Below are 50,319 nucleotides of genomic sequence, written 5' to 3' on the forward strand. Positions count from 1 at the left end.
CTTTGTGGAAGGTCATGTGGCTGAAGAACCCAGCGATCAGGAAAAAGAGCTCCATGCGGAAGGAGTGGCTGATCAGCATGAAGACCGAGATGAATGAGCTCGTCGATACGTCCATCACCGCCCACCCGATGAAAATCGGAGTGAAGGAAAGGCTGGCGTGGAAGACGATGCCGAGGATGAGGGCGAAGGCCCTCACGGCATCGAGGTGGTAGAGCCGGTAGTTGGCGGGAGGTGTTTGCATGGCGTGAGTTGGGGTGGGTGGGGAAGCGGCTCTGAATTGCGGCAGAACGCCGCTTCCCTCAATTGGAGAATTGTGTAATTTAATAACAATTAAATTCAATAGAAGCCGATTTCTTCGACTTCGAAGGCGAAGGAGCCGGGTTGCATATCGTAGGCGATGAGACTGAGGCTGGCGATGGTCTCGGTATTGAGTTCGGTTTGTTCAGACCAAGCTCGGCGCATGGAAGCAAAGGGCACTTTGACCTCTTGGAACGTGTCGCCTGCTTTGCGTGCGATGGGGGCGGCGTGGTAGTCGAAGTTGGTGATTTCGGAACTGTTCGCGGAGATCGATAGGTTTCCTTTCTCGATGCGAATCTTTAACTGGATGCCTTCGTATTCGCTGAGGTCTTGCGGCTGTCCGGTGGCCTCGAGGAGGAAAACGGTGCTGGCCCAGCCGGGTTGACCGCGGGGTGGCTGGATGTCGCCTTTAGCCTCGAGGGTTCCCTCGCTGACTAGGTAGTCGGTGGTAGTCTTTCCGCCGGCCGAGGAGTCGTCGGCGAAGAGACGCGGTAGTCCGAGGCTGTTGGCGTCGGGGTTGCTGAAGTCGTCGACGAGCTGCGGAGCTGCGCTTGCGGTCGCTGCGGTGGCAACGAGGCTTAAGGTGGCGATAAGCTTTTTCAGTGAATTCATAGTAGAGGTGCTTCTTAGATATTTTGTTACGCTCGTCGCTTTCGCTGGGAGCTTTTGATGTTCACTGGGTAAGTGCCCGGGAGGCGAAAGGAGGTGACATTTTTTTGCTTATTTCTGCGGAAAGCGGAGAGGTTTTGTTTTTTTCGGATTTCCTGTCACCTTCCTGGTGGTGCCGGGCACTTGTCTTCCGAAGCCCATGAATAAAGAAAAGGAAAACCCAACGTATATAGATACCAGTGACGCGTCATTGGTCGTCGCTTGCCTCGGTGGAGACCGGCAAGCGTTTGGTAAAATCGTTACCCGCTACCAAAGCCTGCTGTGCTCGGTGGCGTACTCGTCGCTCGGAAGCTTGAGCGCTAGCGAGGATGTAGCTCAGGAAGCGTTTTTGGAGGCTTGGAAAAAGCTGAGTACCTTGCGCGAACCGGAGAAACTAAAGTCCTGGTTATGTGGAATCTTGCGTTTCAAGATTAGCCACTGGCGGCGCAAGCACGCGAGGCAGCCCGTGTATGAGTCAGAAACGGGTGGCGAGTTGGAAAGCATGGAATCGGAAGACGAAGGGGTTGAAGAAACAACGATGAAAGAAGAAGAGCAGGCACTGCTTTGGAAGGCATTGGAAAAGGTGCCTGAGAATTATCGCGAACCTTTGGTTCTCTATTACCGCGAGCATCAATCGATCGAGCACGTAGCCTACGAGCTAGACTTGTCGGAAAGCGCGGTAAAGCAGCGCCTCTCTCGAGGTCGCAAGATGTTGCAGGAACGCATGATGGGCTTTGTGGAAGATTCGCTGGTTCGCAGCTCGCCGAGTCGTGTATTCACAATGGGAGTACTGGCTGCCCTTCCCGCGCTCGCACCACCTGCCAAGGCTGCTGGCGCTGGAGTAGTCGCTGCGAAGTTGGGAGTCTGGGCAAAGTGGGCGAGCGTCGTCACTTTTCTCGGAACGTTCTCCGGAGTGATCAGCAGCTTTTTTGCCGTGAGAGCTAGCCTAGACCAATCGCGAACGCTGCGAGAACGGCAAAACGTGATTCGTACGACGGCATCCTTTTTCGGAGTAGCTGGAGTCCTGATCGGCGGCGGATACCTAATGCTGTATCTTGCTTTGGAGTCGTATGAATACAGTGGATACTACGCAGCTGGGATTCATATACTCGTTTTTGCCGCGACGGTGGCCTATTGCGTGATGACGTATAGAATGTTTAAATACTCGCTCAGCTTGCGTCGCGAAGAGCGTAAAGCCCACCCGGAGAAATTTATGGATGAGCGGGACCAGAAGGAGGCCAAGGGACGAGATTACAAAAGCCGCTGGAAACTTTTCGGTGCACCTCTGGTGCATATTCGATTCGCAATCGCAGAGGACGGCGACAAACCGGTGTTTGGCTGGATCGCAGCCGGCGAGAAGGCCTACGGGTTGTTGTTCGCTTGGGGCGGCTTTGCAGTGGCTCCCGTGAGCGTGGGAATCATTTCAATCGGTTTGTTGAGTGTGGGATCGATAAGTTTTGGTTTAGTCGGTCTGGGAATGGTTGCCTGGGGAGTGGTGGCGTTTGGTTCGTCCGCTGTCGGCTGGAACGCCTATGCAAGCTTGTCGGCTCTCGGTGGCGACACGGCGTTCTCGGGCGGTTTCGCGGTAGCGAGTGAAGCGGCCATAGGCAAAGTGGCTTTCGCCGCGGAAGCGAATAACGAAGCTGCGGTAGAATTGACACGTTTAGCCTCACTGGAGGCAAGCTACGTTGGCGCTCTCGGTCTGATCGCGGTGCTGGTTATCGTTCCAGTCGTGTTCTACGCGAAGGCAGTGCGACAGCGTTTCGGGAAACAATGACGGAAATTTCGCTTTTTTCGCGTGATGATTCTAGACCTTATTCAAGGTAAGATGCAGGAAATCAGCGAGTTAAAACCTGAACGCTACAGTATAGGAGATGCCTATGATTACTAGTGGAATGAAGTATTTCCAATTATAGCAGGTTTATCGTATAGTTCTCCTATCGGCCAACCGAGAGGCACAACCGATACGAAGCCAGGCTTCGTTACAGATTTTTGGGGTATAAAACATACACGACAGCGATATAGGAGTAGGGGTACTCCTGCTGTCAAAGAGGCCCGCACAGAGCTTAGCTCTGGCGGGCTTTTGTTTTTTCCAAATTCCTCCCGTAGACGCAGAGCTACGCCATGGGCAGCGAACGATGTCTCTCTAAATCGCGACTTGCTTACTCCCATTGCTTTCGCGGATTGAGAGTGCTCGTTCTTGTGTCTAGATGCTGTGGAAATCGACCCTTCGATTCGATTTACCCGAATGTCGATCCGTTTCGAGCAAATCGAAGTCACCTTGATTTGTAAAAATAAAAGTCAGTAGGCGGGGAATGTTCGCTTTCCAGGACTGAAAAGGTATTCAGTATAAGTGCTTTATGAAAATTGATCGTAAGCTATAGGTTTTTACTATAGGTGATAGTGGTTCTAAGTATTTCACATTATGGCTGGAATACCGTATAGTTCTTCCATCGGACAACCGAGAGGAATACCGATGCGAAGAGATTCTTCGCTACAGAATTTTTGGGGTATAAATATACTAGACAGCGTCAAAGGAGTAGGGGTACTCCTGCTGTCAAATTAGCTCGCGCCAAGCTTAGCTTGGGCGGGCTTTTTTTATGCCCGTAACTCCCCTGCGTTTCGATGCTGTGTTTCCGTTTGGAAGAGGGTTCAGGCAAGTTTGACTTCTTAAAGGGCAGGGGCGAGAAGTCTGCCATGGAAGAAACGGAATTTATTTGGCACGGGGGAAAGCTCATAAAGTGGAAGGATGCGACAGTGCACGTGATGACGCATGCCCTGCACTATGGATCTTCTGTTTTTGAGGGTATCCGCGTTTACGATACAATGGAGGGACCAGCCTACCTTTGTTTGGGAAGACACCTGAAACGATTCTACGACTCTGCTCGAATCTATCGAATGACGATGCCGTTCGGACAGGAGGAGCTGACCCGGATTTGCCACGAGGTGATCACCGCGAATAAGCTGAAATCCGCTTACGTGCGGCCTTTGGCGTTCCGTGGCTACGGCCCTATCACAGTTTACGGAAACGCAGATCCGGTGGAGGTTACCGTGGCGGCCTTCCCATGGGGCGCCTATTTGGGTGAAGACGCTCTGGAGAGCGGTGTGGATGTGGGGGTTTCGAGCTGGACCCGCGTGGCGCCCAATACCTTGCCGACGATGGCGAAAGCGGGTGGCAACTACCTTTCTTCGCAGCTCATTACTATGGAAGCCCACAGGCATGGATACACGGAGGGGATCGGGCTCGACGCATCGGGACACCTGAGTGAAGGGGCGGGTGAGAACATTTTCGTGGTGCGCGATGGTGTGCTGTTCACGCCGCCGATCACCGCGGCGATTTTGCCGGGTATCACGCGAAGCATTACGATCGATCTGGCGCAACGACTCGGGTATGCAGTGCGCGAGGAGAGTTTACCGCGCGAGCTTCTCTATGTGGCCGACGAAGTATTTATGACCGGCACAGCGACAGAAATAGCTGCCATAAGATCTGTTGATGGATTATCCGTAGGAAGCGGCAAGCGAGGCGTCATTACGGAGCAACTACAGAACGCGTTTTTTGGGCTCTTTGACGGATCGACAGAAGATACGCAGGGTTGGTTGGAGCTAGTCAAGTCCTAGGCCTCCGGCGGTTTCTTTCTTGTTTGCTCTGACACTGCGGCTGGCCATGCTCGTCGCCCATGGAAGAGCGGTCGGAGAAGGTTAGCAGCATTTCGTTTTTCCCTTTGGACTACGCCTCTATGGCGGGATTTCTTGCTTACGCCTCCAGCGTGACGGCTATTCCCATCTGCCTCGTCGCTATCACTGAGGAACTGGGCTTGTCTTTGGGGCAAGCGGGAGGATTGGAGGCGCTTAGAGGTATCCTCGTTTTGGTTACGCTCTTGCTGAGCGGTTTCATAGCCGCCCGTTTCGGAAAGGCACGTTCGATCGGATTTGGGTGTATCCTTCTTGGCATTGGAATGTTCGCTTACGGGATGGCACCCTTTTTCGGGGCTTTGCTGCTTGCGGTGGCTCTGCTGGGCTTAGGAGGAGGCGTGGTCGAGGCCTTGATTAATCCTTTGGTGCAGGAACTGCATCCCAAAGACTCGGGGCGTTATTTGAACCTCGTCAACGCCTTTTGGTCGATCGGGGTGCTAGCAACGATGCTGGGCACAGGGGACGCGTTGAACAGAGATGTTTCCTGGCGCTCTGTGCTACCGTTTCTTGGGTGTGTAAGCTTATTCTCCGGGTCGGTTTTCCTTTGGCTGGGGCAGGGAGAAGAGAAGAGGCGAGCCGGAAGCTTGGGACAGGTATTCGCGAATAAGCGAGCGATTTTGCGGCGCCGTCGTTTTTGGGTGTTTACGGCTTTGATGTTTTTGGGGGGCGCGTCGGAAGGGGCCTTCACCTTCTGGAGCGCAAGCTTGATACAGATCGAATTTGGGGCGGCTCCACTTGCAGCCGGAGTGGGGGTTGCACTGTTTGCGGGTGGGATGATCTTAGGACGTCTTTTATTCGCGTGGTTAGTGCCGCAGGAACGGCTTTGGGCGCTGTTGCTTTGGTCGGCTTTGGGAGGTGTCGGCGTCAGTCTCGGTTTTCCGTTGTTGGATTCGATCGAGTGGGCCTACCTTGCTCTGCTTTTGGCAGGCGTGGCGATGGCGTGTTTTTGGCCGAGCTTGCAGTCTTACGCTGTGGACCGAATGTGCTGCGATGCGACGAGCGCCTTCATTCTGCTTTCCTGTGGGGGAATTGCCGGTTTCGCATCGGTTTCTTGGACGATGGGGGCAGTCGGAGATTGGTTGGGCTTGAGGGCGAGCTTTTGGATCGTGCCGTTCTACCTGTGTCTAATGGTGCTCGTCTTGTTGGCGGAGCGTCGAAAAGGCGCTTAGGAATCTTATAGCGGCAGAGATAGCTCTGGTTTTTGACTATGACTTAAGTGAAATTGCGTTTCCAGTTCTGTAATCCCTGCATATTTCGCCGTTAAACCTGCAAGGTGTTGAAGATCTGTCTCGCTGGGCGTAGAAAACGGTACCTTCCTTTCGTTGTGCTCAAATCAATCGTCCGAATCAGTTTATTCCTCTGGTTGTCGTTCGTCCTTTATGGCTCCGGGGAGCTGCGTCTCTCCCATTTTGATAGCGGTAGAGGGTTATCGCACAATTGGGTCCGCTGCTTTTTCCAAGACGATTCTGGGATGCTATGGATTGGAACGAGCGACAGCTTGGATCGCTACGATGGACGTGAGATACGATCGTTCCGTCTACTAGGATCGGAGGGAGTCCAGCTCAACGTAGCCGTGAACGAGGTGATCAAGCGCGATGCTGACAGCTTTTGGGTAGCGACCGATGGAGGGTTATACATTTTTGAGCTCGATTCAGGAAGCTTCCGTTTTTTTGAGAATGCAGGGTTCCAAGCGGTTCTTCACGCTTACGAGGATAGTCGCGGCGATTTTTGGTTCAGCACCGATAGTGGTCTGGTCTGGTGCGACGGAAAGACTGAGGAGGTGCAGCGGTATCAGTCGGGAAATGCCGAATCTGGGACTATTGCTCATGATTACGTGAACTGCGTTTTCGAGCGAAGTAACGGAGAGATTTGGATTGGGACGAAAAGAGGTCTTAGTATCCATGATCCAGCTACGGGAGTTTTTGAAAACTACCAGGATGTGGGCAGAGGGGATCGTAAGTTGACCTCCAATGATATATTGAGAGTAGTCGAAGACCGGCAAGGGCGGATGTGGATGGCCACGGGGAAAGGGGGACTGGAGCAAGCTTACCACGCTGAGGATGGTTCTTGGCGATTTGTGCAGAGGTTCGCTGGGCAGGGTGTGCGTGCCCTCGTGGATAGGGACAACATACTTTGGTTGGCCTTGGGGAGCAATGGCGGCCTTTGCCGCGTAGTGCTAGACGACTACGATGGAACTGGAGAGCTCCCGGTGATTAGAGATTTTAGGAATGCGAACAATCCATGGAGTTTGGCGAGTGATTCGCTTTTTTGCCTCTACGAAGATCGACTGGGAGACATATGGATCGGCACTTACGGCAAGGGAGTTAACCATTTCTCGAAGCGTGGGAAGAATCTGGAGATTGTGCAGAAAGGGACGGACGGAGTGATCCCGTTGTTTGATGAGGCGGCTAACGCGTTCTTAGACGAAGAGGACTCGTTTTGGATAGGGACGAACTCCGGATTGGAACGTGTTCGCAAATCGACGGGAGAGGTGAGCTTTTACAAAAGCATTGTGGGGGATGAGAGGACGCTTGGTGGAGACTCGGTGTTCGCTATTCACAAGGATAGGCGAGGAAACCTTTGGGTGGGAGGCTGGACGACGGGTTTGAGTCGGTTGGATGAGGAAACGCAGACCTTTGAACGGTTCGAACCATCGGATAGCCCGTATTCCCTGGGTGGAGCCAATGTTTACGCTATCGAGTCGGATCCTAGAGGCGACCTTTGGGTGGGTTGCTTAGGGGGCGGTTTGAGTCGCTTCGACTACGACCGGCGGCGTTTTGATCGCTTCATGAACGACCCGAACGATCCGAACTCTCTCGGTGACAACGATGTTAGCGATATCCTTCCTCTAGGAGATGGGAAACTGCTGGTTGGGGCCAGCTTCGACTTAGACCTTATGGACGTGGACACGGGAGTTTTTCACCACTACCCTCACCGCGCCCTAGCAAATAACGGAAATGGTGGCGGCTACGTAACTCAACTGCATCAGGACCAGACAGGTCGGATCTGGGTGGCTACTTCGGCGGGCTTGGAGATCTTGGATTTGGAGACGGGGAGGTATCGGCATTTCAGTACCGCGGACGGCCTGCCTTCGAACTCGATACAAGCGATTTTGGAGGACGACCTTGGCAGTCTTTGGATCAGCACCAGCAACGGTTTATCGAAATTCGAAAACGCGGTGACGAACTTGCCGAATGCTCGCTTTCGGAACATAGCCTACTCCGAAGGATTGCCGTCGGAGAACTTCAATCCACGCTCCGCTGTGAGAGGGATGGATGGTTATTTTTACTTTGGAGGGCCCAACGGACTGGTTCGTTTTCGTCCAGAGGAAGTAGCCTTCAACGAGGTCCCTCCTCCAATCGCGTTGAGCGAACTTTTGTTGTTGGAGACATCGCCAGATGAACTTCTCTCCTACCAGCCGTACGGCGGTATTCTGAATGCTACTCAAAGAGTTGAGCTGCCGCACTCTCGAGCGAACTTTATAATCAAATTTGCGGCTCTAAACTATCTTAATCCTGAGATGAATAGATATCGGTATAAGCTATCTGGATACGATCGTGATTGGATTGACGCTGGAACCGTCGGTGTCGCTACTTACACTCAGATCGATCCCGGGAATTATACTTTCTTTGTGATGGGATCGAACAATGATGGGGTTTGGTCTGAAGAGATTCGCAGATTGGAAATATACATTTCGCCGCCTTGGTGGTTGACGAGTTGGTTTCGTATATTGGTTGTGTTATTGCTGGTGCTTTCGGTCGTGCTTGCATACCGGTTGCGCTTTGCCTACTTGAGCCGTCGGCGGCAGGAACTCGAAGAGAGGGTCAAGCAACGTACCGCTGAGCTTGAGGCGGCGACCCTCAAGCTAGCGGAAAGTAAAGAAGAGGTTGCGATGCAGAATACGGAATTGGTGGGACACCGCGAGAAATTGGAGGAACTCGTATTCGAGCGAACCAAGGAGCTCGAGTCTGCGAAGGAAAAGGCGGAGGAGTCCGATCAGTTGAAATCCTCTTTCTTAGCCAACATGAGTCATGAGATTCGCACGCCGATGAACGCTATCATTGGATTCTCCTCCTTGCTCGAGCAAATCGATGATGCGGAAAAGGAGGAGAAGCGAAAGTACGTGGAAATTATCCAAGAAAACGGCAATGCGCTTCTTGTATTGATAAATGACATACTGGATATCTCGCTAATCGAGTCGAACCAGATCGAGCTCAGGAGCGAGATCGTAAACGTGGGAGAAGTTTTGGCTGAGATGGGAGCAATACATCGCTTACAAGCTGCTGAAGGCGTGGTGGTTGACGTAGGTGATCCGTACTCGGAACGGAGTCTTCATATGAAGGTGGATAGAGTTCGTTTGATGCAGGTGTTAAACAACCTCTTGACCAATGCGTGCAAATACACGGACGAGGGCAGCATCAAGCTGCGCGGCGATCTTGCAGGCGACCACGTGGCCTTTAGCGTAAGTGATACAGGGACAGGTATAGAGGAAGAAGATTTACGGCGTATATTCGATCCTTTTTTCAAAGTGGAACGTTCAAACCAACGTTTGTATAGAGGAACTGGAATAGGGCTCAGTATTTGTAGTAATCTGGTGCGCTTGATGGGAGGTGAGTTGAGCGTGGAATCCGAAGTAGGAGTGGGGACGACATTCTCGTTTTCATTGCCTTTGGGTACATCTGAAGATCGAACAAAAATTCTACAGGAAAGAGAGGCGGACGAAGTTTCCTTGGATGGTCTGTTGGTAGTGGTCGCGGAGGACGAAGCCACGAACTTCATGCTCGTGGAGACGGTTCTCAAAAAGCAGAACGTAAAGATCTTGCGGGCTCATAACGGACAGGAGGCAGTTGATATTGTATTCAACCTAGAGCGGCCCGATCGCTTTGCCGTGTTGATGGATATCAAAATGCCGGTTATGGATGGCTTAGAAGCCTGTAGATTAATAAAGGAGAAGGATCCTACCATCCCTGTTATTGCGCTGACTGCTTATGCTCAGCGTTCAGAGAGGGACGGTATAATGGCCGAAAATTTCGATGGATTCCTCGCCAAGCCGTTCGTGGCGAAGGATCTGTTTCGCATGCTTTCGCAATACGTGTCGGCTTAGCTTTCAGGCTCCAACCGATAAAAAACCGAGACTGAGCTTGTCAGAGGAAATATTATACTAGCGTCGCCATCGCTTATCGTAGGCTCCTGGTTGATAGGTAACCAGGTTCCCAAATCGTAAGACTCTTTCAGGCTGAAACCGTCGGCTGCGGTTGCATCCCAGTTCAAGGTGAGGGTATTGTTTTGCTTTTTGAATACGATAACGGGAGCGACAAGAGGAGTCGTTTGGTCGGGAAGAACAGTCAGTTTTATGCGGAGGGCGCCGGGCTCGGGCTCGGGCGCCGTGTCGCCGGTACCGTCTACGTTTGACCAAGGGGTGAGCACGAGGTCGTAGGTTCCAGCTTGGTTAGGGGTGCCCGTGATGATTCCTATGTCGGCGGTGATCACCCCGTTCACGGCGCTTTTTCGCAAGCGGAGATCGGTGACGCGCATTCCAGGAGGGAGATTTCCTTCGATAGTCCAAGATCTTGGAGTGATGGTATTTGAGAACTTTATGACTGCCTCGACGCCGACCTTTAGCTCTGGAGTGTTAATGTATTCAACGTCGTAGGAAGATGTGCTGGCTCCGGATACAGCGTGTGGAGCTGCGAGGGTGGCGGCAGGGATGGCGATGGACTGTATGATTCGGACAACAGGAGCATTTGGCTGCAAGTGTTTCGTGTAGGCGATCATCTTGACGATCGGGCTTCGCTGCAAGATTAGCATGAGCATGCCGAGGGCAAGGTGTAGGCGAGCGGAAAAGAGTTTCTGTAAAAGGAAGAGATTCACGGATTAGAAGGCAGCACGGATAACGCCTTATCGCGTCCTACTTGTAGACTATGAGGCAATATCGCCTAGCCGAACTGGGATGTAGTCGCAATGGAGGTCGAATTCTTAACTACATGGTTTAGGTGAGCACCACTCGGCCCGGGGAGTTTAGAGGCTAGCGCCTCGGAGGAAGTTCGGCTCTGTCGGACATTTGCGAACTAAACCGAATTTTTTTGTAACGCATATTAAGGAGTGGGGTTTCCTATGTCGTGACTTCCTTCGCCCTCCCTGCCTTCCGCCAGTGTCTACGCCGTTTGAAACGCGAGCGTGGTTTCTCTGCCACTGTCCTGCTGACCTTAGCTCTCTGTATCGGCGCCAACGTGGCGATGTTTGCCGTGATCGACGCTATTCTCCTAAGAGCCTTGCCTTTCGAGAAGAGCGAGCAGCTGGTAACGATGTTGAATTCTTATCCCGGAGCGGGCGCCCCGCGGATCGGGGCGTCGCTGCCGAATTACTACGATCGGCGGGAGGGGATGGAATCGTTCGAGTCGCTGTCGATTTATCAAGGCGGCAGCGTGATCGTGGGTGAAGCGGGATCGCCGCAACGCGTACGGCGCGATCGGGTTTCGGTCGAGTTTTTCGAGACCCTGGGAGTTCCACTGCTGATGGGTAATACTTTTACCGAGGAGCAAACGTTGTACGCGAATTCGAGCGTCGCGATCCTGACCCACGAGTATTGGCAGGATTATTTCAATGGGGACCCGAACGTGCTCGATCGGGAAATCATGGTAGATGGGCTTTCACATCGAGTCGTTGGAGTGCTGGGCCCGGGTTTCGAATTTCTAGACAGCAAAGCGAAGTTCTTTGGTCCGCTCGCATCTAATCTGGAAGATCGGGAAGTCGACCGCCGGCACTCGAATAATGTGCGCATGTTTGCTCGCTTGAAGGACGGCGTCTCGGTGGAAGCGGCTCAAGACGAGATGAATCGGTACAATGAGCGGATGCTGGAGTCGGATCCCCATGCGGAGATGGTGACCAATGCAGGATTTGAAACGTTTGTGGTAAACTTGCACGAGGAGATCGTGAGGGAGGCGAAGCCGATTTTACTGATCCTGCAGGCAGGGGCCTTGTCTCTATTGATGATCGGCTGTGTGAACCTCGTAAACTTGCTGATGATTCGGGCAAAGGGTCGGGCAAAGGAAACCGCGGTGCGCCAAGCGCTCGGCGCGGGGCGTCGTGATCTGGCTCGGGAAACGCTTCTGGAGACAGTTACGCTGGCAGTTGTTGGCGGGTTGCTGGGGATCGCCGTAGGCGCAATCGGTATACGAATGTTGGAGACATTGGGTTCCGAGCAATTGCCTCTTGGGGCGAATGTCTCGCTGGATGGACGGGTTATGCTCGTTTCTGTTGTCGGTGCCTTGCTGGTGGGAGTCGCGTTGGCTGTGCCGATCGTTGCTCTGAATGCCCGCAGGAACTTGGCGCCGGCCCTGCAGGCTGAGTCGCGAACTGGAACCGTTTCACGAGGGGCTCAGCGTGTGCGGCATGGCTTTATCGTGGTTCAAATCGCCTTAGCTTTCGCGTTGCTGGTCAGTGCGGGCTTGTTGGGGCTTAGCTTGCGCAAGGCGCTTCTAAACGATCCAGGCTTTGCGGCAGACGACGTTTTGACGGCCAGCATTTCATTGCCATGGAAAACGTATCCAGAACCTGAACCGCGCCAGGCGTTCCTTGAGCGTCTGCACAATGAGCTGGTGAACATACCCGGAGTTTCGGAAGTGGGCATGAGTAATTGTCTGCCGTTTAGCGGAAACGTGAGCAACAACGCCACAGTGGTCGAAGGAGTGGAACTGAAACCCGGAGAATCTCTGCGGGCCCACTGGGTTGGCTTTGGCTTTGGCGACTATTGGCAGAGTTTGGGCATTCCTCTGGTGGAAGGTCGTTACCTGAGTGCAGCGGACCAGAAAGGCGAGCAGCGTGTTTGTATGGTGGATACGGCGTTTGTGGAACGCTATTGGCCGGGAGAAAGCGCTCTGGGACGTCGCCTTGCGTCGAATGTCGAGCTGACGGAAGAGAACGCGATGACTATCGTGGGCGTGGTGGAGACGGTAACGCAAAACGACCTAACTGAAGAGGTTTCCCAAGGGATGGTCTACATGCCATACAAGCTGCGTCCCCAGCAGTTCTTTTACGTTACGATGCAAACGCAGGTCTTGCCGGAGTCGGTGAGCGATGCGTTACGGGAGGTCGTGTTGAAGATCGATCCGGAGCTGCCGGTAGACGATGTGCGGCTTTTGCAGGATCGAATCGACGATAGCCTTTTGATTCGTCGATCTCCCGCGATCTTAGCGGGTATATTTGCGGGGGTGGCGCTGCTTTTGGCGGCGATCGGAACCTACGGCGTTTTGGCTTATGCGGTGGGGGAAAGGGTTCGCGAAATTGGTGTCCGCATGGCGATCGGAGCGCAGCCCGGCCAAGTGTTGCGTAGTTTCTTGCTGCTGGGCGCAGCCCTACTGTTGGGAGGTATCGCGCTGGGAGTAGCCGTCTCTTGGATTGCGGGACTCGGCATGAAGAGCGTGCTCTACGATGTCGTGCCCTACGATTTTGGTGTGTTGGCGGTCACGGCGCTCGCCCTGGCAGTTGTGGTTTTCTTTGCCAGCTACCTGCCGTCAAGCAAGGCGGCCCGGGTGTCGCCACTTGAGGCGATGCGCGAAGAATAACACGTTGTGAGGCGTTTATTTAGGAGGCGGATCATTTCTCGGAAAGGATGCGTTTTCTTCGACGAACAAGCTGCTTGGAATCCGTAAAGCCGAGCTACTAAGTGGTTCTGAAAATCTCTTCTAATCGGCTGGTGTGATGGTGAAGGTACCTTCGATCACGATATCATCGCCGGCGAAAGAGAGGCTCGAGTTCTCGTCACGGATATAAACGTTGCCTTCGTTGCCCTCGCTTCTGTCGAGGTAGAATTGGATAGCGTTGGAGATGGGCTGGTAGGGGTTGTTGCTGGGGAATTGGACCCGCAACTGGGTGCGTGTTTCACTGATTTCGATCCAGTCGAGGTACACGCCAAAGTCAGTGGAGTCGTTCGCGTTGTAGGTTCCGACTAGGCTGGGTTCAATTTTTATGACCTCCACGAAGGTGTTTTGCCCGTCAGGACTTTCGATGCGGATTTCGTCAATGATGCCACTCATGTCGGAAACGATACGCCGGGTTGTGTCGAATCTAACGAACTCAGGACCGTTTACGGGCATCAAGTCGACAGCGGGATCAGCTGCGTCTGAATCGATAGAAGGGAGAACGTGTTGAACCTCGGTCCAAGTATCGAGATCGTCGCTTGTGAATACGCTATATTCGTTGAGAGGGACATAGGGCGTGGATACCGTGATCTTTTCCGAGCTCGTATTTGCGATCTGGATTTCGCTCTGCACTTCTTTTCCGAAAAGCGGGATGCTAGGATCGAAGTGGTTCGCGTAGAGTGTCGGATCGAAGGCCTCGGCTGCCTCGCCGATGCGGAGGATGTCGACCGAGTTGATTACCACCGGAGTGTTCAAGGAGTTGTTGTTGTTACTGCCTGCGTTCGGCAAGATACCAATGGCTCTGACGACCGCGATTCCCTCGACCACCTTACCAAAGACATTGTGGATTCCGTCTAGATTGGGAGTGGCGTCGAGAGTGACGAAGAATTGGCTGCCGTTTGTATTGGCGCCGCTATTCGCCATGGAGAGGATTCCTTCGGCATCGTGGATGAGATCAGGATGGACTTCGTCGGGCCAATCGTAGCCTGGACCGCCAGTGCCATCGCCCTCTGGGTCTCCCCCTTGAATTACGAAGCTGGGAACGGCTCGGTGGAAGGTGAGACCGTCGTAGAAATTGGAGTAAACGGGATTGGTGGAGCCGCTTTCGTAGTGGGGAAGGGTGCCTTCGGCTAGCCCAACGAAATTGGCGCTGGAGAGGGGAGCTTTCTGGAAATAAAGCTGGGTGGTGAAGGTCCCTTTGTCCGTGTCGAAAATGGCGTAGAGTCCGTCAGCGGTCGGGGTGGCGACGAGCCCAGTGGACAGTATTGAGAGGCTAAGGGCGGCAGAAAGGGCTTTTTTTGAAATCACTTGGTAAGATAGGAGTTCGTGTTTGGGTCGCCGGTTTTTGGCGGGTGACTCCTTTTTTACGAGCTTCTTTCTCTTTTGGGTTCAGGAAAGTGCGGATTTCTTGGGTATGTGGAGGAACGGTCTCTAGGCCCTATAGCCTGTGAGTTCTCTCGCAGCATCCGCGGCGACGGCGTCGCAAGGGCTTCAGGATTGCAGATGGGTGACCGAGTTGCTTGGCCGCTGGGCTTGCCAGTTGAAAATGGCCGACCACCCGAAAAATGTTGTCACGGAGAACTGCAACCTCAGTCGATAGCACGTCAATTGCGCCCCGGCGGATCGCTTTTAGCTAGCGAGCTGGAGGCACTGGGGCAGACGGTGCTGCATTTGTTCCACGGCGAAAAGGTACTCTTTGATGCGCCATTCGCGCCAGGACCGAGCGTATCGGCGAGTCCAGTCTGCGGCGATTTGGTTGCGATCATGGTTGCCTAGCTCCCCTTGGATCCAGATCTCAGATTCAATTTCTTGGATCTGGTCGAGTGTCTCGGCAATACGATCCACGATGCCGTTTTGCACGACTAGGAGCTTGGCGATCGCGACTAGGTTTTCGTTATCGGTTGGATCTTCGAGGAGTTCGATAAATTCGCTCCGTTTCTCGCTGTAGAAGCGTTCGAGGGCGTCGAGGTGGCGGTGGAGGCGACCGGATTGCCAGAGTTGTTCCAGCTGCCGTCTCTCGTGGGCTTGCGGCTGGAGACGTGCATCGATGCTGATGTGGAGACGGCGAAATTTTTCGGAAATCTGTACCATGGGTTTTGTGGGTTTAATTGGGGCTATCTCACCTGTTAGTGAAGATAGCTAATTGATCGGATTTCGCAGGTGCTTAGGTTGCATTAGAGGGCCCCGTGGCGTCTTTGGCGCTTGCTTTACAGTAGGCTGGGGATTTTCGCTGCGATCGCTCGGGGTGTGTTCCTTGTACTCGAGAGGCGTTCTCTCTGGTTGGTCCCTTGGGGAGCTTTCGGGCCCCGGTTTACATTCTAGCTAGCTAGATGTGTATGTGCTCGTCTCCCGATGGAACGAATTAGGCGGATATTCGATTTCAGGCAGCGGCTGAGGCTGCAGCGGGGAAGGTGGCAGGCTGATTCGAACGCGTTAAATCTTGGCTCATTTGTCGGTCATAGGGGAGGCCCAAGCAAGCCAGATGGCGGCGGTCCAGGTGAAGTGGTTGCCACCGGAGCCTTTGCCGGTGATGGGGTCGAAGTATTCGTAGAAGCCGGAGTCTTGGATGACTTTTCGGGTGTCGAGGCGGATGCGTTCGGCTTTTTCGTGGAAGCCGTATTCGGCGAGGCCGCGGGCGATGAGGTAGTTGACGATGGCCCAGGTGGGTCCGCGCCAGTAGCGTTGGGAGTCGAATTTGGGGTGTGCGGGATCGAAGGAGGGGATTGAGTAGGGGGCGGCGTCGAGAATGCGGGAGAGGGTGCGTTGGAGGGTGGCGTCGCGCTTGGAGCGGGTGATGCCGGCGTAGTAGGAGAGGAAGGCGACGGAGGAGACGCCGTCGGCGAATTTGCCGGTGCGCAGGTCGCGGGCGGAGTAGGCGCCGAGCTCTTCGTTCCAGAGGGTGTCGGCGGCGATTTGGTTGCGGCGGAGCCATTTGTCGATTTCGCGGCCGGAGTCGCGGGCGCCGAGGTAGCGGGCGAGGGCGCGGAGGTCTCGGTCGGCGCGGGCGAGGATGAAGGTGATGCCGGGGTCGGCGACGGCGAAGGGGCCTTCGCGGGTGATGTGGGTGTGGTCCCATCCGCAGTCGCGGCCGTATTCGACGAGTTTGATGTAGCGGTCGTATTGGGCGTTGGTGGGGCGCATGTGGGCGTCGACGTGGCCGAGGTCTTTGCGTTGGTAGGGGGTGACGCCGGTGGGGTCGACGTTGTCGAGGGCTTCATCCCAGTCGGGGGAGTTGTCGCGTCCGGATTCCCATGGGTGGGTGACGGCGATGGCGGAACCTCCGGAGATGACGCGCATGGTGTGGAACCAGCGGTGCCAGCGCATGAGGCGTGGGAAGAGGCGGCGGAGGCGTTCTTCGCCGAGGGCGGGATTTTTCTCGTAGAGGTCGCGCACGATGGTGGCGGCGACGGGGGGCTGGGAGCAGCCGGAGGTGGCGACGTCGTGGGTGCCTTGCCAGACTTTGGGCCCGGGGAAGTAGGAGGGGGAATCTTTGCGGAAGACGATGTGGGCGGCCATGCCGTTTTTCCATTGGCCTTGGAAGAGGGATTCGACTTCGGTCCAGGCGCGGTCGAGGTCGATCTCGGAGAAGCCGAGGGCGACGAACATGGAGTCCCAATTCCACTGGTAGGGGTAGAGGCCTTTGGTGGGCAGGGTGTAGTCGCCCCATGAGTTTTCGCGGAGGATCTCGATGGCGCGTTTGTCGAGGTCGACGGGTTTTGGCGGTGGCGGAGCGTCTTCTTCTTCTGGGAGGATTTTCATACGGAGCGCGCGACCAGGTTTTTGATAGGAGGGTTTTCGTTGGTCGCGAGCTTGGGGTGAGCAGGGTCTGCGCCGGATGGGTGGGCGCTCGATTTTGGGCGCGGGGAGGGGCGAGGGATTGTTTTCTTTGGCGCAGATGAACGCGGATTTTTTTTGGGAGAAAATTGGAGAAGCTCTGATGAGCTTTTTGTGGAGGGCAGTCTCGGCCTACGCCGAATGGCTTTGGACGACACGTGATGACTGCTAGGGGGAGCTGATTGTGTTTCGTTTAACCCCCAATATGCAGAAGTGACAAAAAGGGGGAGTGGTGTTGGTCGGATTTTTTGGTTCATCACCAAACGCAGTGGAGATTGCTGTTCGGTCAAAACGGAGAATTTCTTCTTGCCTCGCGGCGTGGCGCGAGCGCCAGCCCTACGCTTGAGTCTGGTCAGAGGTATTTCCCGCAAAATGGTGATGAACCTGATTTTTTTGGGGATTTGGGCTCTGCGGACGGGGTGGGGATTCGACTGGGCTCACCCTTTGGCAAGAACCGGTCCCTCCTGAGGCTGGGATGCTAGGCTAGGAATTGTTCGTAGAGGCGGGCGTATTGGCCGTCTTGGGCGAGGAGTTGTTGGTGGGTGCCGCGTTCGATGATTTTGCCGTGGTCGATGACGAGGACGAGGGAGGCTTCGCGGATGGTGGAGAGGCGGTGGGCGACGACGAAGCTGGTGCGGCCGGCGAGGAGGCGGGTCATGGCTTTTTGGAGGCGGGCTTCGGTGAGGGCGTCGATGGAGCTGGTGGCTTCGTCGAGGACGAGGAGACGGGGTTTGGCGAGCATGGCTCGGGCGAAGCAGACGAGCTGGCGCTGGCCGAGGGAGAGGGAGGCGCCGCGTTCGCCGACGCTGGTGTGGAGGCCGTTGGAGAGGTTGGAGAGGAGGTCGGCGCAGTCGAGGTCGGCGAGGACTTGCTGGACTTCGGCCTCGGTGGCTGAGGGGCGGGGGAGGCGGATGTTGTCGAGCACGCTGCCGCTGAAGAGGATGTTTTGCTGGGTGACCATACCCATTTGCTGGTGCAGGGATTCGGAGGTGATGCTGTGGATATCGCGGCCGTCGATTTCGATGGTGCCGGAGTCGGCGAGGTAGAATTTGGTGACGAGATTGAGGATGGAGCTTTTGCCGCTACCGGTGTGGCCGACGAGGGCGATGGATTGGCCGGGGGCGGCTTCGAAGTTGATGCCGCTGAGGACGGGCTGCTGGGGGACGTAGCTGAAGGTGACGTCGCGGAAGGAGACGCGGACACCGGTTTGGTTTTCGGGGCGAGGGAGGTCGGTGGCTTCGGGGCGGTCGGACCAGTCGGGCTTGCGGTCGATGAGCTTGAAGACACGCTCGGCTCCGGCCATAGCGATGAGGGCTTGGTTGTATTGATTTCCCAATACTTGGATGGGGGCGAAGAAGATGTTGGCGAGGAAGAAGAAGCGGATGAGGTCGGCCATTTCCATGCCGCCGCCGAGGGTGCTCCAGCCGCCGATGAGCAGGAGGAGGGCGATGAAGAATTGGCTGTTGAGCTCGAGCAGAGGGATGAGGACGGCGGAGGTGCGGGCGAGGGCGATGTTGTAGCGGGCGTGGTCGGCTATGAGTTCGCGGAAGAGGCCTGCGTTGGTCTTTTCGCGGGCGAAGCCTTGGGTGACACGGATGCCGTTGACGGATTCGGCGAGGTTGGCGGTGACGCGGCTGAAGCTTTCTTGGGCTTGGCGGGAGTATTCGCTGAGGCGGTCGCGGAATTTTTGGTTGAGGTACCAGAGGATGGGGGCGAGGCAGGCGACGACGCCGAAGAGAGTGAGATCGGTCAGGGCCATGAGGATGGCGGCGGTGAGCATTTGGCCGATTTGGACGATGGATACGAAGAAGACGTCTTGGATGCCGACGCGCAGGGTTTGCACGTCGGACGTCATGCGGCCGATGATGGAACCGACTTTGACGCGGTGGAAGAAGGACATGGGCTGGCGCTGCATGGAGTCGTAGACTTGGCTGCGCAGTTGGGAGACGACGGACTCGCCCAGCTCTTGGGCGTAGCGTTGGCGGAAGTGGAAGAGGAAGTCGGTGAAGAAGGCGAAGACGAGGTAGGCGGCGACGGACCAGAAGAGGAAATTGGAATCTCCGTCGGTGATGGGGCCGGCGATGATGGAGCCGACCATCCAAGGCAGGAGGGGGAGCTGGATGGCGCGGATGAAGGTGAGGACGATGAGGGCGTTCCGTTTTCCGGATACGGCTTTGGTGTAGCCGAAGAGGCGGCGGATGAGGCCCCACTCGAGTGGCTTGGCGGCGACCTCTGGCTCTTCGTCGCGTTGGCGGACGACGAGTCCCAGCTCGCGGGGGGAGCGTTGTTGGCCGCGGGGCGAGGGTGCTTGATTCATGCGATGGGCCCTTCGTTTTCTGGGAGGCCGGGGCCGTCGATGAGCTGCAGTTGGGCGACGCGGTGGTAGGGACCGGGCTGGGCGATGAGTTCTTCGTGGGTGCCGCGTTGGACGATGCGGCCTTGCTCCATGACGAGAATCTCGTCGGCTCGACGCAGGGTGCTGAGGCGGTGGGCGACGAGGAGGGTGGTGCGGCCGGCGGTGGCTTGGTCGAGGGCGGTGAAGATTTCCTTTTCGGTTTCGCTGTCGATGGCGGCGGTGGGGTCGTCGAGCAGGAGTATGGGCGGGTCGAGCAGGATGGCGCGGGCGATGGCGAGGCGTTGGCGTTGTCCGCCGGAGAGGGTGTTTCCGCTTTCGCCGAGGATGGTGTCGTAGCCTTTGGGCAGGGCGGTGATGAACTCGTGGGCGGAGGCGATGCGGGCGGCGTCTTCGATTTGCTGTTCGGTGGCGTCGGGGTGGCCGAAGGCGATGTTGGCGGCGATGGTGTTGGAGAAGAGGAAGCTCTCTTGGAAGACGATGCCGATGTTGCGGCGTATGTCTTCGAGGCGGAGTTGGCGGGCGTCGATGCCGTCGATGCTGAGGGTGCCACTGGTGGGATCGAAGAAGCGCGGGATGAGGCTCATGAGGGCGGATTTGCCCGCTCCGGTGGCGCCGAGGATGGCGATGCAGCGCCCGGCGGGGATTTCGAGGTCGATCTCGTGGAGGACGGATTCGATGCCGTCGAAGGCGAAGGAGACGTTTTCGAAACGCAGGTTTCCGTCGAGGCGCGGGCGGGCGACGGCGTCGGGGGCGGACTTGGTCTCGACGGGGGCGTCTAGGATTTCGAATACGCGGCGGGCTCCGGTGATGGATTGCTGCACGCTGTTGACGATGGTGGCGACTTGGTTGACCTGGGCGGAGAACTGCTCGAGCAGTCCGGCGAAGACGACAAGTCCAGCGCCGAGCGGTAGTTGTCCGTGAATGACAAGCCAGCCGCCGTAGCCGAGGAGGATGGCGATGTTTAGCCGGGTGAGGAATCCGACGGAAGGTGAGAAGATGCTGACGCGCCAGAAGATGGCGCCTTGTTGTTTGCCGATGGCGGCGTTGTCGGCCTCGAAGGCGGCTTGCTGTTGTTTTTCGACACCGAAAGCCTTGATGACTTGCATGCTTTGCACGGTTTCGGCGAAGCGTTGCACGAGGCGGTCGACGAGGGTTTGGTTGGTGGCGTAGAGCGGCTGTATCAGGCGGGAGAATACAGTGGCCATGATCCAGAGCAGGGGTGTGGTGGCGAGGCAGGCGGCGGTGAGGCCCGGATGGAGGGAGAGCATGTAGGCGACGTAGATGACCAGCGAGAGGGCCATGATGAAGGCCTGGATGAGGACTTGGTCGAGGAACATGCGGACCGACTGCACGTCGCTGGTGACGCGGGTGATGATGGAGCCAGTTGTGTGGGCGTCGAAGAAGCGGAAGCTCAGGCGCTGGAGGCGTTCGTAGACTTCGCTGCGGAGGTCGACGACGAGTTTGCCTTGGACGAGGCGATTGACGGCGATGGTGTAGTTGTAGTTGAGGAAGGCTCGGACGAGAGCGAAGGCGAGCACGCCACCGGCGATCAGGAAGATGCCGTGAAGGGCGGGCCAGCTGGTGGGGATGGAGAGGCCGAAGGTGGCGGGCAGGGTCGGCTCGGTGGCGGGGTCGGCGAGGGCAAAGCGGATGTAGTCGATGCCGAAGCCGATGAGGCTGAGTCCTGAGAGTCCGAGGGCGAGCAGTAGGGTCTGCAGGACGAGGACCTTGACGCTGTCGGCCCGGTAGCGCAGGGCGAGCCGCAGGAGCCGGGTGATGAGCTGGAAGTTGGTGGACGCGTTTGGTAACATAGGCTCGCGGGGAGCGGTTGGCGTGGTCGTCCGTTTTTTTCAACGCTAACGGCGTCGGTAGCAATTAGGAAAATGTTTTTGGAGGGGCTTTGTTTGAAGGCGTTGTGAACCAGTTGGCGCCGTGCGAAGCGACACATTCAGTGGTCCCTTAGGTCTTGTGGGCCCTGCTGACGGGGTGGAATCCGTCCCTCCAGATTAGGCCTTTTTGACGAATTCGGATTTGAGTTTCATGGTGCCGAAGCCGGGGATCTTGCAGTCGATGTTGTGGTCTCCGTCGCAGAGGCGGATATTTTTGACCTTGGTTCCGGCCTTGAGGTCGCTTTGAGTGCCTTTGACTTTGAGATCCTTGATAAGGGTAATAGTGTTCCCGTCGGCGAGGGGGTTGCCGTTGGAGTCGAGGACAGCGGCTTCGGTTTCGCCCCCAGTGGCCTCAGGCTGCTCGGTGGGGACCCATTCGTGTCCGCAATCGGGGCAAACGAGGGTGGGGCCGTTTTCGTAGGCGTACTCGGAGTCGCATTGTGGGCAGTGAGGGAAGGTCATAGTGGGCGTTCAGTTGTCGTTTAAAGAAGTGCTCTCCGCTGGATTTGGGCAATTTTAATTTGGAAGTGTGGCCCTAGGGTTGCACGTGGGAGTGGTTTGGGGTGAAGGTGCAGGCATGAAATTGAGACGTTTAGGATCGAGTGGTATGATGGTTTCCCCAATTTGTTTGGGAACGATGACTTTTGGCTCCCCGGTGGGGAAGGAGGACGCGATCCGGATCGTGCATGGAGCGATGGACTTGGGTATCAATTTTATCGATACCGCCAATGTCTACGAGGGGTATTCGCGTTTCATGGGATCGTCCGGCGGCGTGTCGGAGGATATTTTGGGCGCGGCACTGAAAGGGCGTCGCGAGGAAGTGGTACTGGCGACCAAGTGTGGCGCTCCGAATGGTAAGGGCACGCATGACATGGGACTGACCGCCAAAACGATCTTACGGGAGCTGGACGCGAGTTTGACGCGCTTGGGGACGGACTACATCGACCTTTACCACGTGCATTGGCCGGATGCCCAGACGCCGTTGGAGACCGTGCTCTCCGCGATGGAGACCGCTTATCGTCAGGGCAAGGTCCGAGCCTTCGGGGTTTCTAACCACTTCGCCTGGCAGCTTTGCGAGCTGCTCTGGCTAGCGGACAAGAGGAATTGGCCGAAGGTAGTGGCGTCGCAGATCCCGTTTAGCTTGCTGAGGCGGGACTACCAAAACGATTTGGAATTTTGTAGAAAGCATGACATCGGAGTGACTCCTTGGCAGGCCCTGCAGGGTGGGTTGCTGACTGGCAAGTACCGAAGAGGCGCGGAAGCTCCAGCGGGTTCTCGCATGGCGGACAGCAGTTGGTTGGCAGAGCCGGAGGACGCGGTTTTCGACAAGATCGAGGCGACCGAAGAGCTGGCGAAGGAGCAGGGGTTGAGCTTGACGCAGTACGCGTTGGCGTGGGCTCTCTCTCAACCAGCGATGAGCTCTCTGATCGTGGGCGTGAAGTCGATGACTCAGGTTGAAGAAGCGGTCAAGGGGGCGGAAGCGGTCTTGTCCGGGGAGGTTCTAGACAGGCAGGATGCAATCACTCCGCCGCCGCCGAACAATCCTCCGGTCTTCACGCGTTAGCCAGAAATTGGGAGATTGACGGTAGCGGGTCTTTGAGGGCTTATGCTTTGGAATGAGCGAAGCCGCAAAGAAGGACCCGATGCATGGCAAGACCTTGAAGGTCATGTTGACCGAATTGGTCGAAAAGTACGGGTGGGAAGAGCTAGCGTCGAAAATTTCCATCAACTGCTTCGCCAACGATCCAAGTCTCGACTCTAGCTTGAAATTCCTGCGCACGACGCCTTGGGCTCGGAACAAGGTGGAGATCGCCTACATGGAGTTGATCGGAGTGGAGCCTCCGGTGCGAAAGAAGCCGGTCGCTAAGGAGAAGCCGGCTCCGAGGAAGGAGCCATTGTTGCCTTCGCGGCGGCCGTTTAAGCCACGAGAATCTAAGGGGCCGAAGATCAATCCATGGACAGGCAACCCCGTCGAGGATTAAGGAAGCCTTTGGGGTTGGAAAGCGCATTAAGATAAGGGCTAAGCCGAGGAGGTAGGATCGTGCGGGGCTTGCCTTGGCCCGGTTTTGGGCGCAGGAATGGTCGGCTATGTCATTCGCCTCGCTTGATTTGTCAGACTTTTTGCTTCGCTCCCTCGAGACGCTTGGATACGCCGAGCCGACTCCGATACAGGCAGCGTCCATTCCGGTAATCTTGGCTGGTAAAGATCTTCTAGCAGCGGCCCAGACCGGATCGGGCAAGACGGCAGCGTTTTCACTGCCTATCGCGCAGAAGGTGTCGCTCTCAGGCGAGCAGGCCAGGAAGCCCCGGCATTTGATTCTGGTTCCAACGCGCGAGTTGGCGGTGCAGGTGGGAGCGGCGCTAGAGCGCTATGCGGAGGGCTCTCCAGTCCCGATTCGCGTGCTGGTTGCGTTTGGCGGAGTTGGTTACGACGCCCAGATGAAAGCGGCCCACGCGGGAGTGGATGTGGTGGTGGCGACCCCGGGGCGGTTGATCGACTTGGTGGAACAGCGTTCGGTGGAGCTCGACGAGGTGGAGCTGCTGGTGTTGGACGAAGCGGATCGCCTCTTGGCGTTGGGCTTCGCTGACGAACTGAATGCGATTATCAAGACACTGCCGGCGAAGCGGCAGAATTTGCTCTTTTCAGCGACCTTCCCGCAGCATGTGGTTTCGTTGGCGGATTCGTTGCTTAACGATCCGGAGAAGATCCAGCTCGAGGCAGCTTCCCAGCCAGTGCAAAGCATTCAGCAGCGAGCAATCGAGGTGGATGGAAACAGGCGCACTGGGCTGTTACGCCATTTGCTGGAAGTGGAAGGCTGGGAGAGAGTTCTAGTATTTGTCGGCTCTAAGAGGCGGGCGGACAATGTGACGGTGAAGCTCACGAAAAACGGGATCAAGGCTTTAGCATTGCACGGTGACATGTCGCAGGATAAGCGGCAGCGTTCGCTGGAGCGTTTCAAGCAGAACAAGGTCCGGGTGCTGATGGCCACAGATGTAGCCGCGCGGGGCATCGACATCGCTGGGCTCCCCTGTGTGGTCAACTACGACCTGCCGCGGGCGGCTGCTGACTACGTGCACCGGATCGGGCGTACGGGTCGAGCCGGAGGAGAAGGTGTCGCAGTCAGTTTCATTACCGACGACATGGATGGGCACTTTCGCCAGATCGAGAAGAAGAACAAGATAGACCCGATCCTGCGTGAGCGTCTCGAAGGTTTCGAGCCGGAGAACTGGAATCCAGAGGATCCCAACAAGGGCAAAGTCCCGGTGAAAGGCAAACGACCCAACAAGAAAGACAAGCTCCGCAAGCTAGCCGCTGGAAAGGGTCGCGGCTCGGGAGGCGTGAAGGATGTATCCAGTCCGTGGGCACGGGCTTTGAGGAAGTCGAAAGGGGATTAGTCGCCAAGATGCTCTGCTGTCTTGGGCGAAGCTTGGGCTTTCCAAATCGCCTCACAGCATCTCGCTTTCGGGTCGCGTTTTAGTGTCGAGACCCTTGAGGTACCGGCTGTGAAACCTGTTAGTGCGTTCAAGTTAGTAGTGTTCGACCTTGATTTTACGCTTTGGGATGCGGGAGGCGTTTGGTGCGATTGCTTGCGGCCACCGTTTTCAAAGCAAGGGAATCAGGTCCTCGACGCGGCGGGGTTGCTGGTGAGGCCATACCAAGGCCTCGAGGAGTGCCGCTTTGACGAGGGCAAACTTCGCCCAGAAGCCGGACAGGGGGCGGAAATGGCGATCGGCGGGGTGTGGTAGGATGCAGGCAATCAGAAGAAGAAGGGAAAGAGCCCCGCCTTTATGGAGAAAGCCACGAGAAAGAGAACGGCGGAGCTGTTGATCGTAGCTCCGTTTTCGATGAGCGACAGTTTGAGGGCGACATCCGCCATATTGATTGTATCCAGTTATCCATACAGAAGTCCCAGGTCGGCGAGAAAGAGGGCAGATGCGACGAGGTTGATAGCCACGTATTTGAAGCCGCCTTCGAACTGGGCCTTCTTTCCACCGACAGTCATGAGAGCGAAGGACGCGATGAGCATGACCTCGAACCAGACATAGAGGTTGAATAGGTCAGCAGTAAGGAAAGCTCCGTTGACTACGCCCGCCAAGAAGAGCATGAGCGGATAGAACCACAGGCTTCGTTCGCCGTTTTTGAGGTCGTCTATGGAGTAGACACCGATGGCGAGGCCCGCCAGCGCTGAGAAGGCGGCCATGATCGCTGCCAGCCAATCTGCGATGAAAGAGATACCGAAGGGGCTTGCCAGCTCCCGAGTTCGAGGCTGAGGTACGATTCGGCATTGACCGTGAAAAGTAATTGCAGGGAGAACGCGAGCGTGAGGGCGCTGGTACCGATGCCGATTGCCGTTCGCATCAGGCTTCGTTTGGTCGCTAGTAAACCGAGTATCGCGCCGAGCATGGGCAGGATAACGGGGATGATGATGATGAGATCGTTCATGCGTCGGTGTTCTTGAATTCCCGGATGGTTAACGAACAGTTTGTTGCAGCGATACATGATTGGGTTGGGTTTGTGATTAAGTGCGAATAAGAAAACACGAAAAGAAATACGTGGAAAACCTGTTTCTGTCTTGACTGTCAATTTATGATGCGAAAAAATATTCGTGTATAAAAAAACGTATAACAGAAACGGAAAGACACACACAAGCATGAGAACTAGCACATTGGATAACACAATCGAGGGGATCGTCAGTCCAGCGCCCCAAGAGCGTCCAAAGCGTGAGAAGCGCGCTTCGTCGTCGGGGTTTGCCAAACGGGTCTGGAAGACCGATGGCGGCCGTTTAACCGATATCGCGACCCGCCCCAGTGGCGCTCGCTTTGGCTTGTTCAACTGAGGGAGTAGCGGAGATGAGCACACGATCAGTCAGCTCGGGATCGCAGGCTCCCCTCCACATCGAGACGGTAGACATGCGTCTGCATGCCGGCTATCGCAACACTTTGGTAGAGAAGGCGGGGGCATTGTTTCGTCGTCACAACCAGCTGCAGGGCTTGAGGCTCAGCATTCGGCGCAATGAAACGGGCAAAGCAGTGGCCGAATACGCTACCACGGCTCGCTTGGTGCTGCCAGGATACGATAAGATCGTGGTCAAGCGCGGACAGCGTCTTTCGGCAGTCATATCCGAAACGCTCGAGGTCGCTGGGCGCCAGTTGCGCTGTCGGGCTAGGGCTTTGCGAGCGAAGAATAAGATTTAGCTAAATAGAAGAGGAAGTGGCTGTCGTCTCCGGTTTGTCTGGGACGGCAGCTTTTCCGTTTTTTGATTGCGGTTCTACCGCAGTGGTGGCGAGGGAAACTAGGGTTTGCAAAATGCGAATAGAAGTATACGAATCCCACTACATGAAATCTAGGGCGGATAGTCCGCTCCGTAAACGACGGCTCTGATGCATATGGCTATTCAAACTAAGAAAGTGGCAGTGGTGCCTGCCAAGGAACAATCTCATTGGACGCTGTTTTCTAATCATGCTCATGTCCTGCTCAGTTTAGATAAGGAAGGTGGAAAGGTCTTGCGCGACGTGGCCCTCGAAGTGGGAATAACGGAGCGGGCGGTGCAGAAGATCGTAGCTGATCTGGAAGCGGGCGGCATGATCACCCGTTTCAAGGAAGGGCGTTGCAACCGCTACAAGATCAACCGTCGAGTGAAGCTTCGCCACGCCATCGAGTCCCACCGCTCAGTGGGGGACTTGTTGGATTTCGTGCATAAAGATTGACCGCTGCGAGCTGATTGCCACCCCCCTCCCGGCCGGGAGCCTCAGTTTCGTTGGCTGAGCTGGGACTTTAACGCAGCGAGGTCGCGCTCCATGCGGCTTAGTGTCTCCAGGAGCGTGGCGTTCTCTTTATCGTGCGGCTCCGCGAGGGATGCGAGTTCTTGCATGGTGGATACGATGATGCCGATGAAGAGATTTAGAATCGTGAAGGTGGCGACCACGATGAAGGGGATGAAGATTGCCCATGCCCATGGAAAGGTTTCCATGACGGGGCGGACGATTCCCATGGACCAACTCTCGAGGGTCATGATTTGGAACAAGGTGTAGAAACTCTTCCCTAGAGAGCCGAACCAATCTGGGAAAGCCTCCGCGAAGAGTGTCGTTACGAGTACCCCGAAGGTGTAGTAGAAGATGCTCATGAGCGCGATCACGCCGGCCAGTCCCGGTATGGCGTGCATGAAGGCTGCGACCACCTTTCGAAGCTGGGGAATCACGGTGAGGAGTCGCAGCACGCGGAGGACGCGCAGCGAACGAAGCACGCCCCATATGCCTGCCCCTGGGGTGAGGGCGATGGCGACGACGGCGAAATCGAAGCAATTCCATCCGTTTCTCCAAAAGCTGAGACGGTAGACGCTAAGCTTGGTGACAATTTCCGCCACAAAGTAGGCAAGGCAAATCTTGTCCAACAGTTTCAGGGTGCTCCCAAAACTGGACATTAGGTATGGGCTGGTTTCCATGCCCATTAAGATTGCATTGAAAAGTATGACCGATGTGGTGGTCCATTGGATACGCGGAGATTCTATCCATCGAGCTATTTGGGCCCGCCAGGGAGAGACTCCCTTGCGGGCGAGGAGTTTGATCAAGTCGGTTTCGCTCATTTTTGTGGTTTGTAAAACGAAGAAAGAAATGCGAAGAATAATTCGTGTAAGTCAATGAGTAACCAAGTTTGCATCGATCGAATGGGGCGAGGCAGAAATTCTTGGGCGAGAAGTTTGGCGGGTTCCGGCGAGAGGGGGCGCATATAATGGGGTATGAAGACCCTTACCCTGTTCGCCGCGTACGCGGCCGTTGGCTCTCTGTGGGCTGAAAACCCAATCATAACGGACGTTTTTACTGCAGATCCGGCTGCTATGGTGTCGGGCGATACGGTGTATTTGTACACTGGACACGACGAGGCTTTGCCCGACCGGCCGGGCTACGTGATGGATGATTGGCTCTGCTTTTCCTCGACCGACATGGTCAATTGGAAGCCCGAGGGCTCGCTCCTGTCGCTCGAAGACTTTCCATGGGCGAAAGCTAACGCTTGGGCGGCTCACACCATCGAGCGGGATGGCAAGTTTTTCTGGTATGTCTCCGTTTGGCGGGGCGAAGGACTCGGCTTCGCAGTGGGGGTGGCTTCTGCCGACAGCCCGACGGGACCTTTTTTCGACCCGTTGGGAGGACCGCTCATTTCCAGTGATATGACGCCCGATCCAACGAACCCCGAGGGGCGAGTCGTGACGTGGGATGACATCGATCCGGCGGCCTATATCGACGACGACGGCCAAGCTTACCTTTTTTGGGGAAATACGAACCTGTACTGGGCGAAGCTGAAGGATAACATGATCGAACTCGACGGTGAGATTCACCAGATCGAGCTGCCGCGTTTCACCGAAGCTCCTTGGATCCACAAGAAGGGGGAGCTCTATTACTTGACCTACGCTTGGGGCTTTCCAGAGCGAACGGCGTACGCGACCTCGAAGAGCATCACTGGCCCGTGGGAGTATCAAGGTCTCCTCAAAGGCTTAGCGGGTAACTGCAACACCAACCACCAGTCGGTCATTGAATTTAAGGGGCGCGATTACTTCATCTATCATAATGGTGGCTTGCTCACAGGTGGAAGCTTTCGCCGTTCCGTATGCATAGAAGAACTACGCTACAACGAAGATGGGACACTGCAATTTGTAGTACCGACTTTGGATGGGGTGTCGTCCGCGGATGAGACCATTTCAAAATAGCGTATTCAATATTTGATAACAATGACCTCTAAAGTGAAATCTACATTCTCTCTATCTTTGAGCCTCTGCTTGTGCGCGGCTTCCTTGGCGGAGCCTGCCCAGCACCGAGGGAACCCGATCGTGACCGATATGTTCACGGCAGACCCGGCGCCGCTGGTACACGACGATACTCTCTATATTTACACGGGACACGACATCCAGAACGAGACAGATCGGTTCTTCAAGATGCACGACTGGTATGCTTTTTCCACTACAAACATGGTGGACTACGAGAAACACGGTCCGTTGCTATCGGTAGACGATTTCGCGTGGGCGCAAGGAGACGCCTTCGCGAGCCACACGACCGAGCGAGACGGCAAGTTTTATTGGTATGTCTCGATTCGCCACAAGGACATCCGTGTGCATGAGGGCTTTTCGATCGGCGTAGCGGTTAGCGACAGCCCGACCGGGCCGTTTCGCGATGCGATCGGCGGACCTTTGATTACGGACGAGACGCCTAACTCTGTGGTGCTCAATATCGATCCGGCGGTTTACGTGGATGACGACGGCCAGGCTTACTTGTATTGGGGATCCTGGAATGCGGGCCGCTGGGTGAATCTACAGGACAACATGCTAGAGCTGGAGGGAGAGGTTCATACCTTGGAGGCGCACAACTTCTTCGAAGCGCCTTTTATCCACAAGCGGGACGATCTCTACTACCTGACCTACGCCTCTCACTATCCGTCAACCACCGAGTACTCGACCAGCGACAGCGTTACGGGGCCTTGGACATATCGGGGCGTGATCAACGACTTGCTGCCTAAGTCCGAGACGAACCATCAGGGAATCGTCGAGTTCAAGGGCAATTGGTACTTCGTCTACCACAATGCTGGTTTGCCTGGCGGTGGCGTTTATCGGCGTTCGTTATGCGTGGACAAGCTCGAGTACGACGACGACGGCTTGATAAAAAAGGTGGTTCGCACCGAGACCAGCGTGCCTCGGATTGATTGAGGGAGAAAGCTCGTTCTCACGTTCACCGTCTTCAGGCCCTCGATCATGGTGGGAAGGTGATGGATTGGGTCCATGTGGACGTGTAAGATTGGTACTGTGGATGGAGAACGCTGCAAATGTTTGATATCGCGAGAAAGGCGTCTAGCGTGGAGGGAAGACTCGAGGAGCCTATTTCTATCTTGCCCCATTTAATGGATAGAATTGGCGTTCCCAGTTACACCGAGAATTGCCCTGAAGATATGACTGCCGAACCGAGCCAGCCCGACAAATCCCATTGGTCGGGTACCAGCATGGCGGACTTAACGGTCTGCCTACAGGCTATTGAAGCGGGAGACGAGCGAGCTTCGGAAGAGCTGTTGCCTCTGGTTTACGACGAGCTGCGCCAGCACGCGGGGGTGCGGATGGCGCGGGAGTCCTCGGCTCACACGTTGCAGCCGACGGCCCTTGTGCATGAAGCTTGGCTGCGTGTGGTCGGTAAAGGGGGAATACGTTGGGAAAGTCGGGCTCATTTCTTTGGAGCAGCTGCGGAAGCCATGCGCCGCATCCTTATCGAAAGCGCTCGACGCAAAGCCCGTCTCAAGCGTGGCGGCGACATGGTTAGGGTCGACTTATCCACCATCGATGTCGCGACAGCGACACCCGAAGAGAAGGTGCTCATGATCGATGAGGCTCTGGAGAAACTGAAGCAAAAGGATCCTGAGCAGGCACGCGTGGTGATGCTGAAGTTTTTCATGAGCCACACCAATGCGGAGGTGGCGGACATGTTGCGTATCAGCGAACGAACCGTCGAGCGGCGGTGGGCCTTCGCAAAGTCGTGGCTTCTCGATACCATCAAGCAGCAGCAAAACCAGCCCTTATGAGTTCCGATACCGCCCGCGAAGAAGAGATTTTTGATGCGGCCCGTTCCTTGAGCGATCCTGCCCAGCGTAGCTCTTTTTTGGAGACGGAGTGCGGGGACGATGCAGGAATGTTGCGGCGCTTGAGTTCGATGCTCGAAACCACGGAAGAGGTGGATGACTTTTTCGCAGAAAGCGCTCGCGCCATTAATTCTGAAGAGGTGGCGGAAAAGCTGCGGCGCGATCCCGATGAAGAGGAGGAAGTGGGAGTTCGTATCGGTCGCTATCGACTCTTGCAGCGACTCGGAGATGGGGGCTGTGGAGTTGTCTATCTAGCGGAGCAGGAAGAGCCCGTGCGCCGCGCGGTCGCTCTGAAGATCATCCGCTTGGGCATGGAAACCGAGCGTGTGATATCGCGTTTCGAAGCGGAGCGTCAGGCTTTGGCCATGATGGACCATCCGAACATCGCCCGCGTTTTCGACGCTGGAGAGACTGCAGGAGGCTCTCCGTACTTCGTTATGGAGCATGTTCGCGGCGAAGCGCTGACCGACTATTGTCGAGCCCACAAACTGGGAATCATCGACCGCCTCAAGCTTTTCATGCAGGTGTGCCATGCGATCCAGCACGCCCACCAGAAGGGCATCATCCACGGTGATATCAAGCCGTCCAATATAATCGTAAGCGAACACGATGGAGGGCCGGTACCGCGAGTTATTGACTTTGGCATCGCTCGGGCTACCGAGGCCGGGTTCAGTGAAATGATGCTGTTTTCTGGGCCGGACAAGCAGGTGCTCGGCACGCCGTCTTACATGAGTCCGGAGCAGGTTCAGCTCGGTGGTTTAGATGTGGATACAAGGAGCGACGTATACAGCCTCGGAGTCCTGCTTTACGAGCTGCTCACCGACAAGCCCCCGTTCGACAAGGAACGTTTGGCAAATGTGGGTATCGCCGACCTGCGTCGTATCGTGGGGAAGGAGGATCCTCCTCTGCCCTCCGCACGCATCGCGAACTTGAGTGCTGAAGAAGTGGATACGATCGCTACATCTCTCAATAAGACGCCGAAGGGCTTGATTTCTCGGCTGAAGGGAGACTTGGACTGTATCGTTATGAAGGCCATGTCGAAGGATAGGCGCCGACGCTACGAGACGGCGGATGCTTTTGCCACAGAGTTGAAACGCTACCTCTCGGACGAGCCCGTCGTGGCGCATACCCCCGGCTTTTTCTATCGCTATCGCAAAATGGTGAAGCGCAACCGAACCATGGTGCTCGCGTCCACTGCGGTGGCCCTGACTTTGATTTTCGGACTCGGCATGTCGACGTGGCTTCTCTTGCGGGAGCGCGAGGCCCGCCAGCGGGCGGAAGCGGCGGAACAGCAGCAGGCCCGCTTGCGGCAAGAGGCGGAATTCCGTGGCCTGTTGACGGAGGCGGCGATGCTGGTGAGCAAAGAGGAGTACGCGGAAGCTGATGTATTGTTGGGCGGGGTGGAGTTGAACGAGGCTACGATGGAGGGCGCTGCTGTTTTTCGAGCGTTGGGCGAGTGGCACGCGATCAATGGACGTTGGCGTTTGGCTGCGGAGCGGTTCAAGACTTTGTTGAGGGTGAACCAGCTCGAGGGCGCGGACGTTTCCACTCTCGATTATTTGGAGCTCGGGCCGGTGCTCATGGAGTTGGGGGACTTGGATGAATACGACCGTTTCCGGCGTCAAGCGGTGGAACGTTTTTCGGGAGGTGAGCTGCCGTTTGCGGACCGGATCGTGAAGATCAGCTTGCTGGTATCCGCCAACGGGGAGATGCTACGTCGACTGGAACCGTTTGCGGAGGCGTCCAAGAAGTCGATCCACGCAGCTGAAACGTCGGGCGACAATTTTCAAGCTGCTTGGCGATCCATGTCGCACGCGCTATTCGAGTACCGTCAGGCCAACTACGCCGATGCGGCAGCCTATGCGAAGCGCTGCTTCACCTATGGGGCGCCCAACGCCCCGCGCGACGCAGCTGCCGGTTTTGTGCTAGCGATGGCGTCCTACCAGATGGGGCGCACGGATGACGCCCAGGAGGCCTATCGCGACGCGGCTCGGCTCGTCGAAAGTAAGTTCGTGACAAATATAGACTTAGGGAATCCAGTACAGGGCTTCTGGTTCGACTGGGCATTTGCTCGTGTGATCAAGCGGGAAGCTTCGCGCCTGCTCGGAATCGAGTAGGGCCAGGAGGTAGCGCGGTGCTTTAGCCCGCGTCTGCGTTCCAGGTTCCATTTCCCGGGGTCTCTGGCCAGAGCTCCTGGCTGCGGATGGAGTTTTTTGGCGGGTTCTGTTTTAGTAGGGCGCATTTAGGGGTAGTTCGGTTTGGCCTGCGTATTTCGCAAGTGACCGGGCGTATCGATTCAAACCCCGTCTACTATGCCCTCATCTCAGTTTTTTTCTTCCCCAGAGGCTTCTGATTTCGCCCTATGAAAACGAAGAAGCTCACAGTATTAGAAAAAGTTGGCTTCGGCGCCGGCGACATGTCGATCAATGTCATGGTCGCGGCCCTGTTCTTCTTCATGTCCTTTTTCTACACGGACATCTTCGGACTGGACCCGATCGATATGGGAATCCTGTTCATGGTGGCACGTCTCGTAGATGCCTTTACGGACCCGATGATGGGACTGCTCACCGATAAGGTGACGACGCGGATGGGGCGTTTTCGCCCCTACTTCCTGTATTTGGCGGTGCCATACGGCGTGGCCATGGTCTTGCTCTTTACGACACCGGACTGGGACTATGCAGCCAAGCTGGTTTGGGCTTATGCAACTTACTTGTTTGCGACCCTCATGTTCACGGGAGTTGCGATTCCATATATCTCCTACATCGGCGTTTTGACGTCCGATCCGCAGGAGCGTTTGTCAGCTAATGGATACCGCATGTTTTTCGCTAAGATTGCCAATGTGGTGATCGTAGCCTCGGTGCCCTTGCTCGCAAAAGCGTGGGGCGGAGATGACCTCGGCAAGGGATACCAGTTGGCGATGGGGTTGATGTCAGGAGTGGGTGTCCTGCTGCTCCTGTTTTGTTTTTTCACTACACGCGAACGGGTCGAGTATGTGGTGGACCGCCAGCCGATCGGGCGCCAACTCGCTCTGCTCTGGCGCAACGACCAGTGGCTGGTGCTCGCGGGAGCCTGTATCGTAGGAACTCTTGGATACGCGATTCGCGGTAGCGTGGCGATGTACTACGCCAAATATTTCCTAAACGGCGATGAGGTAATCATCTCGGCCTTTACGAGTTCTGGTATTGCAGCGTCGATCCTATCGATGGTCGCTTCGACCTGGATTACCAAACGCTATTGCAAGATCGCGCTTTTTCGGTGGTCTCAGATTTTGACCGGAGTGATCAGTTTGGCCCTGTATTTCTTCGTCACGCCAAACGACGTGGTCCTGGCTTTCGGTCTCTATATCCTGCTTTGTTTTGTGGTCGATTTGCACGCACCAGTTTTCTGGTCCGCGATTGCGGAAGCGGTTGATTACGGTCAGGTCAAGAGCGGCGAGCGCGTTTCCGGACTCGCTTTTGGAGGTATATCCTTTTGCCAAAAAGCCGGCGGCGGTCTGGCCGGATTGGTAGGCGGTCTGTTGCTCAGCTATTTCAACTACGAGAAAGACGTCCAGCAATCAGCTTACACTTTAAATGGTATCGCTCTGATGCTGACGGTTATTCCCGGAGCTTTCCATGCACTGCTCGGTGTCATGATGTTCAAATATAAGATCACCGATAAATATTACCACGATATGGTGGACGAAAGCGGAATTTTAAAGCCAGCGGAAGAGGGTGCTTAGGGAGCTCCTCAGGACGAGCTGTGCCAACAGATACCAATAGCGCGAAATTTGAAACATGGATAGACAACCTACTCCTTTAATACCGCAAAGAGCGGATCCGCACATCTTGAAGGCGACTGACGGATATTACTATTTCTCAGCATCGGTTCCCGAGTACGACCGTTTGGAGCTCCGTCGTTCCAAGACCATCGCGGGGTTAGCGAATGCAGAGCGCGTGACGGTTTGGACAAAGCCGGACGAAGGTCCTTATTCGGACCTGATCTGGGCTCCTGAGATTCACTATGTTCGCGGCGCCTGGTATATCTATTTTGCAGCAGCGCCGTCTCGAGAAATAAAATACGATTTATTTCAGCACCGAATGTACGCTATTCAATCGGATGCGGCGAATCCGCTCGAAGGCGATTGGTCGTCGCCAGTGCAGGTCGATACAGGGATTGATACCTTTTGCCTCGACGCGACCGTGTTCGAGCACGGCAGCGACCTCTATTACATTTGGGCTCAAAAAGAAACAGGGATCCAGGGGAACTCTAATCTTTACATCGCGAAGATGGATACACCGCTAACCTTGGCGACTGATCCTGTGCGTCTGAGCATTCCTGAGTTTGATTGGGAAACACGCGGATTTTGGGTAAACGAAGGTCCATCGATCTTGAAGCGAAGAGGGAAGATATTCTTGTCTTACTCAGCGAGCGCGACGGATGAGAACTACGCTATGGGGCTTCTCTACGCAGACGATGGGAGCGATCTTCTTGACGCGAGCAGCTGGACCAAGAGCAAGGAGCCGGTGCTCGGATCGCGCCCAGAGTTCAAGCATTTTGGTCCGGGGCACAACAGCTTCACAGTGTCCGAGGACGGGAGCGATGATATGCTTGTGTATCACGCGAGAGAATACACCGAAATAGAAGGGGATCCACTGTGGGACCCTAATCGACATACCTTTCTGAAGAAACTGCTCTGGGGTGAAGATGGCATGCCCGTTTTTGATACCCCGAGAAACTAAAACGTATGGAGATGCAGAGAATGATACGTGCGACTTTAAGTTTACTTAACCTATTTAGCTTCAACCTAATAGCGTTTGGAGCTGAGCCTGCCAAGGTGCAGGATACGGTGGATGTGCCGCGAGAGGATGTCGTTGCCCATGACCCAGTTCTCATTAAGGAGGCGGACACTTACTACCTTTTCACGACGGGACCAGGAGTGTCGGTTTGGAGCTCGAGTGACATGGACAATTGGACGATGTTGGATCCTGTATTTGATGCGACGCCCGATTGGGCTATGAAGGTGGTTCCGGGATTCAGGGGCCACATGTGGGCGCCGGATATCAGCTATCACGATGGAAGGTATCTGCTCTATTACTCTGTATCCACTTTTGGATCGAACGACTCTTGTATTGGAATGGCCAGCAACGTAACGCTCGATCCATCGAATCCCGATTTCGAGTGGAAAGATCATGGGGTGGTGGTTCGATCTGAGCCTGGTTTACAAGATTGGAACGCGATCGATCCGAATCTTGTCTTCGACGAAGGAGGCCAGCCCTTCCTCGCTTTTGGCTCGTTTTGGAGCGGATTGAAGCTTGCTCCTCTAAACGAAAGTCTGGATCGCGTGGAAGAGAGTGCTGCGCCTATCGCTATAGCCAGTCGGCGTATGACTCTCGAGGTCCCAGCTCCGGGCGAAGCTCCCGTTTTGCAAAAAGGGAATGACGCGATCGAAGGACCGTTCATCTATCGGAAAGGCGATTACTATTATCTGTTCGCGTCAGTCGACTACTGCTGTCGTGGAAAGGACAGTACTTACAAGATGGTCTATGGTCGATCGAAGAAGATCGAAGGCCCCTATCTAGACCGAGACGGGCAATCGATGCTCGAAGGTGGTGGTACACTATTAAAGGAAGGCAACGAGCGATGGCATGGGCTTGGCCACAATGGCGTGTCGGAGATCGACGGACAGGAGTATGCGGTCTTCCATGGATACGACGGCGAAACGGAAAAAGGACTTCCTAAGCTCCTAGTCGAGCCGCTCAGCTGGACCGAGGACGGTTGGCCAGAGCTCGAATAGATCCAATTGCAGAAAAACGTACCGACGATTCGCTATAGTAAAAATCAGACGTTCATTCGAATTCTGATTAAAGGTTAAATTATTTTGGCGGGTCTAATTCGGAAAACGCGCATGGGCTTACGAGGAGTTCCTCTGCTGATGCCCTTTTAGTTTTATATCAACTAAGTCAGCTACACCAAAAACTACCACTATTAAAATGACCCCGAAGATTAGTAACCTAGAAGAGAAGACCCCATGTTTTTCTGCCAAGAGCAAGAAATCCCTCGGTCTTTCCGTCGCCATGCTAATGGCGATTTCGGGTGGAGCCACACAGGCCTCCGCTCAAGAAGACGATGAGAGAGTATTCGAACTGGAAGCTTTCACTGTCGAAAACAGTATTCGAGACAGTCTAGCGGCTGGCGTTGAAATCAAGAAGAATAACCGCCAGATGATCGACGCGTTGGTTGCTGAGGACATCGGTAAGTTCCCAGATAACAACGTCGTTGAAGCCTTGCAACGCGTTGCAGGTGTCCAAACGACCGGCCGGGCTCGCGGTGAGGTCAATACGGTAACCATCCGTGGTCTCAACGACGTAACGACGACTGTCAACGGCCGTAACATTTTCACCTCGTCTGGCCGCTCAGTAGCGCTGGCGGACATTCCCGCCTCCTTGGTGAACCGAGTCAATGTCTACAAGACACGTTCCGCCTCCCAAATCGAACATGGCATCGCGGGCGTCATCGACGTACGCACACAGCGCCCCTTCAACTTTGACGGCCGAAAGACAGTGTTGGCAGCTCGCGGAATTTATTCCGAGCTCTCTGACGAATTTGACCCGAATCTAAGCGCCCTTTTTTCCAATGTTTGGGATACTGATGGCGGCAAGTTTGGGGCGTTGTTCAACGTGTCCTTCGCTGAATCAAACTGGACGGACAAGAGCATCACCGCTGGAGCGATGGTACCTTTCGCGACGGAGAACCCTCCTGCGGACTTTACCTTTGCTCCGCTCGAGCGCTTTTTCACCACGCATCCATCTGCAGTTGAAAACCCACTCTGGCAGCCAGGACTTGAAGCAGGCTTGCCGTTCAACGAAGGCGCGACATTGCCTTTGACGCCAGTGGGCGGCGGCGCGACTCAGGAAGTGCCCTACTACCTGACGCGTGATGCGGTCTTCTCGGCTGACTTCTACGGAAAGCGCGAGCGCCCTGCAGCGAACCTATCCCTGCAGTTCGCCCCGGACGACAACTCGACCTACACCTTCGAAGCATTCTACAACGGTTACCGCGAGAGCTTTAACAACAACCTCATGTTCTCCCTCGCAGACTGGTGGGGTAATCCTGGTGACTTCGAATTGATCCCTGGCACGAACATCATCAAGGAGCGTACCGTTGGAAACCCGTTCAGCTTCATGAGTGGCGACCGCACTGAGCAGAAAACCGACAGCTACCTCTACGCCATCTCCGGGGAGTGGGATGTGGGAAGCAATCTCTCCCTCACTGCTGACCTCTCTTATCAGAAGAGCGAGTTTTCTGTAGACTTCCTCGCGATCCAAACGAACCGCGTTCCTCCTAGCATTACCGTCGACTTCAACGCGGGTGGTGGTGTTCCAGCCTTCAGCTTTGGCGACGATCCGAACACGGCGGTTGACGAAAGCGACCTTACCGTTGCTGAGAACTGGAACATCGGCCCGTTCTTCGACAACGCTGACCGCGACGAAGGTGACGCGACTGAATTCAAGGTCGATGGTGTTTATGAGCTTAACGACGGCTTCTTCGAGAACATCGCTTTCGGGGTTCGCTACGATACGCGTGGAGCTTCCGAATCAGATTACCGTGGCCCGGTTTCCGACCTGAACCAGCCCTTGGCGAACTATCCAGAACTTCAGTATATAAATTCTGGATACTACGACGGGCGTACCGATATACCTTCCTCTGCTATGGTTATCAATGCTGACTACCTCAGCGCTGAGCGAGACACGGTCCGGGGCCTCTACGGCTACCCAACTTCCTCGGAATTTTCGATAGATAAGAACTTCGAGATCGAAGAGAAGACCGTGTCTGCTTACGTTCAGACTGACTTCATGGTTGATTTCGGAGACCAGGCTTTAAGTGGCCAAGTCGGCTTGCGCTACGTTGAGGTTGATCGTGACCTAGACTTCATCTCTTCGAGCGACTCGACTAGTGGGGATTCATTGCTCCCGAGCGTCGTCGTCCTTTACGACTTCACCCCCGACCTCCGCTTGCGTGCGAGCTATGGCGAAACCGTTCGATACCCAGGGTTCGGTTCTTTGAATCCAAATATAACCTACGTTGAAGACGTGACAAACATCGGTTATGGAACGGCTTCTGGTGGTAACCCGAACCTCGCTCCGACTGAGTCGAAGAATTACGACCTTTCGCTTGAGCGTTACTTCGGCGACAAGGGAGCGAATATGGTCTACGCCACCGCTTTCAAGCGCAAGATCGATGGTCTCGTAATTGACTTTGTCAACCGTGTCACCTTTGAAGGCTACGACTACATCCTCTCGCAACCAGACAACGCTTCCGATGGCGAGTTGGACGGTATGGAGTTTGGATTGGTTTGGTTCCCTGAGAATCTCCCGGATTGGGCGGAAGGACTCGGTATTCAAGCTAGTTATACAACCCTGGATTCAATTCAAGATATCCCTATCACGAATGATGCAGGTGAGATCGTAGGAACGGATACTACTCCCTTCTTCGCTGTATCCGATTCCTCATACAGTGTTGTTCTCGCTTACGAGAAGGAACGATTCAGCTCTCGCTTGTCTTACGTTTGGAGAGATGACTTCCTCAATAACTATGAAGCGCGTCAGTTCGCCAACCCGCTCGGTGTCTACAACACTGCACAACAGAGCTTGGACTTCCAATTCTCTTACAATGTCTCCGAGGGTCTCGTACTCACCTTTGACGCGACTAATATTACCGGCGAAGAATTCCATAGCTATTACGAGTATCCAGATACTCATAACTTTGGAAATTGGTTAATCAGCCGCTCCTTCTCGGTCGGCGCTCGCTACTCATTCTAGTTTGTAATTGATCGATACGAAATGTGGCAGGATGCTCGGGGGGGCGTCCTGCCTTTTTTGTGCTCAGACGCTACGAGGCCGCCGCTTCGCGGTGTTTCGACGGCGTCGTACCGTGGGCTTGGCGGAAGGCACGGCAGAACACGTTGGCGGATGAAAACCCGCTTGCCCCTGCGATGTGTTGTAGGGTGAATTGGGTGGTTTCGAGCAGGCTTCGAGCGTGATCGAGCCGAAGCTGTCGCAGGACGACTCCGGGCGGCCTCTTGTAGCGCTTCGCGAAGGCGCGAATGAAGTGTTCACGGGTGATGCCGCAGGCCGCGGCAATTTCCTTCAGGGTGATGGGACTGTTGTAGCGATTGTGTAGTAGGTGGTAGCCATATTCCACAGGGTCGCTATGTTGAGTATCGTTGACTTGCTGGCGGTAGATCGCAGTGAGCAGGCGGGTGACAAGCTCCGACTCGTGGTAGCGGTCGAGGAAGGTACGGGCCTGGAATCGTTTAAAAGTCTCGTCGAACAGTGCGCACGACTCCGACCCATCGGGCATTGATAACACGGCACCGAAATCGCAACGGATGCGATTGAAGAGAGGGGTGGAAGTCGTGCTGGGGTCGATGGAGAGGTAGCGTAGGCTGTAGGGCTCGCTCGCTGTGGCGGGGTAGCCGTAGCGGGAGTTCTCCCTTTGGGTAAAAGCGATTAGCGAGCCCTTGGGGAGGGGGTGGCGTCCGGTCTCGTTTTCGAAGAATCCCTCGCCGGAGACGGTACGCTGCAGGTTAATGCGGTTGGATTCGGAGCGTTTGGAGTTGTCCCAGTAGTAGCTCGTATCATACCGCGTCTCGTCTGCGCCTCCGTCTATCCTCGCAAAAACGTCTTCCCGCATACGAGGAAGACGTATCAAAATTTGCACACTTGGCTACTCTTTTGGGTTCCGGGTTCCGGAACCCAGGTTCCGCGTTGGAGCGAGCTCCAACTCTACTTCTTGCTGAGGCGGACGGTGAGCACGTCGTGGCTGGGGATACTTACTTCGAGCGGCTTGTGGGTGTCGCCGAGGTCTTTGTCCGCCCAGAGATCGCGAATAGTGTACTCGTCGGGGAAGGTCTGCTCCATGCGTTCCCACTCGACCTTTACCTCCTCGGCTGTTTCGGAGGTGTTTAACACGGTCACGGCCCAGTCGCCATCGTGCAGTGGCTTGACCCAGATCTCATACTTTTCAGGGGCAGTGAAGATGCGCCAGCCAGCGACGCCGTCAGGGTCTTGGTTGAGGGCGATAATGTCCTTGTTAGTGAGGATATCGACGATCTCAGGAGTGACTACCCGCATGTCGTTGCCCGCCATGAGAGGCGAAGAAATCATGGCCCAGAGGGTGAAGTGGGAGCGCGATTCAGCGAGGGTTAGGCCGGGGTTGCCGACTTCTAGCATGTCGGCGTCGTTCCAGCCGCCGGGTCCGGCATACTGGCCGAGGCCATCGCGTCCTGAGCTGGAAGGCTTGGATTCATGGTAGCCGTCGAGGATGGCCTTGAAGCCGCGTGACCACTTGAATTCGCAGTCCCAGCAGTCGTAGATGTCGCCGGAGATTCTCCAAAGGTGGCCGATGTCCTGGGCCCATAGCCATGGGTCGTTGTCTCCCCATTCGCAGATGGAGAAAACGATTGGGCGGCCGGCGGCGTAGAGGGCGTCGCGCATAGTGGTGTAGGCTTCCTTGGCGTCGCGGGTGCCGGTGGCACACCAGTCGTACTTGAGATAGTCGATGCCCCAAGAGGCGAAGGTGCGGGCGTCCTGGTACTCGTGGCCTTGGCTGCCGGGGTAGCCGGCACAAGTCGTTTTGCCGGCGTCGCCGTAGATGCCGAACTTGAAGCCCATGGCGTGAAGTTTGTCGGCTAGGGCTTTCATGCCGCTGGGAAACTTTTCCGGATCGGGGACGAGGTTGCCGTCGGCGTCGCGTTCGCGCAAAGCCCAGGTGTCGTCAATGACGATGTACTCGTAGCCAGCGTCGAGCATCCCGTTGGCCTTCATCTCCTCGGCAGTATCGATGACCAGCTGCTCGTTGATGTTGGATTCGAAGGTATTCCACGAGTTCCAGCCCATGGGCGGGCTGAGGGCCAGGCCTTCGAATTTCTGAGCGGTCGCGGTGGCGACCAGAGCCGCGGCTGCTGCGAATCCGAGAAGGGTTGAGCGCAGCCGGGAAGCTTGGCCAGCTAGCATTAGTTCGAGCGTGTTTTGCATATCTATTAATCAGGGTTTTGCCTTAACTGCCATGCAGTCTCCAGCGGGAGTCAAACGAAGTAGCACGAAATATCACATAATGCACATCTAGGCTCACCCTTTGTGCAGATTACAGGATAGGACGGGAGCAGATTGCATTTTGCAAGGGAATCGGGAGGGTCTGATGGGCCTTACCCGTAGGCCGGAAATATCGTACCTCGGGAAGGTCTTGGTATATGGGGCATAAGGGTGGGTGCCGATTTTTGTAGAGAGCGGTGGCACGCCCTAAGCATGGATCGAGCAAGAGGTAAAATTATGAAGGCAAGTAAATGGATCAAAGGAATCTCGGGGCTCTTGGTAGCTCTGGGTTTGTTAACGGCTAACGGGCTAGCAGCCGAAATGGGTCGGAGCGACCCTGAATCGATGATCGGAGCCAAGGTGGTTGGCTCAGGTGGCTACACGCACTTGGGCGACATCGTCGGCGTGGCTCGGGGCGGTCCCGGCGGCCCAGCACAAATGTACGTCGTTAAGGTCAAAGGACTATGGGGCGGCCGTGGAGTGATTCCACTCTCGCACGTCGTCGATGAGATGACGGTCCCGGAAAAAGATGGCAGCACCTCCTATCGAGTAGAGGTTTCGGTCAACAAGGCGACGTTTCGCAATATTGCGACATGGGAGGATGATGAACTCTTGTCGTCCTACCTTGCCCGCTTGGACTCGATTCTCGGAACGGTCTATGGATTTGATCAAACGACTCTCGACGGGTTTGCTCGCAACTTGGTTGTCGATTACGGAAGTGAAGAGGCCGAACCGGAATCCTCTGTCGCCAATCTATGAATACTACAGGGGCTATGCTGTAGGCGCGTTTCAGATTGTTGGCGTCGCGCAACAAGCGTGGCCGCCGGTGAGGCATTACTCAATCGTGAATTTGACCGTGTCGCCGCCGGCTCGATGATTTGAGTAGAAGTGAGATCCGTCATGGGCGAGAGCTCTGGCGGGAAATGGGATAAGGGCGAGATCCTCGTAGGCACCGCTATTTCGATCGATGCGACCGAGGAAGTAGTCGCCCTTCTCCTCCTCCGACGTATTGGCGATGTAGATACAATCGCCCACGATGACTTGCCCGCATATTCCACGCGGGGAGTCGTAGGTTTTGGTCACTCCGCCGTTGGGTGACAGCGCGAGGATCTGTTGGTTATACCATTGGCTGACATGTAGGGCTTCACCGTCCCAACCGAGCTGGGATCCAGTGTCGTCAGGACAGGGCAGCTTGAATACGGTGTCGAAGCCATGTCCGGGCATGAGGCGGCGGATGTTACGGAAGTCTTCTTCCGTTTCTCCGCATAGAACGCGAATTTCCTCGCCGATGTATGCCATGCCAAAGGGAGTGCCAGGGGCACCGACCTCATATTTTACAGACCAGTCGCTCGTATCGATCTGGTAGATACGTTTGTTGGCGAGGGATCCGAGCCAGAGACTTTCGCCGTCCCAAGCGAGGGATTGCGGCAGGTCGGCGGGCGCTTTGTGGCGGGCGAGTTCGTGGATTTTTTTCATGAGTCTTTTGGCGTTACTGAGGTTTTGAGAGTTTAAGAGATTTTGAGCAGGCATCGAAACATGCTTGGATGGCTCGCTCGTGGTAGCGGGAACCGAGGCATATGAGACTGTGGGGAAGTTGACACTTGAAGCCGTCCCAAGCGACGATTTCGCCGCGGGAAATTTCGTCTCGCACGAGGGATTCGCCGATTAGCGAAAGGGCGGCCCCGTTTCTTACGAAGCGCAGGCAAGTGCCTTCTTCGTCAATGGTGTAGCGTCGTTCGATGTCGAGATCGTGGGCTTTGACGATGCGATCCATGAGCTGGTAGTAACTGCAGTCCGGAGTTTTGAAAACCCAAGGCAGCTTTTGCAGGTCGCGCCAATCCGTGGTTTGCAGGGCGTCCTTGAATTCTGGAGACGCTATCACAAGAATTGAATTCTCCTGGAAGGAAGAACTGATTATCTTGGGCGAGTCGATTTCACCCTCGTAGAAGCCAATGTCGATGTCGCCTTCGAGAACCCCTTTTTTAATATACCCAGACGAGCTGTGAAGAAACTCAAGTTGCAGCTTAGGGCAGCTTTGGTAGAGTTCCGCGGCGATGGTTTCGAGAGGGAGTTCGCCGGAGCCGGTATTGACGCCGATGGTGAGTTTGCCAGATGGGCTGGACTGCAGGTCGCGAGCAAGATTGTTGAGGGCCGTCGTTTCCCTCAGGATGGCATAGGCCCGGGTGAGCATGGCTTCACCGTCAGGAGTGATCTGCATGCCCCGGGAGCTTCGGTCGAAGAGGGCGATGCCAAGCTCGTCCTCGAGTGCTTTGATATGAGCGCTGACGGAGGGTTGGCTGGAGAAGAGCCGCATGGCGGCGCGGGCAAGCGTCCCTTCCTCGGCGACGGCTACGAATGATCTGAGTTGGTAGAGTTCCATGAATTGAGAAGGGATTCTAAATGTTTGGCGTGGCTAGCGTCCAGGCAAGTCCTCGTGTCCATCCCGAGATCCCGCAACTGGCGTGCCCTGATTGCGGGCTGCTCCATTGCTGGAGGGCGAGCTGGGAGGCGCGGGTTTCGGCTCGCATCTTCTGGAAGGCGCTAACGGCTTCGCGTTGCTCCGACTTTTCGAGTTCGCCGTAGGTGACTGATAGGCGAAGGGGCATCGTGAAAACGTGAGCGTTGCTGCTGAGCTGAGAGATGAAATTGTCGTCCCAGGTCACGGCAGGAGAATTGCAAATGTGGCCATTAAAGAGTCCAGGCTTTTGGTAGAGCGCGTAGAGCGCGTAGAGTCCCCTATGCTGGACACGAGATTGAAGTCCCATTGGGCATCTGTCAGGTAGACCGTCGGGTGATTTTTGCCTTCCTCGCGATCGTAGGTTGATGGAAGCTGTATCAGCAACTTGTATACACGAACGGTTTGCTGCGAATAGAGAGTTTCTTCAATAGTGCTGGCCCCAACGGATAGCGAGTTGGAGAGGAAGACTACGAACAGGACAGGCAGCAGCTTTGTCAGTTTCATTGATTGGCAATGGATGGTTTTGCGTGTTGCGATATAGGAACTGTATTGCGGCGACCGGTGTTGATGGTGACTATATTGCCGTGAATGAAAAGCTTGAGGCCGGCAGACGGCTTCTTTTCGAGGAAGGGAGAGACGTTTGGCAAGGCGTTATGAATGCTTTTGAGCTGGTTGAGAAGCGTGTTCCAGAGCGGTTGTTTTCTTGGGTCGCGTTGTTGCATTTCTGGATTATGCCGCAGGTTGCGCTGTCTGGGTAGACGGGCTTTCCGATGGAGGGGTTCGGGATTGCTGAAGGCCCGCCGCTCGAGGGAATTCGTAAAGGCGGCGCAAATTTTCGACATCTTTGAAACGGTGAGAGCAAACGAAGGTCGGAGGGGGCTGTGAGGAAATTAATTTCTAGCCCAGTAGCCTGTTCGCCTACTACGGGGAAAGCCCAAACGTCCTATTTGCTGCGCTTTGCAATCCTAGGGACTTTGCTGCTGTTTTTGCCCGGTTGCGTTTACTTCCGATTGTTGGACGTGAAGTCGCAGCTCAAAGAAGTGGAACGCTATTTCGCGGTCGAGAGGAATGCAGCGGGGATGGAAATCGGTTTTTTGGATCCGACCCTGCGAGATGACGACCTTGAGCGGTTGGGAGTCGTTCCGTTGCGCAGCGAAACGACAGAGGATGGCGAAGTGTGGGAGGTGGAGATGCGAAAGCGCCTACCTGCGGAAAAGGAACCTGAACCGGAGCACCACGTCTGGACAGAGCTGCGATTTGAGGAGGGCTTACTGGTTTCGGTTCTCATCCCAGATCAGTACCTAGCCTGTTTTCCGCCGGACTTGATTCTAGCGACTATGAAGGCCCTGGGCGACTCTCGCGTATTAAAACTCAAGAAGTCGGTGGCAGCCCAGACGGAGCAGAGCTTTGATGAGGTCTTGGAAGCGGCTACCTACGAGCAGTTGCTAGAGACGTTCGGCGCTCCCTACAAGATTGAGAAGGACGAGGACGAGATGGCATTGGTCTACAGCTACGAGAAGGGCGAGCCAGAGGACCTCGCCGAAGAACGCCGCTCGGACCGGACCTACGAGATCCGTTATATCTTGGACCCAGCCGGCGATCGATTGTTGGCCGCAGGGACGAAGTCGATTTCGATCCGCTACCCCTCGCCTTGAGTCGACGATTGAGCTTGTGGGGCCTATAAGGCCTTTTGCAGAACGCGGGAAAAAGCAGTTTGCAGCAGCAGGGTCGTGCCGAGGAAAAGGGTGCCCCAGTGGATCTCGGTTTTCATCAGGTGATCGCTCTCGATGGCGAAAACGACGAGGGCGAGGCCAAAAACGTCTAGCATGCTCCAACGTTTAGCGCGGGCGATCCAACTGGGGTGGCTGCGCGTTCGCCACGAATAGCACTGGGCAGCGAAGACTAGGACGGGGGCTGCGACGAGAAAGAGGGCGCAGAGCACGGAACTGACCCACGCCCCCTGTATCCACAGAGCGGGCACCAAGGACAGGATGCTGTATTCACGGTTTTTAAGCAGCCAGTCCTCGATTCGGAGGAAAGGGAAGCTGAGAGCGGCGATCAAGGTGATGCCGGAGAGTAAGAGTATCAGGCCACCTTGGCTTGTTTGCGAGCGAAATGAGGGAGCGGTTTTTCCGTGAATGCGGGCCGATATCAGTTCGCCGGTAAGCATGCTTATTAGGATGGCGACGATGAAGAAGGTGAGCCCGATTTGCGGTTTGGCTCCGACGAAGAATTGTTTCGAAGCGAGGGAGAGTATTATGGAAATGAGGAACACGTCCAACATGGACCACTTGCCGAGGTGTTCTACGCGTTTGAGCAGTTTTTGTCGTATCGGGTGATTGCTCTTTGTCGAGATTACCCAGAAGAGAATGCAAAGTTTAGCGAAGGGGAAGAGTATGGAAAACCCCACTACGAGCAAGCTGAGGACGTAAAGGCCTTTGCTCCAAAGCAGACTGACCGAATGCATGAGGGTGTAGAGTTCGTTGTCTAGTCCTTTGCGAAGCTTCATGAATGGGTACACTAGGGCGGCGACATTGCATACAAGTGAAAGGCTGAGCAAAATCGCAGGCAGCGCATGCTTCGCGAAGGGATTGGAAAAGGTTGGCATGAAGGTTCGTGACTGACCGAATTGATACTTGAGGTGGCGTCCTACAGGCAAGTTGGGATGTGACCGTTCTTTTGAATTACTAATGTAGAGATTGCTTCGGTGGATTGGGCTATCATTTTCGGAAAATGATCAAATATCTACCCTGTTGCTCCCGATGGTTAACTTTTGTCTTTTGCTCCCTTATCTTCGCGTTCACTGCCGCCGCGGATGAACAGCGCGACTTTATGATTCCGGCGACGGACGAGGGGTTGCCAGGAGAGGGCGTGATTCGGCGTCATGAGTGGTTTCAAGAGCGCTGGACGAGCCGCCGTTCCGCTTGGGCGAAAACCGTGGAGGCGGATCAGGGGGCGGTGGTCTTCTTGGGTGACTCGATCAGTGAAGGTTGGGGTGGTTCGCTAGGAGCCGCTTTTCCGGGAATGAAGGTGGCCAATCGCGGGATCGGTGGCGATACCAGTCGCGGTGTATTAATACGTCTGCAGGAAGATGTGCTGGATTTGGACCCGGCGGGAATTGTGCTGCTGATCGGCACGAACGACTTGAGCGAAGAAATGCCCCCAGAGATGATCGCGGGTAATCTCGAACTGATTTTGGAAGCGATCTCCGCCCACAATCCAGAAATCCCCGTCGTGCTCTGCGAAGTGTTTCCCAGCCACCAATCCAAGAACCGCCCCACAGAGGAGATCCAAAAGATCAATGAGCTCTACCGTGATTTGGTGAAGGGGAACGAGCAGGTGCTCGTGCTCGACACCTTCGAGCTGTTTGACGATGGCAATGGGAATGCGATCCCAGCCCTTTTTCCCGATTTGCTGCACCTGAACGAGTCGGGCTACGCGAAATGGGCGGCGGCTTTGAGACCCATATTGGAGAACTTGGAGCTACTCCCAGTCGAGCAAGGTTTCGTTCTGGAAGACGGGTTTGAGTATCTCTTCAATGGATACGACCTGACGGGATGGGGATATGAGGTGACTCCTCAGGCTGACATCGACGCAGCCAAGAATTGGAGGCTTGGCGATCCCACGGGCGCTGCGGAATGGCCGATTGTCACGACCCCGCAGTCTTTCGACGGCCTTAAGGAAACGCCAGACGGGCGTTTTGCCGCTATCAACGGTAGGCTCGTAGCGCGTATCCCAGCAGACTATCGCTCGATCCAGAAGTTGCATACGACTCGACAGTTTCCCGATGACTTCATCCTGAAAATGGAATTTCGGGCGTCCCCTTTCGCCGATAGCGGAGTTTACGTGCGTGGGCCACAGCTGCAGTGCCGCGACTATACCCTCGCCGGTCCGTATCGCGATCTAGAGGGCTACAAGCCGCAAGAATGGAACGAACTCGTTATCACGGTTCGCGAGGGAGTGGCTCATTGCGTGTGCAACGGCGAGGTACTCGAGGAGAGTATGGAAGTACCGGATACAGGATCAATCGGGATCGAGGGCGATCGCGGACAAATGGAGTATCGCTACGTCCGGATCAAAGAGCTGTAGGGGGAGCACCACCTTGCGGCCCACGCGGTAAGGTGTCTGGAGAATCCTAGTGGGCTTTGTCGAAAAGCTTTTCCTTCACAAGGCGCCAGTCGACGAGGATGATGCCTTCCTCTTCGACGATGGCTTTGGCTTCCTCGCTCATAGACCAGTCGAAGTCAGCTTGGCGCCACTGGGATCCCCATAGCGGATGGTTCACGGTGATGGCTTGCATCTCGGCGTCGTCGAATCCTAGGTGGAGCACCAGGAGGTTGAGTCCCGGCTGCAGTTGACGCAGGTAGTCGTTGTAGCTCTCGGCCATGCCGTCCGGAAAGTCGCTCGGGCTCGCCCCATGCATACTGGTTGCCTTGCCAGGCATCTGCACGACCGCCTCGCGGAGTTCTGCGTTTTCGGAGTCTTGGCCGTGGTGCTGGTGCAGTCGCACGGGCACTCCGTACTCTTTGCCCAAGCGAAAGTAGAGCTGGGCGATTTCGTCGGTGGCGAGCATGCTGCCCATGTGGCCGTCGAGGTGGGTGAACTCGATGCCAGCTTCTCGTGCGGCTTCGATCTGGGCCCGGACCTCCGCTTCCACTTCCTCCAGTTTCGCGTTTTGCGCGAATGCCGCCACGCTCGCGTGAAAGTGGCCGTGCTCGTCGACGAGGGAAGGGGTGGTATCCGCTCCGAGCATGGGACCCCAACGATAGGTGTCCCACTCGGCTGTGAGGGTGATGTGCACGCCGATGTCGGCCTCAGGATTCTCGATGGCGTAGAGCACGGCCTCTTTAGCCCAAGGGGTCGGCATCATGACGCTGGCGGAAGTGATGATGCCTTCCTCCATGGCTTGAAAGCTGGCCATGTTTTGCGAGTGGGCGACTCCCAGGTCGTCGGCGTGGATAATGAGCAGCTTCGCGTCAGCCGGGTAGCCGAGTTGCTCCTGAATCGTAAGGTGCTCGTGGGCGGAGCTTTGCAGGGCGACGAAAAAGAGAATGAACAGGGGAAGTCTTTTCATGGTATATATGGGGGAGAAAATGGAAGCACTAGCGGGAGGCCTTCGCTACCCGAGTGAATCGCTCGAAAGCCGAGTCACCTATATGATCCGGGTTGCGTGGTTGAGTCCAGCTTGGGTTGCTCAAGTGAATTTATGGAAATGCGATGGATCGGTTTTCACCACTGGCTTCTTTTTGGCGTAGTCGATTGCGAACCCTTCTACCTCTAGTTTCTTGGCGTGACCTTCGATCCCATTGGCAAATTGCGATATCAGCTCACCCTTCTTCTTAACGACTCTCCAATAAGGTGAATCGGGCTTCTCCTTCGAAAGGATTTTGAGCGCCTTTGTCGTGCTCGCAGGGCACGCTCTCTCTACCGCGAAGCTGGCTGCTATGCTGCACCTCAGTTCGTCTATCGTGCAGAGCTGGCCTTTTGGGATTTTTCCAATCCAAGCGTCAACGGTTTCCACGCTCGGTTTGACCATTTTGCCAGCGGTGCCGAAGAACGTCTCCATCGTCTTTGGGATTTGTTCGATTTGATCATCCATGTAGGTTTGTGTTTTCGACCCTAGTGAAGGCGACCCGCGATGCCCAGCCCCAGAAAAGCGAATAATAAAAAGCAACCAACGCTATCGCGATAATTAGTGTTGGGATAACGCTTTGTTGGTTTTAAGTTTGGGTCTTCCGGAAAATCTGTGGGTGAAAAATGATTATAGCCGGTTCCATAGTCCTACGCTGCGCGCAAGCCCAATGTCGGCATAAACTCGCT

The 50,319-nt window shown here is 55.5% G+C and carries 44 protein-coding genes and 1 pseudogene (1 of these 45 cut by a window edge); 23 read left to right on the forward strand and 22 right to left on the reverse strand.

The genetic code is table 11. The annotated features are described in order from the left end of the window. Window positions 1-241, reverse strand: the 5' end (the start) of a protein-coding gene (locus QEH53_RS05340) for an acyltransferase family protein (RefSeq protein ID WP_309022110.1). It extends 1,007 nt beyond the left edge of the window; only the first 241 of its 1,248 coding nucleotides appear in the window; its start codon is at window positions 239-241; its stop codon lies beyond the left edge, outside the window. A gap of 95 nt (window positions 242-336) precedes the next feature. Then, complete coding sequence (locus QEH53_RS05345; protein ID WP_309022111.1) at window positions 337-909, reverse strand: CIA30 family protein; 573 nt, start codon at window positions 907-909, stop codon at window positions 337-339. Between the two features lie 196 nt (window positions 910-1,105). Between QEH53_RS05345 and QEH53_RS05350 the strand changes: the two genes are divergently transcribed. From QEH53_RS05350 to QEH53_RS05365, 4 genes are all read left to right on the forward strand, one after another. Then, a complete protein-coding gene (locus QEH53_RS05350; RefSeq protein WP_309022112.1) occupies window positions 1,106-2,722 on the forward strand; it encodes a sigma-70 family RNA polymerase sigma factor in 1,617 nt (538 codons plus the stop codon). A gap of 920 nt (window positions 2,723-3,642) precedes the next feature. Next, window positions 3,643-4,563 (forward strand): branched-chain amino acid transaminase, encoded by a 921-nt coding sequence (locus QEH53_RS05355; RefSeq protein WP_309022154.1) that lies wholly within the window; start codon window positions 3,643-3,645, stop codon window positions 4,561-4,563. A 59-nt stretch (window positions 4,564-4,622) separates the two neighbouring features. Then, on the forward strand, window positions 4,623-5,807 hold the full coding sequence (locus QEH53_RS05360; protein ID WP_309022113.1) for an MFS transporter: 1,185 nt from the start codon (window positions 4,623-4,625) through the stop codon (window positions 5,805-5,807). Between the two features lie 155 nt (window positions 5,808-5,962). Then, window positions 5,963-9,742 (forward strand): two-component regulator propeller domain-containing protein, encoded by a 3,780-nt coding sequence (locus QEH53_RS05365; RefSeq protein WP_309022114.1) that lies wholly within the window; start codon window positions 5,963-5,965, stop codon window positions 9,740-9,742. On the opposite strand, the gene QEH53_RS05370 is transcribed toward QEH53_RS05365, so the two are convergent. Then, window positions 9,739-10,509, reverse strand: coding sequence for a hypothetical protein (locus tag QEH53_RS05370; protein ID WP_309022115.1), 771 nt, complete (start codon window positions 10,507-10,509; stop codon window positions 9,739-9,741). The two genes, QEH53_RS05365 and QEH53_RS05370, sit on opposite strands and share 4 nt — an antisense overlap. A gap of 248 nt (window positions 10,510-10,757) precedes the next feature. On the opposite strand from QEH53_RS05370, the gene QEH53_RS05375 reads away from it, so the two are divergent. After that, window positions 10,758-13,202 (forward strand): ABC transporter permease, encoded by a 2,445-nt coding sequence (locus QEH53_RS05375; protein WP_309022116.1) that lies wholly within the window; start codon window positions 10,758-10,760, stop codon window positions 13,200-13,202. A 120-nt stretch (window positions 13,203-13,322) separates the two neighbouring features. On the opposite strand, the gene QEH53_RS05380 is transcribed toward QEH53_RS05375, so the two are convergent. The 6 genes from QEH53_RS05380 to QEH53_RS05405 all read right to left on the reverse strand — a co-directional run bounded on the left by QEH53_RS05380 (window position 13,323) and on the right by QEH53_RS05405 (window position 21,818). After that, complete coding sequence (locus tag QEH53_RS05380) at window positions 13,323-14,585, reverse strand: peptidylprolyl isomerase (RefSeq protein WP_309022117.1); 1,263 nt, start codon at window positions 14,583-14,585, stop codon at window positions 13,323-13,325. A 321-nt stretch (window positions 14,586-14,906) separates the two neighbouring features. Beyond that, window positions 14,907-15,368, reverse strand: a complete 462-nt coding sequence (locus tag QEH53_RS05385) for a hypothetical protein (RefSeq protein ID WP_309022118.1) — start codon at window positions 15,366-15,368, stop codon at window positions 14,907-14,909. 354 nt (window positions 15,369-15,722) lie between these two features. Then, window positions 15,723-17,036 (reverse strand): trehalase family glycosidase, encoded by a 1,314-nt coding sequence (locus QEH53_RS05390; RefSeq protein ID WP_309022119.1) that lies wholly within the window; start codon window positions 17,034-17,036, stop codon window positions 15,723-15,725. A 553-nt stretch (window positions 17,037-17,589) separates the two neighbouring features. After that, window positions 17,590-19,428, reverse strand: a complete 1,839-nt coding sequence (locus QEH53_RS05395; RefSeq protein WP_309022120.1) for an ABC transporter ATP-binding protein — start codon at window positions 19,426-19,428, stop codon at window positions 17,590-17,592. Continuing rightward, window positions 19,425-21,278, reverse strand: a complete 1,854-nt coding sequence (locus tag QEH53_RS05400) for an ABC transporter ATP-binding protein (RefSeq protein WP_309022121.1) — start codon at window positions 21,276-21,278, stop codon at window positions 19,425-19,427. The genes QEH53_RS05395 and QEH53_RS05400 overlap by 4 nt, the downstream gene beginning before the upstream one ends. A gap of 195 nt (window positions 21,279-21,473) precedes the next feature. Continuing rightward, complete coding sequence (locus QEH53_RS05405) at window positions 21,474-21,818, reverse strand: zinc ribbon domain-containing protein YjdM (RefSeq protein ID WP_309022122.1); 345 nt, start codon at window positions 21,816-21,818, stop codon at window positions 21,474-21,476. Window positions 21,819-21,966: 148 nt separating this feature from the next. Here QEH53_RS05405 and QEH53_RS05410 point away from each other — a divergent pair, with 148 nt between their 5' ends. From QEH53_RS05410 to QEH53_RS05425, 4 genes and pseudogenes are all read left to right on the forward strand, one after another. Beyond that, window positions 21,967-22,920, forward strand: a complete 954-nt coding sequence (locus QEH53_RS05410; RefSeq protein ID WP_309022155.1) for an aldo/keto reductase — start codon at window positions 21,967-21,969, stop codon at window positions 22,918-22,920. A 52-nt stretch (window positions 22,921-22,972) separates the two neighbouring features. Then, window positions 22,973-23,182, forward strand: a pseudogene (locus QEH53_RS24145) (VF530 family DNA-binding protein); the annotation flags it as partial. Window positions 23,183-23,444: 262 nt separating this feature from the next. After that, complete coding sequence (locus QEH53_RS05420) at window positions 23,445-24,752, forward strand: DEAD/DEAH box helicase (RefSeq protein ID WP_309022124.1); 1,308 nt, start codon at window positions 23,445-23,447, stop codon at window positions 24,750-24,752. A gap of 108 nt (window positions 24,753-24,860) precedes the next feature. After that, window positions 24,861-25,103 carry a hypothetical protein gene (locus QEH53_RS05425; RefSeq protein ID WP_309022125.1) on the forward strand — a complete coding sequence of 81 codons (243 nt, stop codon included), beginning with the start codon at window positions 24,861-24,863 and terminating at the stop codon, window positions 25,101-25,103. 146 nt (window positions 25,104-25,249) lie between these two features. On the opposite strand, the gene QEH53_RS05430 is transcribed toward QEH53_RS05425, so the two are convergent. Together QEH53_RS05430 and QEH53_RS05435 are read right to left on the reverse strand one after the other, a co-directional pair. Continuing rightward, on the reverse strand, window positions 25,250-25,558 hold the full coding sequence (locus tag QEH53_RS05430; protein ID WP_309022126.1) for a hypothetical protein: 309 nt from the start codon (window positions 25,556-25,558) through the stop codon (window positions 25,250-25,252). Next, complete coding sequence (locus QEH53_RS05435; RefSeq protein WP_309022127.1) at window positions 25,507-25,800, reverse strand: hypothetical protein; 294 nt, start codon at window positions 25,798-25,800, stop codon at window positions 25,507-25,509. The genes QEH53_RS05430 and QEH53_RS05435 overlap by 52 nt, the downstream gene beginning before the upstream one ends. 208 nt (window positions 25,801-26,008) lie before the next feature. Between QEH53_RS05435 and QEH53_RS05440 the strand changes: the two genes are divergently transcribed. From QEH53_RS05440 to QEH53_RS05450, 3 genes are all read left to right on the forward strand, one after another. Further along, on the forward strand, window positions 26,009-26,194 hold the full coding sequence (locus tag QEH53_RS05440) for a hypothetical protein (protein WP_309022128.1): 186 nt from the start codon (window positions 26,009-26,011) through the stop codon (window positions 26,192-26,194). 13 nt (window positions 26,195-26,207) lie between these two features. Continuing rightward, window positions 26,208-26,552, forward strand: a complete 345-nt coding sequence (locus tag QEH53_RS05445) for a hypothetical protein (protein WP_309022129.1) — start codon at window positions 26,208-26,210, stop codon at window positions 26,550-26,552. 192 nt (window positions 26,553-26,744) lie between these two features. Beyond that, entirely contained in the window at window positions 26,745-27,065 is a 321-nt protein-coding gene (locus QEH53_RS05450) for an ArsR family transcriptional regulator (RefSeq protein ID WP_309022130.1), read from the forward strand. A gap of 41 nt (window positions 27,066-27,106) precedes the next feature. Here the strand turns inward: QEH53_RS05450 and QEH53_RS05455 are convergent, their stop codons facing one another. After that, window positions 27,107-27,940 carry an ion transporter gene (locus tag QEH53_RS05455; RefSeq protein ID WP_309022131.1) on the reverse strand — a complete coding sequence of 278 codons (834 nt, stop codon included), beginning with the start codon at window positions 27,938-27,940 and terminating at the stop codon, window positions 27,107-27,109. 153 nt (window positions 27,941-28,093) lie between these two features. Between QEH53_RS05455 and QEH53_RS05460 the strand changes: the two genes are divergently transcribed. From QEH53_RS05460 to QEH53_RS05495, 8 genes are all read left to right on the forward strand, one after another. Continuing rightward, the gene (locus tag QEH53_RS05460; protein WP_309022132.1) at window positions 28,094-29,059 is read left to right on the forward strand and encodes a glycoside hydrolase family 43 protein; all 966 of its coding nucleotides are present in this window, start codon (window positions 28,094-28,096) and stop codon (window positions 29,057-29,059) included. Window positions 29,060-29,092: 33 nt separating this feature from the next. Then, on the forward strand, window positions 29,093-30,049 hold the full coding sequence (locus tag QEH53_RS05465) for a glycoside hydrolase family 43 protein (protein WP_309022133.1): 957 nt from the start codon (window positions 29,093-29,095) through the stop codon (window positions 30,047-30,049). A 191-nt stretch (window positions 30,050-30,240) separates the two neighbouring features. Continuing rightward, complete coding sequence (locus QEH53_RS05470) at window positions 30,241-30,909, forward strand: sigma-70 family RNA polymerase sigma factor (RefSeq protein ID WP_309022134.1); 669 nt, start codon at window positions 30,241-30,243, stop codon at window positions 30,907-30,909. Beyond that, a complete protein-coding gene (locus QEH53_RS05475; RefSeq protein ID WP_309022135.1) occupies window positions 30,906-33,083 on the forward strand; it encodes a serine/threonine-protein kinase in 2,178 nt (725 codons plus the stop codon). Before QEH53_RS05470 ends, QEH53_RS05475 begins: the two co-directional genes overlap by 4 nt. Before the next feature lie 245 nt (window positions 33,084-33,328). Continuing rightward, complete coding sequence (locus QEH53_RS05480) at window positions 33,329-34,687, forward strand: MFS transporter (RefSeq protein ID WP_309022136.1); 1,359 nt, start codon at window positions 33,329-33,331, stop codon at window positions 34,685-34,687. A 55-nt stretch (window positions 34,688-34,742) separates the two neighbouring features. Then, window positions 34,743-35,687 carry a glycoside hydrolase family 43 protein gene (locus QEH53_RS05485; protein ID WP_309022137.1) on the forward strand — a complete coding sequence of 315 codons (945 nt, stop codon included), beginning with the start codon at window positions 34,743-34,745 and terminating at the stop codon, window positions 35,685-35,687. An 11-nt stretch (window positions 35,688-35,698) separates the two neighbouring features. Next, entirely contained in the window at window positions 35,699-36,742 is a 1,044-nt protein-coding gene (locus QEH53_RS05490; RefSeq protein ID WP_309022138.1) for a family 43 glycosylhydrolase, read from the forward strand. A 196-nt stretch (window positions 36,743-36,938) separates the two neighbouring features. Continuing rightward, on the forward strand, window positions 36,939-39,767 hold the full coding sequence (locus QEH53_RS05495; RefSeq protein WP_309022139.1) for a TonB-dependent receptor: 2,829 nt from the start codon (window positions 36,939-36,941) through the stop codon (window positions 39,765-39,767). Window positions 39,768-39,837: 70 nt separating this feature from the next. Here the strand turns inward: QEH53_RS05495 and QEH53_RS05500 are convergent, their stop codons facing one another. Beyond that, the gene (locus QEH53_RS05500; protein ID WP_309022140.1) at window positions 39,838-40,668 is read right to left on the reverse strand and encodes an AraC family transcriptional regulator; all 831 of its coding nucleotides are present in this window, start codon (window positions 40,666-40,668) and stop codon (window positions 39,838-39,840) included. Between the two features lie 65 nt (window positions 40,669-40,733). Continuing rightward, the gene (locus QEH53_RS05505; protein WP_309022141.1) at window positions 40,734-41,984 is read right to left on the reverse strand and encodes a glycoside hydrolase family 27 protein; all 1,251 of its coding nucleotides are present in this window, start codon (window positions 41,982-41,984) and stop codon (window positions 40,734-40,736) included. A gap of 294 nt (window positions 41,985-42,278) precedes the next feature. On the opposite strand from QEH53_RS05505, the gene QEH53_RS05510 reads away from it, so the two are divergent. Continuing rightward, window positions 42,279-42,800, forward strand: coding sequence for a hypothetical protein (locus tag QEH53_RS05510; RefSeq protein ID WP_309022142.1), 522 nt, complete (start codon window positions 42,279-42,281; stop codon window positions 42,798-42,800). A 75-nt stretch (window positions 42,801-42,875) separates the two neighbouring features. On the opposite strand, the gene QEH53_RS05515 is transcribed toward QEH53_RS05510, so the two are convergent. The 5 genes from QEH53_RS05515 to QEH53_RS05535 are packed head-to-tail and all read right to left on the reverse strand — an operon-like array spanning window position 42,876 to window position 45,341. Beyond that, complete coding sequence (locus QEH53_RS05515) at window positions 42,876-43,517, reverse strand: hypothetical protein (protein WP_309022143.1); 642 nt, start codon at window positions 43,515-43,517, stop codon at window positions 42,876-42,878. Window positions 43,518-43,530: 13 nt separating this feature from the next. Further along, window positions 43,531-44,421: a LysR family transcriptional regulator gene (locus QEH53_RS05520; protein WP_309022144.1), complete on the reverse strand. Its 891-nt coding sequence runs from the start codon at window positions 44,419-44,421 to the stop codon at window positions 43,531-43,533. A 16-nt stretch (window positions 44,422-44,437) separates the two neighbouring features. Further along, the gene (locus QEH53_RS05525) at window positions 44,438-44,704 is read right to left on the reverse strand and encodes a hypothetical protein (RefSeq protein ID WP_309022145.1); all 267 of its coding nucleotides are present in this window, start codon (window positions 44,702-44,704) and stop codon (window positions 44,438-44,440) included. Continuing rightward, the gene (locus QEH53_RS05530; protein WP_309022146.1) at window positions 44,701-45,003 is read right to left on the reverse strand and encodes a hypothetical protein; all 303 of its coding nucleotides are present in this window, start codon (window positions 45,001-45,003) and stop codon (window positions 44,701-44,703) included. The genes QEH53_RS05525 and QEH53_RS05530 overlap by 4 nt, the downstream gene beginning before the upstream one ends. After that, window positions 45,000-45,341 (reverse strand): hypothetical protein, encoded by a 342-nt coding sequence (locus tag QEH53_RS05535; RefSeq protein ID WP_309022147.1) that lies wholly within the window; start codon window positions 45,339-45,341, stop codon window positions 45,000-45,002. The genes QEH53_RS05530 and QEH53_RS05535 overlap by 4 nt, the downstream gene beginning before the upstream one ends. Window positions 45,342-45,446: 105 nt before the next feature. Between QEH53_RS05535 and QEH53_RS05540 the strand changes: the two genes are divergently transcribed. After that, window positions 45,447-46,154, forward strand: a complete 708-nt coding sequence (locus QEH53_RS05540; RefSeq protein ID WP_309022148.1) for a hypothetical protein — start codon at window positions 45,447-45,449, stop codon at window positions 46,152-46,154. 23 nt (window positions 46,155-46,177) lie between these two features. Here QEH53_RS05540 and QEH53_RS05545 read toward each other — a convergent pair whose 3' ends face one another. Continuing rightward, a complete protein-coding gene (locus tag QEH53_RS05545) occupies window positions 46,178-47,107 on the reverse strand; it encodes a paraquat-inducible protein A (RefSeq protein WP_309022149.1) in 930 nt (309 codons plus the stop codon). Window positions 47,108-47,232: 125 nt separating this feature from the next. On the opposite strand from QEH53_RS05545, the gene QEH53_RS05550 reads away from it, so the two are divergent. Continuing rightward, window positions 47,233-48,588 (forward strand): GDSL-type esterase/lipase family protein, encoded by a 1,356-nt coding sequence (locus tag QEH53_RS05550; protein ID WP_309022150.1) that lies wholly within the window; start codon window positions 47,233-47,235, stop codon window positions 48,586-48,588. Between the two features lie 46 nt (window positions 48,589-48,634). Here the strand turns inward: QEH53_RS05550 and QEH53_RS05555 are convergent, their stop codons facing one another. Together QEH53_RS05555 and QEH53_RS05560 are read right to left on the reverse strand one after the other, a co-directional pair. Next, window positions 48,635-49,573 (reverse strand): polysaccharide deacetylase family protein, encoded by a 939-nt coding sequence (locus QEH53_RS05555; protein WP_309022151.1) that lies wholly within the window; start codon window positions 49,571-49,573, stop codon window positions 48,635-48,637. Window positions 49,574-49,693: 120 nt separating this feature from the next. After that, window positions 49,694-50,098: an MGMT family protein gene (locus tag QEH53_RS05560; RefSeq protein ID WP_309022152.1), complete on the reverse strand. Its 405-nt coding sequence runs from the start codon at window positions 50,096-50,098 to the stop codon at window positions 49,694-49,696. Window positions 50,099-50,319 lie beyond the last annotated feature (221 nt).

The organism is Pelagicoccus sp. SDUM812002 (assembly GCF_031127835.1).
Lineage (GTDB): Bacteria > Verrucomicrobiota > Verrucomicrobiia > Opitutales > Opitutaceae > Pelagicoccus.

Coding starts and splice junctions, on each gene's coding strand:
- QEH53_RS05400 (WP_309022121.1), bottom strand. CDS start 21,278: ATGTTACCAAACGCGTCCACCAACTTCCAGCTCATCACCCGGCTCCTG.
- QEH53_RS05470 (WP_309022134.1), top strand. CDS start 30,241: ATGGATAGAATTGGCGTTCCCAGTTACACCGAGAATTGCCCTGAAGAT.
- QEH53_RS05535 (WP_309022147.1), bottom strand. CDS start 45,341: ATGTCGAAAATTTGCGCCGCCTTTACGAATTCCCTCGAGCGGCGGGCC.
- QEH53_RS05475 (WP_309022135.1), top strand. CDS start 30,906: ATGAGTTCCGATACCGCCCGCGAAGAAGAGATTTTTGATGCGGCCCGT.
- QEH53_RS05515 (WP_309022143.1), bottom strand. CDS start 43,517: ATGAAAAAAATCCACGAACTCGCCCGCCACAAAGCGCCCGCCGACCTG.
- QEH53_RS05450 (WP_309022130.1), top strand. CDS start 26,745: ATGGCTATTCAAACTAAGAAAGTGGCAGTGGTGCCTGCCAAGGAACAA.
- QEH53_RS05345 (WP_309022111.1), bottom strand. CDS start 909: ATGAATTCACTGAAAAAGCTTATCGCCACCTTAAGCCTCGTTGCCACC.
- QEH53_RS05405 (WP_309022122.1), bottom strand. CDS start 21,818: ATGACCTTCCCTCACTGCCCACAATGCGACTCCGAGTACGCCTACGAA.
- QEH53_RS05455 (WP_309022131.1), bottom strand. CDS start 27,940: ATGAGCGAAACCGACTTGATCAAACTCCTCGCCCGCAAGGGAGTCTCT.
- QEH53_RS05495 (WP_309022139.1), top strand. CDS start 36,939: ATGACCCCGAAGATTAGTAACCTAGAAGAGAAGACCCCATGTTTTTCT.
- QEH53_RS05460 (WP_309022132.1), top strand. CDS start 28,094: ATGAAGACCCTTACCCTGTTCGCCGCGTACGCGGCCGTTGGCTCTCTG.
- QEH53_RS05550 (WP_309022150.1), top strand. CDS start 47,233: ATGATCAAATATCTACCCTGTTGCTCCCGATGGTTAACTTTTGTCTTT.
- QEH53_RS05355 (WP_309022154.1), top strand. CDS start 3,643: ATGGAAGAAACGGAATTTATTTGGCACGGGGGAAAGCTCATAAAGTGG.
- QEH53_RS05445 (WP_309022129.1), top strand. CDS start 26,208: ATGAGCACACGATCAGTCAGCTCGGGATCGCAGGCTCCCCTCCACATC.
- QEH53_RS05360 (WP_309022113.1), top strand. CDS start 4,623: ATGGAAGAGCGGTCGGAGAAGGTTAGCAGCATTTCGTTTTTCCCTTTG.
- QEH53_RS05490 (WP_309022138.1), top strand. CDS start 35,699: ATGCAGAGAATGATACGTGCGACTTTAAGTTTACTTAACCTATTTAGC.
- QEH53_RS05530 (WP_309022146.1), bottom strand. CDS start 45,003: ATGAAACTGACAAAGCTGCTGCCTGTCCTGTTCGTAGTCTTCCTCTCC.
- QEH53_RS05560 (WP_309022152.1), bottom strand. CDS start 50,098: ATGGATGATCAAATCGAACAAATCCCAAAGACGATGGAGACGTTCTTC.
- QEH53_RS05395 (WP_309022120.1), bottom strand. CDS start 19,428: ATGAATCAAGCACCCTCGCCCCGCGGCCAACAACGCTCCCCCCGCGAG.
- QEH53_RS05485 (WP_309022137.1), top strand. CDS start 34,743: ATGGATAGACAACCTACTCCTTTAATACCGCAAAGAGCGGATCCGCAC.
- QEH53_RS05420 (WP_309022124.1), top strand. CDS start 23,445: ATGTCATTCGCCTCGCTTGATTTGTCAGACTTTTTGCTTCGCTCCCTC.
- QEH53_RS05510 (WP_309022142.1), top strand. CDS start 42,279: ATGAAGGCAAGTAAATGGATCAAAGGAATCTCGGGGCTCTTGGTAGCT.
- QEH53_RS05385 (WP_309022118.1), bottom strand. CDS start 15,368: ATGGTACAGATTTCCGAAAAATTTCGCCGTCTCCACATCAGCATCGAT.
- QEH53_RS05555 (WP_309022151.1), bottom strand. CDS start 49,573: ATGAAAAGACTTCCCCTGTTCATTCTCTTTTTCGTCGCCCTGCAAAGC.
- QEH53_RS05440 (WP_309022128.1), top strand. CDS start 26,009: ATGAGAACTAGCACATTGGATAACACAATCGAGGGGATCGTCAGTCCA.
- QEH53_RS05435 (WP_309022127.1), bottom strand. CDS start 25,800: ATGAACGATCTCATCATCATCATCCCCGTTATCCTGCCCATGCTCGGC.
- QEH53_RS05520 (WP_309022144.1), bottom strand. CDS start 44,421: ATGGAACTCTACCAACTCAGATCATTCGTAGCCGTCGCCGAGGAAGGG.
- QEH53_RS05480 (WP_309022136.1), top strand. CDS start 33,329: ATGAAAACGAAGAAGCTCACAGTATTAGAAAAAGTTGGCTTCGGCGCC.
- QEH53_RS05410 (WP_309022155.1), top strand. CDS start 21,967: ATGGTTTCCCCAATTTGTTTGGGAACGATGACTTTTGGCTCCCCGGTG.
- QEH53_RS05505 (WP_309022141.1), bottom strand. CDS start 41,984: ATGCAAAACACGCTCGAACTAATGCTAGCTGGCCAAGCTTCCCGGCTG.
- QEH53_RS05545 (WP_309022149.1), bottom strand. CDS start 47,107: ATGCCAACCTTTTCCAATCCCTTCGCGAAGCATGCGCTGCCTGCGATT.
- QEH53_RS05430 (WP_309022126.1), bottom strand. CDS start 25,558: ATGGCCGCCTTCTCAGCGCTGGCGGGCCTCGCCATCGGTGTCTACTCC.
- QEH53_RS05350 (WP_309022112.1), top strand. CDS start 1,106: ATGAATAAAGAAAAGGAAAACCCAACGTATATAGATACCAGTGACGCG.
- QEH53_RS05390 (WP_309022119.1), bottom strand. CDS start 17,036: ATGAAAATCCTCCCAGAAGAAGAAGACGCTCCGCCACCGCCAAAACCC.